The organism is Streptomyces sp. NPDC090445 (assembly GCF_044769385.1).
Lineage (GTDB): Bacteria > Actinomycetota > Actinomycetes > Streptomycetales > Streptomycetaceae > Streptomyces.
Genome location: NZ_JBIVXV010000035.1, coordinates 1 through 56,440, shown reverse-complemented (window position 1 = coordinate 56,440; position 56,440 = coordinate 1). Strand labels below are relative to the sequence as shown.

The following is a 56,440-nucleotide window of genomic DNA, read 5'->3' as shown; positions in this document are numbered from 1 at the left end:
AAGTTCTGGCCGAAGAAGCCGACCACGAAGGACAGGGGGAGGAAGACGGTCGCGAGGATCGTGAGCCGCTCCATCGTGGCGCTCTGCCGCAGGTTGATCTTGTTCTGTTCGACGGAAATCACCGCGATGTTGGCCTCCAGGACGGTGGCCAGCAGGTCGCGCTGCGCGGCCACCTCCTCGTTCACCAGCAGGAGGTGGTCGTGCACGTTGTGGAAGTACGGCAGCAGCTCGGCCTGCGCACTGCCGGGCTTGAGCAGGCGGGCGAGTACCGCGAGCAGCGGGTGCACGGCGCGGTAGAAGTCGGTGGCCTCGCGGCGCAGGAAGTAGATCCGCTCGGTCGGGGCGACCGCCCCGGAGAAGACCGTCGCCTCGATCTGCTCGATGTCGCGGTCGAGCTCGGCGACGACCGGGGCGTAGCTGTCGACGACCTGGTCGAGGATGGCCCACAGGGTCGAGGCGCTGCCGGCACGCAGCAGTTCGGGGCGCCGTTCGAGCCGACTGCGGGCACCGTGCAGCTCGCTGGCGATGCCCTGGCGGACGGTGATCACGAAGCGCTCGGAGAGGAAGATGCTGATCTCCCCGGTGTCGATCTCCTCGCGTTCGTCGTCGTAGCGGGCGGTGCGGAGGATGATCAGCTCGGTGCCGTCCTCGTACTGTTCGGCCTTCGGCCGCAGGTGGGAGGCCCGGGCGTCCTCGACGGCCAGTTCGTGCAGGCCGAAGCTCCGGCGTACGTTGTCCATCTCTTCGGGACCGGGTTCGAAGATGCCCAGCCAGACGAAACCGCCCTGCTCGCAGCACGCGGCCGCCCGCTCCAGCGACATCGGGCCCTCTTGCTGGCGCCGCCCGTCGCGGTAGTGGGCGCAGTCGACGATCATGGCGTTCCTTGTCTGTGCCGATGGCGAGGCCGGGACCGGTGCGGGTCGGATGGGGTCCTGGGATTCCAGGATCCCGCGGCCGGGCGTCAGCGGCAGAGGAACGCCGCGCGGACATCGGGACGGCCATCGAATTTTTGCTCGAAATCTGAAAGTCCAGTTCGTCATTTTCGGTCAACCCCGAGCAATCATCGGCAATTTGTTCATTCTTAAACTTCTTCGATGGGTGCAGCTCAGGTGGCTGATCGCGACCGCGTCGTGTATTGGATCACGCACCTTCCCTGGTTGGCATCGCGGCGGAATCAGACCCTTTACCGCGGGCGGGGCAGGAGGAAAGCTGTACGGCGGAAGCCCGCACGGATAGTTTTCGCCGTGGCCGCAGCCGTTGCTCGCGCTCATTTCACCGCTCGAATCGAAATCAGGGACTGGATGATGGTGGAGCTGAGGACGGCGCTGGTCGCCGCCGAGTGTGAAGATCCTTCCGGCGGAGCCGGTGGCGGTATGACCCCGCGGTCCGCCTGAATTCGATATCGCCAGGCCCTCTGATATCCGGAACGGACCGAACCCGGCTGCTTGCATTTCCGGAGTGGCGCAGCCGTGCCGCCGACGACCGAGCGGACAGGGGTATTTCCCGCCCGCAGACGCCCCATGCGCCTCCTTTTCGCGCCGGTTGGCGCCATCTGGCAGCGCAGCAACACCGTGCGCTCGCCGAACCAAGTGACGTCCGTCAAGCGCGCGTTGTATGTTCTTCCTACCGAAGGCCTATTCCAACCAGCGGTTCTCACCGTTGAGAGGGACACGCATGACGAGCCACGCAACCGAAGCCGACCTCGAAAGTTTGTTGCACCAGGCACTGCAATCCACGAATACGGGCCCGCGTTGGACCGCCGACGCGGACGAGATGTGGTACCGCCTCACTCCCGTGTCCGCGACGCAGCGCAAGCAGGGCTGGAAGCTGCACGTGTCGGCGACGTCCGCCTCCGCACCGGCAGTTCTCGTGAAGGCCCTGGACGTGCTGCTGCGGGACGAGTCGGCGTTCAAGTTCGCCCGGTCCCTGGAGAAGGTGAGCGCGCTCAACTCCCGTGCCACGCCACGGGGAAGCTCGGGCAAGTTCATCACCGTCTACCCGCGCTCCGACGCCGACGCGGCCCGCATCGCGCTGGACCTGCACAAGGCCACGGCGGGGCTGGCCGGCCCACGGATCCTGTCCGACCAGCCCTACACCGCGACCAGCCTGGTGCACTACCGCTACGGCGCCTTCGTCGGCCGGCAGCGGCTGTCGGACGAGGGCCTGCTGGTGTGGTTCATCGAGGACCCCGACGGCAATCCCGTGGAGGACAAGCGCACCGGCCGGTATTCCCAGCCCTCTTGGGCGGTCAGCCCCTTCCCCGCTTCGGTACCGGTTCCACCGCGTGCCGAGAAGGCGCCGAGCGGCCCGGTGCTGCTCGGCGGCCGCTTCTCGGTACGGGAGGCGATCCGGCACACGAACAAGGGCGGCGTCTACCGCGGTACGGACGTCACCACGGGCGCACCCGTGGTGATCAAGGAAGCCCGGCCGCACGTGGAGGCCGACGCATCCGGCTCCGACGTCCGCGACTGGCTGCGCGCCGAGGCCCGGACGCTGGAGAAGCTCAAGGGCACGGGACTGGCACCGGAGCCGCTCGCGATGTTCGAGCACGGCGGTCACCTGTTCCTCGCCCAGGAGGAAATTCCGGGCGTCCCCCTGCGCAACTGGGTCGCCGAGCACTTCCGTGACGCCGGAAGCGAGCGCTACCGTACCGACGCACTGGCCCAGGTCGGGCGTCTGGTGGACCTCATCGCCGCGGCCCACGCCCACGGCTGCGTCCTGCGGGACTTCACCCCCGGCAACATCATGGTCAGACCGGACGGCGAACTGCGCCTCATCGACCTGGAACTCGCCGTCCTGAAGGACGACACCGCCCTCCCGACGCAAGTGGGAACCCCCGGCTTCAGCGCCCCCGAGCGGCTGGCGGACGCGCCCGTCTCCCCGACGGCCGACTACTACAGCCTCGGCGCCACCGTGTGCTTCGTCCTCGCCGGGAAGATACCGAACCTGCTCCCCGAAGAGCCCGCCACCAGGGCCGCGGAGCAGCGGCTCGCCGAGTGGCTGGCCGCCTGCACCGGTACGTTCCGCCTGCCGGACGGCCTGCCCGAGATGATCCTCGGGCTGATGAAGGACGATCCCGCCGAGCGCTGGGACCCGGCCAGGGCGCGTACGGCCCTCCGCTCGACGGAGCCGGAGCGCCCGGACCACCCCGCCCCCGGGCCGGCCCGGAAGGAACCGTGGCACGACGCGACGCCGGCCGCGGTGGCGGGCATCGTGGACCACCTCGTCGATTCGATGACCCCGAAGGACGAGCGGCGGCTGTGGCCCGTGTCCACCATGGCGGGGGAGACCGACCCCTGCACCGTGCAGCAGGGAGCGGCCGGTGTCCTGGCGGTTCTGACACGGTACTTCGAGCTCACCGGCGACCCGCGCCTGCCGGAGCCGATCTCCACTGCAGGCCACTGGATCACGGCCCGCACGGACACCCGCTCCACACGCCCCGGCCTGCACTTCGGCGGCCGCGGAACCGCTTGGGCGCTGTACGACGCCGGACGCGCCGTCGACGACCGCGCCCTCATGGACCACGCGATCGCCCTGGCCCTGGCCCCGCAGGAGCCGACGCTCAGCCACGACATCACCCACGGCTCCGCGGGCAGCGGACTCGCCGCCGCCCACCTGTGGCACCGCACCGGCGACCCCCGCCTCGCCGAACTCGTCGTCGACGCGGCCGACCGGCTGGCCGCCGCCGCGCAGCGCGAGCCGTCCGGCGTGAGCTGGCCCGTTCCCGCGGAAGCCGTTTCCACGGAGGCCGGCAAACGCTACCTGGGCTTCGCGCACGGAACGTCAGGCATCGGATGCTTCCTCCTCGCCGCCGCAGCCGTCTCGAAACGCCAGGAACACCTGGAGCTGGCCGTGGCGGCGGGAGAGCACCTGGCGGCCAACGCCGTGATGGTCGGCGGGGCGGCCCAGTGGCCGGCCCAGGCCACGGACGTGCCCACGGCCCCGTACTGGTGCCACGGTTCGGCGGGCATCGGTTCCTTCCTGGTCCGGCTGTGGCAGGCGACCGGGGACGACCGGTTCGGCGATCTCGCCCGCCGTGCCGCGCAGGCCGTCGTGGAGCGGGCCTCCCGCGCCGCCCTCACCCAGTGCCACGGACTGGCGGGCAACGGTGACTTCCTCCTCGACATGGCCGGGGCCACGGGGGATCCCGTCTACCGCGCGATGGCCGAGGACCTGGCCCGCCTCATCGTCTCCGAACGGGCCCACCGCCACAGCCACGTCGTCTTCCCCAACGAGTACGGGGACGTCTCGACGAGCTGGAGCGACGGATCCGCCGGAATCCTGGCCTTCCTCCTGCGGATCCGCCACACAGACTCCCGGCACTGGATGATCCAGCGGCCGGGCTGAGCGGCAGGGAACCTGCCGCCACCTCACAGAGAAACAGCGAAGGAGAAAGTCATGGAGAACCGCGACCTCGAACTGCTGGCTCACCTGCACGCCCTTCCCGAGACCGACCCGGTCGGCGTCGACGGAGCCCCGTTCGCCGCGACCTGCGAGTGCGTCGGCCTGCTGACGCTCCTCAACACCGTCTGCGTCGGCATCAGCTGCGCCTGACCAGGCAGTGAGCCCTTTCGGTAGAAAGGGCTCAGTACCTCCCGCCGGGGGGGGGGCCGGGGGCCGCGCCCGGCGGGGGGGGCGGGGGGTACCCCGCGCGGCCCACACCCCGCGCCCCCCCCCCCCGCTTCCCTCCTCTTCCTTTCCCCCGCACCCCCCCCCCCCCCCCCCGCCCCCCCCGCCCCCCCCCCCCGGCCGGAGCGGAGGTGCAGACCGCCTCGCTCCGGTGCACGCCTGTGCCCGCGGACGACACCCGGCAGACGAGGACCCGACCATGCAGCCACACGCCCGTGACGACGCTCCCGCTCAGGCACCCCTCCTGACAGCCGCCCTCACGAGCCCCGACGCCACACCGTCTGCTGCCGAGCCGGTGCACGCCATCAGCACACGCGGTCTGGTCAAGAGCTACCCGGGCCCGGACGGCACCACCACCCACGCCGTTCGCGGCCTGGACCTGGACGTGCTCCAAGGCGAAACCTTCGCCTTCCTCGGCCCCAACGGCGCCGGGAAGTCCACCACCATCGCCCTGCTGTGCGCCCTGGCCCGCCCCACCGCCGGACAGGCCACGGTGGCGGGCGCCGACGTGCTCAGCCAGCCGGACCAGGTACGACGACAGGTCGGGATGCTCTTCCAGCACAGCGCCCTGGACCCGGACCTGACAGCCGAACAGAACCTGCACATCCACGCACGTCTCTACGGGATGGGCCGCCGCCACGCCCGCCGACGCGCCACCGAGACGCTCGACGCGGTCGGACTGACCGACCGGCGGCGTTCCCTGGTACGCACCCTGTCAGGCGGCATGCGGCGACGCCTGGAGCTCGCCCGCGGCCTGCTCCACTCGCCCCGGATCCTCTTCCTCGACGAGCCGACCACCGGACTCGACCCCCACGCCCGCGCCCAGGTCTGGGAGCACCTGCGCGCACAGCGCGAGCGGCACGGCAGCACACTCTTCGTCACCACCCACTACCTGGAGGAGGCGGAGAACTGCGACCGCCTCGCCATCATCGACGGCGGCCGACTGGTCGCACAAGGCACGCCCTTCGCACTGAAGGCTGCGATCGGAGACGACCGGGTGGTGCTGCGCACCGGCGACGACGCCACAGCGCGGCAGGTCGTCCACCGGATCGCGCCGCCGGGCCGCATCGTGACCCTGGACACCGACGGGGTCTGCCTGCGCGTGCCCAACGGCAGCGCCTGGATTCCCCGCCTGTGCGCGGCGCTGGAAGCCCACGGCATCTCCGTACAGGCCGCTTCCGCAACCCCGCCGACGCTCGACGACGTCTTCTTCCACCACACCGGCCGCAGCATGCACGCCGACCGGCCCCACCGGACACCGGCCGCCCCTCTCCCGAAAGCAACCACGGCGGAAACCGAGGGCAGCCAGTGACCACACCCGCTCTCCAGGCTTCAGACGCCGCCGGTACCCCTGGTGTCGCCGACAGCTCCGGCCGTGAGCCGCTGCCCCGCCTGCGGCGTGAACTGCGCGCGGTCCACGCCCTGGTCCACCGCGATCTGCTGCGCCTGTCCGCCCAGCCCACCCACACCGCCCTGATGCTGATCCAGCCGGTGCTCTACCTCTTCATCCTCGGCGGCGGCCTGGCCGTCCTGATCCCCGCCTCCTCGCTGGGCGTCGGCTACCAGACCTACCTCTTCCCCGGCATGCTGATGATGACGGTCCAGACCCCGGCCATCATGGTCGGCATCCGTCTGATCACCGACCGGCAGAGCGGCTACCTGCGCGAGCTCCTGATGGCCCCGGTCAGCCGCTCCACCCTGCTGCTGGGAAGCTGCGCCGGCGGCACCACCGTCGCCGCGGTCCAGGGCGCCGTTCTGCTCGCCCTGGCCGGCGCAGTCGGCCTGCCCTACGATCCGCTCCTGCTGGCGCTGCTCCTCGCCGGCATGATCCTGGCCTCCTTCACCATCACCGCCCTGTCCCTGGCCCTGGCCGTGAGCCTCCACCGGGCCGAGGTGTTCCACATGCTGCTCGGCCTGGTGATGATGCCGCTGCTGTTCCTCTCCGGCGGCTTCTTCCCGCTCGAGAACCTGCCGGGCTGGGCCCACGCGCTGGCCGCCGCCAATCCGCTCGCCTACGGAGTGGACCTCCTCCGCCGCAGCATCACGCTACGGGTACCCGACCAGGCGGCCGTGGCGGGCATCGAATGGTTCGGCCGGCAGCCTCCGCTGCTCCTCGAAGCCGGCGTCCTGCTGACGGCCGGCGCCATCGCCCTGCTCTGGGCCGCCCACCGCTTCAGCCGCCCCGAATGACACCCGGACCGCCACCCGCGCCGGGCCGAACGGCCCGGGCGAGGGCGGCGGCGCGTCAGGTCCGGGCGGCGAGGGCCTCGATCTCGAACAGCACGTCAGGCGCAGCCAGGCTCGCGACACCGATGAGAGTGTGCGTGGGCGGCTTCGTACCCCAGCCCTCCTGCAGGGCCCCGGTGATCGGCCCGAGCTTGCTGATGTCGTGGTTCACCACGTACGTCCTGAGCTGGACGACGTGGCCGAGGTCGAGCCCGTGGGCGGCGAGAGCGACACCGATGTTGTGGAACGTCTGCTTCACCTGCTCGGCGAAGTCGTTGGAGACGACCGCGCCGTCCGGGCCCGATCCGTACTGACCCGCGACAAGCACCAGTTCCGTACCTGCGGCGACGGTGGCGGTGTGGCTGTAGCCGAACGGGACCGGGTCGTGCAAACCGTCCGGATTGACAAAAGCGTGTGCCATGCGGGTCACCTCTCGTGTGTGATCGGCCTGTGTGGTGCCGGTACAGCCTCGCAACACATCACGACATCCTGTGTCGTGTATTCCCGTAGGGTTTTCGTATGCGCGCCGATCGGTTGGTCTCGCTGGTGCTGCTGCTGCGGCAGCACGGTCGGCTGTCCGCGGCCGCGCTGGCCCGCGAGCTGGAGGTATCCACCCGCACCGTGCTGCGCGACATCGAGGCGCTGTCCGCAGCTGGCGTCCCGGTCTACGCCGAACGCGGCCGGCACGGCGGTTTCGAGCTGCTGCCCGGCTTCCAGACCGAGCTCACCGGACTGAACCACGACGAGGCACTCGCCCTGCTGGTCGCCGGATCGCGGCGCGGCGCGCAGGCATTCGGCCTCGGCTCGGCGCTCGCTTCGGCCATGCTCAAGGTGGTTGACGCGCTGCCCGAATGCCATCGGGACATCGCGGCCGGCGCGGCGCAGCGCTTGCTCATCGACCCGGAGACCGACCTCCTCTCGCGCCGGTTGGTTCCCGAGGAGGTGCCCGACACCGCGGTGGCCGAGGTCCGGCGCGCGGTGCTCGCCGGACACAGGCTGCGCATCCACTACGCGGCGGTGGACCAGCCCCCGAAGTGGCGCACGGTGGACCCGATCGGCCTGGTCACCGTACGAGATCAGGGCTACTTGCTGGCCACGAGGTCCGGCGCGGACCGCACCTACCGGCTGTCCCGGATCCTGGCCGCCGAGGAACTCCCCGAACCCGCACAGCGACCGGACCGGGTCGATCTGGACCGGGCCTGGCAGGAACGCAGCACACGGTTTCGGACCGGCGGCGACCAGGTCACCGTGCTGGTACGGCTGGACCCGGCGCGGCGGGAGGACCTGGTGGGCACCGCGCTGGCCGTCCACGCCGAGGAAACCGACGCGGACGGCCGGCTGCGCCTGGAGGTGACCTTCCAGGATCCGAGACACGCCGAATGGGCGCTGTGGCAGCTCGCCACGAGCGCGGAGGCCCTGGCCCCGCAGTGGCTGCGCGACTCCCTCCGCCACCGCGCCGCCGCGATCGCCACCTGCTACGGAATGCCGCTCTGACGCCCGAGCCCGCTGGGCTGCCGGTTTCCGCCCCCGGGTCGCTCGTGCGTGGCAACCCGGCACCCCGCCCCGCAGGGGCCATGCTGGGAACGGACGGCGGCGGCCCGCAGGCACGGAAGGTGCGGGAAGGAGGAGGCGCGCATGCCCTCCGGCACCCGCTCCGGCGTGCAGTTCTGGATCGACCGCGGCGGCACGTTCACGGACGTCGTGGCCCGCATGCCGGACGGGCGCCTGCGAAGCCTCAAGCTCCTCTCCGAGATGCCGGACCGCTACCGGGACGCAGCCGTCGAGGGCATCAGAACCCTCCTCGGACTGGTCCCGGGCGAGCCCATCCCCGCCGGTGCGGTGCACAGCGTGCGCATGGGAACGACCGTGGCGACCAATGCCCTGCTGGAGCGCGCGGGCGAACGCACGCTCCTCGTCATCACCCGCGGCTTCCGCGACGCCCTGCGGATCGGCTACCAGAACCGCCCGCACCTCTTCGCCCGCGAGATCGTGCTGCCCGAGGCCCTGTACGAGCGCGTGGCCGAGGTCGACGAACGGGTCACCGCCGAAGGCGAGGTCCTGCGCCCGCCCGACCTCGATGCCCTCGCCGCCGACCTGAGACGCGCGTACGACGACGGCATCCGCGCGGTGGCCGTGGTCTGCCTGCACAGCGCCCTGCACCCGGCACACGAGCACGCGATCGGGGAGCTCGCCGCCGGCCTCGGGTTCCCCCAGATCTCCCTCTCCTGCGCCACGGGGCGGCTCACCCGGCTCGTCCCGCGCGGTGACACAGCCGTCGTCGACGCGTATCTCTCCCCGGTCCTGGCGCGGTACGTGCGCCGAGTGGCACGGGAGCTCGACGGCATCCGGCTGCTGTTCATGCAGTCCAACGGAGGGCTTGCCGCGGCGGGACACTTCCGCGGCAAGGACGCCGTGCTGTCGGGCCCGGCCGGCGGAATCGTCGGAATGGCCCGGCTGTCCCAGCAGGCCGGCCATGACCGGGTCGTCGGTTTCGACATGGGCGGCACCTCCACCGACGTCTCGCACTTCGCAGGCGAGTTCGAGCGGGTGCAGGTCTCCCAGGTCGCCGGGGTCCGCCTGCAGGCCCCGATGCTGGACATCCACACCGTGGCCGCCGGCGGCGGATCCATCCTGCGCTTCGACGCCGGGCGCTACCGCGTCGGCCCGGACTCCGCCGGCGCACACCCCGGCCCCGCCTGCTACCGGGCCGGCGGCCCGCTGACGGTGACCGACGCCAACGTGATGCTCGGACGCATCTCGCCCGCCCACTTCCCCCGCGTCTTCGGCCCCGGAGGCGACCAGCCGCCGGACGACGCCGTCGTACGGCGCGGGTTCGCCGCGCTGGCGGCCCGTATCCACGAGGCCACCGGCGACCGGCGGACCCCGGAGGAAGTGGCCGAGGGCTTCCTCCAGGTGGCGGTGGCCAACGTGGCCGCCGCCGTCAAACGCATCTCCGTACAGCGCGGACACGACATCCGGGGCTACGCCCTGACGACCTTCGGCGGGGCCGGCGGCCAGCACGCCTGCGCCGTTGCGGACTCGCTCGGCATCCGCACCGTGCTGGTGCCGCCCCTCGCCGGGGTCCTGTCCGCACTCGGCATCGGCCTCGCCGACGTGACGACCGTACGCGAACAATCCGTTGAACTTCCCCTGGACGAAGCGAACATGGCCGCGGTCGGCGCCGCCGCGGACGAACTCGAAGCCGCCGCCCGCGCCGTGCTGCACGACGAGGAGGTTCCCGACGCCTCCGTCCGTGTCACGCGGACCGCCCGGCTGCGCTACGACGGCACCGACACACCGGTCACCGTGCAGCTGGCCGGAGCCACCGCCATGGAAAGGGAGTTCGGCCGGCGCCACCGTGCCCTCTACTCCTTCCTGCTCGACCGGCCCGTCGTCGTCGACTCCCTCTCCGTCGAGGCCCGGGGCCTGACACCGCAGCCCGACCTCCACCACCTCGCGGCCCCCGGGACGGCGTACGGCGACGCACCCGCTCCCGCCACGCGCCTCCACACCGACGGGGCCTGGCGGACCGTCCCGCTCCGCGAGCGCGAGCGGCTGGGGCCGGGCGCGGTGGTCCGCGGACCCGCTGTGATCACCGAGGCGAACGCCACCACCGTCGTGGACGGCGGATGGGAAGCCACCGTCACCGCACTCGGCCACCTGCACATGGAACGGGTCGCCGCCCCCGCCGCCGCGGACGTGGCGACCCGCGCCGACCCCGTCATGCTGGAAATCTTCAACAGCCAGTTCGTCTCCGTCGCCGAGCAGATGGGGGCCCGCCTCGCGGCCACCGCCCAGTCCGTCAACATCAAGGAGCGGCTGGACTTCTCCTGCGCCCTGTTCGACCCGGAGGGCAGCCTCGTCGCCAACGCGCCGCACATCCCGGTCCACCTGGGCTCCATGGGAACCGCCGTCCGGGAGATCGTGAGCCGCCGCGCCGGAACCATGCGTCCGGGCGACGCCTACGCGGTCAACGACCCGTACCACGGCGGCACCCACCTGCCCGACATCACCGTGATCAGCCCGGTGTTCGGGGAGCGCGGCACCGCCCACGAGGACCGCATCCTGTTCTTCGTCGCCTCCCGCGGCCACCACGCGGAGATCGGCGGCCTTGCCCCCGGATCCATGCCGGCCGGCAGCCGCCGCATCGACGAGGAGGGCGTCCTGTTCGACAACTGGCTGCTGGTCCAGGACGGCCGGATGCGCGAGGCCGAGACCCTGGCCCTGCTCGGCGGCGCCCGCCACCCCTCCCGCGCCCCCGCCACCAACCTCGCGGACCTGCGGGCCCAGATCGCCGCCAACGCCAAGGGCGTCGAGGAAGCGGACCGGATGATCCGCCACTTCGGCCTCGACGTGGTGCAGGCGTACATGCGGCACGTCCAGGACAATGCCGAGGACGCGGTCCGCCAGGCCCTGGACACCCTCGCCGACGGGGAGTACCGCTACGAGACCGACTCCGGCGCCGTCATCGCCGTCCGCGTCACCGTGGACCGCGCACAGCGCTCCGCGACCGTCGACTTCACCGGCACCTCGCCCCAACTCGACTCCAACTTCAACGCCCCGACCTCGGTCGTCACGGCCGCCGTGCTCTACGTCTTCCGCACGCTGATCGCCCAGGACATCCCCCTGAACGACGGCTGCCTGCGGCCGCTGCGCATCGTCGCCCCGCCCGGCTCGATGCTCGCCCCCGAACCGCCCGCCGCCATCGTCGCGGGCAACGTCGAGACGTCCCAGGCCGTCACCGGGGCCCTGTACGCCGCCCTCGGCGCCCAGGCGGAGGGCAGCGGCACCATGAACAACGTCACCTTCGGCAACGAACGCCACCAGTACTACGAGACGGTCGCCTCCGGCGCGGGTGCCGGGCCCGGGTTCCACGGGGCCTCGGCGGTGCAGACGCACATGACGAACTCCCGCCTGACCGACCCGGAGGTGCTGGAGCTGCGCCTGCCGGTCCTCGTCGAGGAGTTCTCGGTACGCGCCGCCAGCGGCGGTGCGGGCCGCTGGCACGGCGGCGACGGCGTGGTGCGCCGGATCCGCTTCCGCGAGCCGATGACGGTCAGCGTGCTCTCCGGGCACCGGCGCGTACCGCCGTACGGGATGGCGGGAGGCGAGCCGGGCGCCCTCGGTGCCCACCACGTCGAGCGGGCCGACGGCACCGTCGTACCCATGGCGGGCTGCGACTCGGTGGAGGTGCGCGCCGGGGACGTGTTCGTCCTGCACACCCCCGGTGGCGGTGGCTACGGCCGGAGGACCAGCCCGTGATCGCCGTCGACGAGGACGTTCTGGCCGTCGCTCAGTCGCGTGGTCGCGTCCACGGTGGCCATGACCGCCGGGATGCCGTATTCGCGGGCGACGATCGCGGCGTGGGAGGCCACGCCGCCGGTGTCGGTGACGACGGCCGCCGCCCGGCGGAACAGCGGCGTCCAGGCGGGACTCGTATAGGCGGCGACCAGAACGTCGCCGTTGCGGAGAGCGGCGAATCCGTCCGGACCGCGGACCACGCGGACCGGACCCTCCGCGGTGCCGGCGCTGCCCGGGACTCCGCGCAGCAGAACGTCGGCATGTGCCGGGCCGAGCGGCTGTGCGGGGGCTGGCGGGACGAGCGGTGTCCGGGCGAGGCCGGCGCGTCGTGCCTTGCGACCGGAGGCCCGCTCGCGCAGCCCGGCGGCGGGTCCGGGTGCGGGTGGCCGGCTGCCGATGCCGTCGAGTTCGTCGAGGCGCAGGTGGAAGACGTCCTCCGGCGTGTCGAGCACGCCGGCGGCGACGAGCCGGTGCCCCATCTCCAGCAGCGCCCGCCGCATCGCAGGCAGCGGCAGCATCGCCAGGAACCGCGTGTCGTCGCGGATCTGCTGGAACCAGCGTGCCTGCCGGAGCAGCACACGCACCGCCGACCGGAGCGGTTCCGGCCCCAGGCGGAGCACGGGGTGCCGGAAGAGGGCCTGTTCCGCCTGCTCGGCGGGGTCCGGTCCGGGCGGCGGCGGGTCCTGGGAAGCGAGGCTCTTGAGCAGGCCGAGGACGATGTCCGGCCTGTCGCGCCAGGTCCCCTGCGTGAGCAGCAGCGGTGTCACGGTGTCCCGGTGCCCGTACACGTCGAGGAACGCGTCGAAGCCGGACACAAAGCCGGGAGCCGTCTCCCGCAAGCTCGTGCGCAGTGCCTCGCACAGCTCGTCGGCGGTGCGCCGGGCGAAGGCCTCCGACAGCCCCGTGTCGGCCCGGATCGCGGTCGCCAGGTCCTCCAGCGCGCGGTTCGCGTCGGCGGTCAGGGTGTCCACACCGGCGAGGAGCGCACCGGTGAGCCGGCGCCGCCCCAGCAGGCAGAGCGAGGCGTACAGGACCGCCAGCGCCAGCAGGGTGCGCGGGAAGTAGCGCAGCCGGAGCTCCAGCAGCGGTGCGGCGATCCGCGGCCCCTCCTTCAGCAGGGCCGTGAGCTCCGGCCAGGAACAGCCCGCGACGTCCCGCGCGCGGAGCCCGTCCGCGCGTACGCGCATGGTCTCGATCAGCGGATCGGACCTCCACCGGGCAGGGTCCCGTCGGCGGGCCGCGCGTACGAGACGGACGGGCGCCGTCAGCAGCCGCGGGGTGGGGCGGGGGACCGGCATCTCCACGCGGACGACCACACCGTTGTCCTCGACGAACATCCGGGAGGCCGGGGGATAGGCGACGCCGGTCGCCTCGACGGCCTTGTCCAGCAGTGTGATCAGCGGGCCCAGCCATGCCGTCATGTCGATCGGGTAGGGCCGGACCGGCAGGACCTCGCGGAGCATCGCGCTCACCGTCCGCCGGAAGCGGTCCGGCAGCCCGGCCGGGCCCGTCCGCTCGGGCAGAGCGGTGATCGGGCGGGTCTGGAGGACGTACAGCTCTCCGCCGGCCCAGGCCCACTCGATGTCCTGCGGCCGGCCGAAGTGGCGTTCGATGTCCCTGGCGACACGGACCAGGTGCCGTACCGCCGGGGCGGGCAGGGCCGTGTCGGTCGTACGGGGCCTGTTGACCTGCTCGGTGCCGCCGCCGGGGCGCGACCGCACGAAGGCCTCCCGATGTCCGGCGGTGCGGCGGACCACCTTCGGGCGTCGGGTGTCGACCACGATGTGCTCGGGGGAGACCCGCCCCGAGACCACCGCCTCGCCGAGCCCCGGGCTCGCATCGACGACCAGTGCGTGCCGGTTGCCTGTGACGGGGTCGCAGGTGAACGCCACTCCCGCGAAGTCGGCGTCCACCATGCGCTGCACGACGACCGCCATCCTCACCCGGCCGTGGTCGATGCCGTGCCCGGCGCGGTAGTCGACCGCCCGGTCGGTCCACACCGAAGCCCAGCAGCGGACGACCGCGTCCAGGACGTCCTCCTCCCCGATGACGTTGAGGAAGGTGTCCTGCTGGCCGGCGAACGCCGCCTCCGGCAGATCCTCCGCGGTGGCGCTCGAACGCACCGCCACCGCGCCGCCGAGATCCCGGTACGCGGAGCACACCGCGGCGGCCACATCGTCGGGGAGCCCGGTCCTCACGACGGCCTCGCGGACCGCCCCCGGACCGGCCGTTGCGAGCGGGCCGAGATCGGGCGGCCGGTACGCCGCCGTGGTCACGACGAACCCCGCGGGCACCGGAAAGCCGGCGCGGACCAGCTCCCCGAGGTTCGCGCCCTTCCCGCCCGCGATGTCCGGATCCGTCCGCCCCAGGAGCCCCAGCGCGACGACCAGGTTCGGTGCACTCACCTCCTTCGCCGCACGGTCCATGCACGCGCTCCTTCCCCTGTCGGCGGAGGCCCGTTCCCTTCCGGCGCAGGCCCGTCCGTCCGTCCGCGGACCGTGTGCCGGGCCGGTTCTGCTCAGGGCAGGCCGGCCACAGCGGTCCGGCGATCACGGTGAGTGCGCAGGACGAGAGCGTGGACCCTCGTGCACGGCGCCGGGCACGAGAGCCACACGGTGGTCACCAGGGCCGGTCTCGCGACACACGCCCCACACCCTCGGGATCACGGCGGTCACCTCCCCGGTGCCGAGGCGTCCTTCCTCCCAGTATCGGGAGCCGTCCTCGCCCGAGCGCGGCGGAGCCGCGGCGGTCCGCGCGCCGGATCACCACGCCCGACGCGCGGGACGGGTGCATCCGAAGCCAGACTGGACAGGGGGTGAGCCGAGGAGGCAGACATGAAAACCGCGCGGGAGATCATGCACGCCGGTGCGACGTGCGTGCAGGAAACCGAGACGCTCATGGATGCGGCACGCCGGATGGACGAGCTGGACGTCGGAGCGCTCCCCATCTGTGGCCCGGACGACCGTCTGCACGGAATCATCACCGACCGTGACATCGTCCTCAAGTGCCTGGCCAAGGGGAAGGACCCGAACCACATGACGGCCGGGCAGCTCGCCCAAGGCAAGCCCGTGACGGTCGACGCCGCAGCAGGAGCGGACCAGGTCCTGGCCACCATGCAGGACCACCGCATCCGGCGCGTGCCCGTCATCGCCGAGCACCGCCTCGTCGGCATGATCAGCGAAGCCGATCTCGCCCGGCACCTTTCCGACGAACAGGTGGGCCACTTCGTCGAGGCGATCTGCGCCACCCGGTGATCACCCCGGGGCCCGTGCCGGGAGGCTCCGGTCTTCCGCCGCCCCTGCATGGAGCCGGACTGGAACTCAGGGCTCGGCGGGCCCCTGGAGCCGGCAGCGGACATCGACGACGCCTTCGACGGCGTGGGTGAGGCGTTCGGCCATGGGGATCAGGTCCCGGTCGTTCACCCGGCCGGTCAGGGTGGCGATGCCGTGGGACACGGTGGCCTCGACGGACCCGTGGGAGAGCGGAAAGAGCCGCTCGACGACGCTCTGACGGACCTTGGCGGTCAGGTCTCGTCGGAGCGGAAGAAGACCTTCAGGAGGTCGGCCCGGCTGACGATGCCCGTGCCCCGACACCGTGCCCCGACGGCCATGGGCGGCGGGAGGGCCGCGCGGTGCACACTGCGGGACCGTCCGGCCCACCCCAGCGGACCAGGACGGCCCCGACCGGCGCATGCGACGCGGCCCGTCCGCCCCGGACGGCATCGCCGCCGAAGAGCAGCACGTGGCGGCGGCGAGGAACGCAGGCAAGAGGAGGGCCGAATGGCCCCGGCCGGGAACCGTCCGACCCATGCGGAGCCGCCGCCGGGCGCGTGACAGTGGCATCAGCGCGTACGGCAGGAGACAGGGAGGCCCGTCATGACCGCCAAGAAGGTCCTGGTCGCCTACGGCACGAAGCACGGTGCCACCGCAGGCATCGCCGAGCAGATCGGCAAGACCCTCCGCGAGGACGGCCTCGACGCCGTCGTCCTGCCCGCCAACGACGTCCACGACGTCCGCGACTACGACGCGGTCGTCCTCGGCGGCTCCCTCTACGCCGGACACTGGAGCGGCAAGGCCACACGCTGTGCGGAACGCAACGCCGACTCCCTGCGCCACCGCGCGGTCTGGCTGTTCAGCAGCGGCCCCCTCGACCGCTCCGCCGAGGAGCGGGACATTCCGCCGATCCCCGCCGTCGCCCGGCAGATGCAGCTCATCGGCGCACGCGAGCACAAGACCTTCGGCGGCAGCGTCACGGCCCGCACCCCCGGATTCCTCGCCCGCGCGCTGCTCCACCAGGGCAAGGGCGGGGACTACCGCAACCCCGAACGCATCCGGGGGTGGGCCCACCACATCAGCGCCGAGCTCGCCGCCGCCTGACCGGGGCGGCGGCCCGGCGCTCGCAGGACCATGTGGAGGCGCGCCATGCACCACCGGACGACAGGGGCGCGGGCCAACCCGCTCAGACGGAATGCCGACCGCACCCGCACCCGCCTGCACGTCGCCTTCGCACTGGCCTGCCTGCTGGCCGTGATCTGCGGGATCGCGGTGGGGCGGGCCGTGTGGGCCGACGGCAGCCGCGCCGCTGCGGAGGCCGCCCGCCACCGGCACGCCACGACGGCGACCACGATCGGCGACGCCACCTCCCTGGCCGACGCCCGGCAGCCGGGCAGGGCGCCCCTCACCGTGGCCCCCGCCACCTGGGACTACCCCGCCCACCGCGCGCACACGCAGACCGTTCCCGTCCCGGCCGAAACGCGCAAGGGCGACACCGTCCGCGTGTGGGTGGACGACAGGGGCGACGTGGCCCCCGCCCCGCCGCGCGCCCACGACGTGGCGATGAACGCCGTGGGCGTGGGCACGGCAGCGCTCTGCGGCATCGTGCTCGCGGCCGGAGCCCTGCTCCTCGTACGCCTCCGGATCGTGGACGGGCGCAGCGCCCGGGTTTGGGAAACCGAGTGGGAGGACGTCGAACCCCTCTGGTCCGGCCGCCTCCGCCCCGGCCAGGGGGCCGGCGACGACTGAAACAGCCGCTGCCGGCCCGGCACCTGCCATCACGGGATCCGGCGCGTCACCACTGCATCGTGTGGCGTGGAGGACCGGTGTGAGCGGAGGCCGTGTCGTCGGTGCGGGCGGTGACGTGTGACGCCACGGCGACCACGCCGTCGAGCTGTTCGATGAGGCTGCGGAGTGCGGGCAGTTGACTCCGGCGCTCGATGTGGCCGTCCAGGGTGACGATTCCGTCCACCACGTGTACGTCGACGTCACCGGCCCGCACACCGAGGACGTCCGTGAGGACCTCGTCGGTGACCCGCCGCCGTATCTCGGCATCCGGGCGCAGGAAGGTGCGGAGCAGGTCCCGGCGGGTGACGATGCCGACGAGCCGGTCCTCCACGTCCACGACGGGCAGCCGTTCGATGCCGCGGCGCGTCATCAGCCGGGCGGCGTCAGCCGCCGTCTCCTCGGCGTGGACGGTGACCGCGGGCGCGGACATGACGTCGCCCGCCGCGGGGGCCCGCGCCGGCGTACCGTCCTGCGGATCCAGCCGGGGGGCCGAGGCCGTGCCGGCCGCCAGCAGGTCGGTCTGCGAGACGACGCCCACCACCCGGTCCTCGCCGTCCAGAACGGGGACTCCGGAGATGTCGTACTGGGCGAGGAGCTTCGCGACGTCCTTGAAAGGGGTGTCCGGGGCCACGGAGACGACCGCGTCGGTCATCAGGTCCGCCACCTTGATGTGCTTCATGAGGCCCTCCTGCCGTGCCGGGTCGTGCGGGTCCGACGTCCTGCCGGTACGCCACTCACCCTCCGCCGCCGCCCGCCGGTGATCGAGGGCCGAACGGTCCCGTCCCGGGACCGGAAGGACCCACCTGCTCCGCGGCACCGGCCCGTGCTCGGGCGATGGGGACCTTCGGCCCCGGCGGCGGTCCCGGGCGGCCCTCCTCCCGTGCGGAACCGGGTGTCAGCGTGGGAGTGTCCCCATCGGATTCTCGGTTGGGAGGAGCCGTGGAGAGCACCATCCGTACCCCGGACACCAGCTCGGTCATCGTCGGCGTGGACGGTTCGCAGCCGGCGCGCGACGCTGCCCTGTGGGCTGCCGGGGAGGCCGTACGCCGCGACCGGCCCCTGCACATCGTCCACGGTGCCGACACCGACGGCCGGGCCCTGTACCTGTCGTCGGAGAGCGTCGAGAAGATCCGCGCCGCAGGCCGGGAACTCCTCGACGACACGGCGAAGACCGTGACTTCCGCATACCCCGGCCTGCGTGTGACCACGGAGTTCAGCCACACGGACGCCGTCACCACCCTGCACCGGGTCGGCGGCCTCCACGGCACGATCGTCGTGGGCAACCGCGGCCTGGGCGGTTTCCACTCCCTCATGCTCGGCTCCGTCGGCCTCAAAACGGCGGCCGGTGCCAGGACCCCGGTCATCGTGGTCCGCGGCATCGGCGACGCGGAGGAGTGCGACACCCCGGAGGGGCGCGGCATCGCGGACGAGCGCGGCACCGTCCTCGCGGCCGTCCGCGACGAGGACGACCTCGTCTGCGCCCTGTACGCGGCACAAGAGGCCGGACTGCGCAAGGCGTCCGTGCGGCTGCTCCACGTGTGGAATGTGATCCAGTCCACCGGTAGCGTCGTCACCATGCTCGACGACGTCGACGAGATCGCGGGGCAGCACGTCGAGGCCCTGAACGCCGTCACGGAGGCCGTCCGCGACGAGTTCCCCGACCTGGCCGTACAGGCCGACGCGGAGAGGAGCACCTCCGTGGCCGGGGTCCTGGTCGAGGCGTCCCGCCACGCCGACCTGCTGGTCATGGGCGGCCGCCGGGCACCGGCGACGCTCGGACTCGGCCGCAACCTGGGCAGGGCCACGCACAGCGTCCTGCACCACGCCCACTGCCCCGTACTCCTCATCCCCCGCGCGGGAGCCGACTCCGGGAGCCGGACATGACCGGCCCCCGGGAAGGCGCCCGTGGCATCATCGTCGGGATCGACCCGGTGAGGGCGTGGCACCTGCCCGTGGCCTGGGCGGCCGACGAGGCGTACCGGCGCCGGCTCCCGCTGCGGCTGGTGCTCGCCATGCCGCCCCGGCACGACAGCCGGCACGTCGAAGACACCCCGCGGCAGGCCGCCCTGCGACGGGAAGGGACCGAAAGGCTCGAACAGGCGCGCGACTGGGTCCGGGAACGGCATCCGGAGGTGGCCGTCGACATCGACCTGCGCAGCGGCCACCCCGCCCCCGTCGTCGCCGGGGCGGCCCTGCACGCGCGCATGGTCGTGCTCGGCTCCCGGCACCTCAGCCGGGCCGCGGAGGTGTTCAACGCCGGATCCCTCGTGGTCCCCGTGACCGCCCAGGCCCCCTGCCCGGTCGTCGTCGTGGGGGACGCCGAGCACATCACCCGGCAGCCGCCGGACATCGTCGTCGGCATCGACGGCAGCGCCTCCTCCGCCGCAGCCGCCGGTTTCGCCTTCGACGAGGCCGACCTGCGCCGTGCGGCCGTACGGGCCGTCTCCGTCTGGCAGCCGCCGCTCTTCCTGCTGCACGACGAGGAAGTCGCGCTCCAGGCCCAGCGGGCCCTGCTGGCCGAGACCACCGCGGGGCTGTCGGAGAGGTACCCGGACGTGCGCCTCACCCACGAGGTGCTGGTCGGCCACCCGGTCGAGGAGCTGGCCCGGGCGGCCGAGCACGCCCTGGCCGTCGTCGTGGGCCGCCGCGGCCGTGGCGGCTATACCGGCATGCGGCTCGGATCCGTCGTGCACGGCCTGCTGCACCGGGCACACTGCCCGGTGATCACCGTTCCGAACGTGTGAAACCGCCATGACCGGCCGCGCCGTCGACGAACTGCCGGGCCGTACCCGGCCCTGCCCGGGCTGACCGGGCCGTCGCCGCGCTCTCCGCTCCAGCGCCGACTCGCCTCGCTGCTGCCGCACGGCGGTCGAACCGCAGCCGGGCACGCCCCGGAGCCGATTCGGCATCGGGCGTCGGGGCACGCCGAGGTGGGGGCCGTCGCCGGGGAACGTCAGCCGGTCCCGCACGTCGTGATCCGCGCGCACTCGCGGACGACGGCCGCCAAAGACCCCTTCGAGCGCAGCAGCTCCCGCTGGACGCGCGCCCCGTTGCCGCGCTCCACGAGCTCGGCGATCCCGGCCCGGACCAGGCCCACGTCACCGGCGTCGGCCAGGGCCGGCCCGACATGTCGGCACAGCGCGTCCAGCGCGGCCACCGGCGCGGTCGGCAGCATCGACACCGGATTCAGCACGGGCCCGTCGAGGCCCGACCGGGCGGCCTGCCAATGGGCCAGCCGCAACAGGCCGGTGCTGATCCGGGCCGGCGGTTCGCCTGCCCGCCAGGAGCGGGCCGCCGTCTCGACGAGCCCTCGCACCAGGGCGGCCAGGAGGACGGGCGTCGTCGCGTGGAGGCAGACATCCGCCACCCTGACCTCCACCGTCGGATAGGAGGCGGACAGCCGAGCGTCGAAGTAGATTATCGCCTTGTCACGCAGCACGCCCGACTCGACCATGGCCCCTACCTCGGCGTGATAGCTGTCGGCGGACCCGAAGACGTCGGTGGGGCCCGCGGAGGGGAGCCGGTTCCACACCCGGCTGCGATATGCGGCGTACGCAGTGTCCTTGCCCTGCCAGAACGGCGAGTTCGCGCTCATCGCGGTGAGCACGGCCAGCCAGGGGCGGATACGGTCCAGGACCGCGACGCCCTCCTCGTCCGACTCCACGGACACGTGGACGTGACAGCCGCAGGTGAGCTGCTCCTGAGCGGTCAGGCCGAATTGCCGTGCCACCCACTCGTAGCGGCGTCCCGGCGACATCGAGGGCCTGACCGGGAGCGGTGAGGTGGCCAAGGCGGCGACGACCGCCCCGGCTGCTGCCGCGTGCCGTGCCGCCTCCGAGCGACGGCGGACGATCTCGTCCTGAAGCTCGCCCATCTCCGTCACCGGAGAGGTGGCGAACTCGACCTGCTCCTCCTGGAGCTCCGACTCCAACGCGTGGTCGTCGCCGCGCGGATCGGACGCGGGTCCTGCAGCGGCCCGGTCCGCCGCGGCGAGCACCACGCTCGACACGGCCAGCGGTTCGCCCGTGTCCGCGGCCGCCAGCAGCAGTTCCTCTTCCACACCCACGCTGCGCATACGTCCGTCCGTTCTGTCAGCCCGTCATCCGGGACCGCTTGCCGTCTTCCGTCCTCGTGCACGGTCTCGGCCCCGGCGCACCGTCGACCACCGGAAGTGCGGGTTCCAGGACACCAGCCGGGGCGGCCCCGGTGGCCGAGGCGCGTCCGGGGAACGGCCGTGTGGCGCCGGGCGACCAGCGGTATCAGCGGCTGCTGCTGCCGGCAGGTCGGGTGGTGAGGCCGAGCAGCCGAGGGAGGGGCACGGTCAAGGCGTAGCCAGGCCTGGCGCCGTGCTGCCCCGCACGATGTGGTGGCGCTCGCCCGGCAGGGGCAGGCCGGGCAGAGGCCGACTGCGTCATGGCTACCACGCGACCCTGACGGTGATCAGCATTACGAGACCTCCTGGGAGAGGGCGTCGCCTTTCCGGCCGGTCGGCGGTTGGTCCGGCCGGGGGAGGGAAGGGACGCGCATCGAGTGGGGACGCCCTTCGCCTGCCCCCGAAAGTCACGCACGGGCACCCGCACGCAGCCTCGACTCAACATGGCCGAAAGCGGTCTGCCGTTCCTCGCGATGCCGCACCGCCCGCCCCGGGCCGTCTTGCCGGGTCGGCCGGACCACAGCGCAACTCCGGCGCGGCGGGGCGGACGCGGGCACCGTGCGCGCCACCGCTCGGCGACCGGCCCTCCGTGGCCTGAACCGGACTGCAGGACAACCGAAAAGGAATCCTGAGCGCGTAAGGACGCGGATGCGGGGCAGGGGCGCGGAAAGCCGTCCGCCGTCAGCAGAAGGGGCCTCACCATGCTTCGCTCCGCAGTAGTTGCCGCGTCCGTACACCCGGCCGGCCTCGCCGAGGCGGTGCCGGAAGCGGACTTCGGAGCCCAGGAAGCAGCAGGCGCCCTCGACGTGCTGCCGCCGAACACCCAGCCGCGGGAGTTGGCCCCGGCCGACGCCAGGGAGCTGTCGAAGGTCTTCCTCGTGCGGCTCCGCTCGCTGGAGGAGGGCACGCGCGAGTACCAGTACGTGCGCGGCACGCTCATCGAGATGAACATCTCCCTGGTCCGCTACGCGGCGCGGCGCTTCCGCAACCGGACCGCCCAGGCCCGGGGGGAGCTGGACGACATCGTGCAGGTCGGCACGATCGGGCTGATCAAGGCCATCGACCGGTTCGATCCGGACCGGGGCGTCGAATTCACCACGCTTGCCCTTCCGTTCATCGTGGGCGAGATCAAACGGTACTTCCGCGACACCACTTGGGCGGTCCACGTGCCGCGGCGGCTCCAGGAGCTGCGCGCCGACATCGCCAAGAGCCAGGAGGCGCTGTGTGACCTCCTCGGCCGGGCTCCGACCGTGGCCGAGATCGCCGACGACCTCGGCATCGGGGAGGAGGAGGTGATCGAGGGCATGGTCGCGGCGAACGGCTATGCGTCGGAGTCCCTCGATGCCGCAGTGGACGCCGACGCGCAGCCCGGCTCCGTCCGTCCGGGCTGTCGGACGCTCGCCGACACGCTCGGCGAGACCGACCCCGCCATGGAGCTCTTCGAGGACTTCACCACCCTGGCCCCGCTGCTCGCCCGCCTCGACGAGCGCGACCGGCGGATACTGGCCATGCGGTTCGGCAGGGAGATGACCCAAGCCGAGATCGGCGCCGAGCTCGGCCTATCGCAGATGCAGGTCTCCCGCCTGCTGTCGCGGACCCTGGCCCGCCTCCGCGAGGGCATGCTCGCGTCCTGACCGCCACGCCCGCCCGGCCGTCCGGGCGCGGCGTGAGCGCGGGCCGTGGCGGTCAGGACACGAGCATGCCCCGATGCCGCCGCCGGCGGCCGGGCGACCTGCCGGCCGCCGGCAGGCCTATCGGCCGGGTGCCGGGCCGGCGATGTCGAACTCCGCCCAGACGGTCTTGCCCCGCCCGTGCCGCTCTGCGCCCCAGCGGTCGGAGCTCCGCCTGACGATGAACAGGCCGTGCCCGCCGGGCTGGGCCGGCTGGTGGGGGCGGCGCGGCGCGGGCAGGGAGGCGCTGCCGTCGCTGACCTCGATGCGCAGCCGGGACCCGGCGGCGTCGAGGACCAGTTCCAGGGGTCCGCCAGCGTGCAGCATGGCGTTGGCCACGAGCTCGGCCACGACGAGGACGATGTCCTCCGTGACCTGCTGGTCCACCCCGTATGCGACCGTGGACCAGGACCAGTCGTCGAGCGCCTGCGCGGTGAACGCCCGGGCACGGGCCACCGGAGTGGGCAGCCCGGCCAGCAGCAGGCACCGTCGTCGGCCGTCCGGCGGGAGCGTACTCCCGCCGGGGCTGCCGTCATCCAGGGTGCCCGGGCTGGTCGTCATGTGCGGGTACCCTCCAGTGTCGGCGTGACGTCGTGGACCGCGCAATGCGGTTCGTCCGGTCGAATGCCCCGGCGCGCTCGGTTTATGCCCTTCCGCAGCGGGACGTACGGGCCGCTCATACCACGAGGGCCGCGTCGACCGATTCGTGGATGGAGAAGACAGCCTGCGCACCCGTGAGTTGGAGAACGCGCATCACCGGCGGGGCGACCGCGGCGAGCCGGAAGCCGATTCCCGCCTCCAGGGCCGCCGCACGTGTCTTGAGCAGCAGGTTCAAGCCGGACGAATCGCAGAACCCGACCCGTTCGAGGTCGATCACGAGCACGGGCGGGCCCTGCCCGACCAGGTCGGACAGTGACTCCTCCGCTGGTGCGAGGGTCTCGATGTCGAGGTCTCCGGCGACACGGCAGACCGCCCCACGCGTGTCTGTGCGGTGGACCTGCACCGTGAGCGGTGGCTCCTGCGGGTGCCCGGCGGTCACGCCGGCTCCCCGCTCGTTCTCGGCCGGCATGGGCATCGTCCTTCCAAAGAGTGCCGTTCGACCTTACGCAAGCAGTCCCCGTACGGCCACCCCCCGGCGCGGCAGGGGGTGCGTCATGGCGTGCGGGGCTGCACGTTCCTGCCTTCTCCGCATCGGACGAACACGCCGTCGAGGCACGTGTCGTCGTCCGTGTCCGCCCGGCTGCAGCGCAGGAGGTGGTCCAAGTGGCCCTCCAGGTGGCCCGGGCCGCTAGCGGCCGCACCGCGAGGACGGGCCGCCACAGCTAGCGCCGTACGAGGGCGAGCTGGTGGTTCAACTCGCTCAGGAAGCGCACCACCACGTGCAGTTCGTCGCGGGTGAACCGGCCGAGTGCGGCGTCGGTTCCCACCGCCAGGGGCCGGAAGTACTCGCGAGCCGCTGCCCGTCCGGCGCGGGCGTAGTGAACGTGGACGACGCGGCGATCGTCGGCCGCCCTGACCCGGCGCACGTGACCGGCACTCTCCAGGCGGTCCAGGCAGGCGGTCACGGCTCCGGAGGTGAGGTTCATCTGCTCTCGCAGTCGGCCCGGGGTCATGGGGCCGACATCGTCGTCCTGCTCGGCATCGAGGACCGCGATGAGCGCTTGGACGTCGGTGAGGTGCAGACCCTGCGACCGGGCGAACTCCTGGGCGATCCGGTTGAACTCGGCGTTCATCCGGCGCAGCAGCACGGGTGATCATCATCGGGGCCGTGTTCGCCCTCGGCCTGGCCTGCGCGGTGGTCTATGCCTTGGCCGATCGCGGCCTCGTGCGGGTCGACGGACAGGTCCAGGGGATCTTGTCCATTCTGGTGATCGGCGCCGCGACCGACTACGCCCTGCTGCTGGCCGCACGGTTCCGGGAGGAACTCGCTGCCCGTGGCGACCGCATCACCGCGGCCGCGGCGGCCGTGCGCCGGTCGGCGGGCGCCATCGTCGCCAGTGCCGCAACCGTCGCGCCGGGCCTTCTCGCGCTCCTCGCGAGCGATCTGACGAACAATCAGGCACTGGGCCCGGTCGGCGCGATCGGCATTGCCTGCGCGGTGCTGAGCACCCTGACGTTCCTGCCGGCCGTACTGGCCCTGCTCGGCCGCGCCGCCTACTGGCCGGCCGCACCGAAGCCGGCCGACACCACCGCTGAGGGCCACACGGTGTGGCGCCGCATCGCCGGTGTGATCGATCGTGCGCCTCGGCGGGTGTGGGCCTCCAGCACGCTCCTGCTCCTGGCCTTCGCCGCCTTCTTCCCGGCCCTGTCCTCCAAAGGCGTGCCCCTCGACGAGATCTTCGTCAACGATCCGCCGTCCGTCGCCGCACAGCAGACCCTCGGCAGGCACTTCCCCGGCGGCTCCGGCCAGCCGGCGGTGATCATCACCGACGCGGGCAAGACAGCCGAGGTCCAGGCGGCCGCCGAGAAGACCGAAGGGGTCGCCGTGGCCCTCACCGCCACCTCCTCGGGGCGGCCGGGTGCGGGCGAGCCGCTGGTCGTGGACGGCCGTGTCCGCATCGACGCCACCCTCCAGGCGGCCGCGGACAGCGACGCGGCCAAGGAAACCGTCGAGCGGCTGCGCAACCGCCTGCACGCGATCCCCGGAGCCGACGCCATCGTCGGCGGCCACACCGCCCAGCAGTACGACACCCAGCAGACCGCCGCCCGCGACCGCACCGTCATCGTGCCCGTCGTCCTCGGCATCATCCTGCTGATCCTCATCCTGCTCCTGCGCGCCCTGCTGGTACCGGTGCTCCTGGTCGCCACCGTCGCCCTCAACTTCGTGGCCACCCTCGGCGTCTCGGCCCTCGTCTTCGACCACCTTCTGGGCTTCAGCGGCACCGACGCCTCCGTCCCGCTGTACGGATTCGTGTTCCTCGTCGCCCTCGGCGTCGACTACAACATCTTCCTCATGTCCCGAGTCCGCGAGGAAACCCTCGGCCACGGCGTCCGCCAGGGCGTGCTGCGGGGCCTGACCACCACGGGCGGCGTCATCACCTCCGCCGGCGTCGTCCTGGCAGCCACCTTCGCCGCCCTGATGGTGATCCCCCTGGCCTTCCTCGTCCAGATCGCCTTCATCGTCGCCTTCGGCGTCCTCCTCGACACCCTCGTCGTCCGCTCCCTCCTCGTCCCCGCCCTCGTCATCGACATCGGCCCCCGCAGCTGGTGGCCCAGCCGGCTCGCCCGACACACCGAAACCGCCGCCGCGCCTGCCGACACACCCTGAGCAGCGCAACACCCCCGCGGCACGCCCCGCTACGCCCTGCGGCTTTGGAGGCGCAGTACGCGCTGCTGTGCGCATCCGCGGCGGCGGGTTCGGGGACGCTGTCCAACGGCAGAGGTCGAGGCCGGTGACGCATGGTGTTGAGGCATCGGTTCGTGACGATGCGGTACATCCAGGTGCCGAGTGAGGCGCCGTGACGGAATTCCGGCAGCCGCCGCCAGGCGCTGAGGAAAGCGTCCTGAACGGCATTCTCGGCGTCCGCCCGGTTGCCGACCAGATGCCGGGCCAAGGCGATCAGGCGACTGCTGTGCCGGCGGACCAGGACGGCAAAGGCGTCTTCATCCCCTTCGGAAGCCCGGACGGCCGGCACATCGTCGTCCGGGTCGAGGAGATCGCAGGGATGGCCACCCGCGAGGTTCCGGGCATCCACAGCCTCGGCTCCGGCATGGCCCGCACCCGCGGTGCGGTGACGGACAAGGTCCCCGGCGGCCGCCCAGCGTGTGCGCGCTCGCCCGCGGCGGTCGCCTCGGGGGCGTACGACCGCTCCCACGTGCCGACACTCTCCGCGCCGCAGTTCAGCGCGCTGCACAAGCGGGTACGCGACGACTTCACCTTCCGGCGTCGGGGAACTGCCGGGCTTCCGCTCCGGCGCGCTGCGCGCGACGGTCTCCCGGACCGCATCTGCCCGGCACAGCCGACCTCACGCCGCAGCGGAACCGCAGACAGCAGCGCCCGAAGGGGGGTTCGCTCATGAAGCAGGTCGTGCGGGAGGGCCCGGGCGGGGCCAGGGACTGCCGCCGGCCGGGGGAGCTCGCGCGCCGTCCGCCGCCGGGCCGGGCGGCGGACGGCGCGCGCGAGCGGGAGGCGGTCGTCAGGTTTACGGGCGCAGGAGCACTCATGGGCGGAGTGTCACCCAGCACCCTGCTCGGCGCGCACGTACAGGCAAGGGGCCGCCTTACAACTGCCCTTGGTCCTTCAGGACTCGGCGGGCCTGGGCGAAGAGCATGCCCACGTTCACCGACTTGCGGCACACGACGACGGCCACGACCTCGTCGGTGCTGTCCACCCTGAGGAAGAGATGCGTGAGGTTGTCGCTGTTGACAAGGATCTCCTGGAAGTAGTGCCGGTCGCTGACGACCCCGCGGCGCTCCTTGAAGATCCCTTCGATCATCAGCACGTTGCGGCCCTGGAAGAGGTCGAGGGTGGCCGCCGCCAGCATGTCGAGCACCTCCGGCGGATGCGAGTCGACGGTCTCCACCGACAGCAGCATTCCGGTGGACATGTCGATGACTCCGGCGGCCACACAGTCCGGCACCTCGGTGCGCAAGGCCTTGACAAGGCTTGTGACCCGCCCCGCCATGGTCTGCGTTCCGCGCGCTTCCGACCCGCTCATCGTGCTCCTTCTTCGGTTCCGTCGGTCTGCCCCGCTGCTGCGTCGCCAGGGGCGGCTGCGTCGGCGGAGGGTTTGGTGAGCAAGGTGGTGATGCGTTGTGCGGAGGCCTGCGCCTCGGTGTGCAGGCGGGCGATGTCCATGCCCGCGTCACCGAGTACCCCGATCAAGGCCATGTCACCGAGGGTGTGGGTGACGAGGTAGCCGTCGGTGAACCGGGACACGGTGTGGTGGAGCAGGCCCCTGCTCGTCATGGAGCCGGCCCGGCGGGCGATGTTGAGGGTGGCCGCGGTGAGGGCGGCCAGACTCTCGGGTTCGGCGGTGTCGTCGGTCTCCGCCGTGATCAGCAGGCCGTCGACGGAAGCCACCACGACGTCGGTGACGCCGACGACCCGGTCCCTCAGTGTCCTCACCTCTGCTACCAGCTGGGCTTTCCTGGTTGTCACTGCTCTCCTGTCGTGTTCGTTCTTCTGTGGGTGCCGCCGACTGCGCTCGGCAGTGTTCGCCGCGGGACCGGCAGGCCCCGATCAGCGGCCGTCGGATGACGTCAGAGACCGGCCGCCGGCCTGAGCGGCAGGATGTCGGTGATGCCGCTCGCCCCGGGCAGACGGCGCGGCAGGTTGCCCGCGACGGTGGCAGGCCTGACGGGGGAGTCCTTGAACCGGGCGGGTACCACCGCCTCGACCAGCCCCTCGCCCAGCAGCCGGGAGACCTCCACTGCCACGGCGTACAGGCTCCGGCCGAGGAGGAACGCGATGTCCCGGGCGCTGCGTCGGCCGTTGACCCGGAGCAGGATCTCCCGACGCTCACCGGCGGCCGTGGCGTCCAGCGACGTGGTGCCGGCGTCGGTCCGGCCCAGCCGGGTGCGGAAGGGCGAGAAGGGACGCCGACGCGAGGCGAGAGCCCGGATCCGCCGTTCCGCCTCCTGTACCAGCCAGTCGGGTTCGATGGCCTGGAGGGCGGCCAGCCGGCAGTCGCGCGTGTCCTGTTCCAGGCTGAAGCCGTCGATCCGGCCCATTCCGACGGCGAGGGCGCCGTCCAGCGCGGCTGCCGTGCATATCAGCTGCAATTCCGCGGCGCCGACCAGTTCCCGGGCGACGAGCTCGGCTCCGATGAGACGTTCCGCGGGGCAGGACCTGGCCGCGGAGGCCCAGTCCGCCTCACTGACGCGTCCGGACCGCAGGAGGAGGGTCTCCGCCCCGGGGGCACCCGGGGAGACCACCTCGACGATCGCGCCGCCCCTGAGGTGGAACGATCCACCGGGATCTCCGGCCACCAGCAGCGTTCCGGAGATCCGGCCCAGTGGCGCCTCGGTCAAGGTCCTGGCGAGTTCCAGTCCCCTCACCCGTGAGGGTTCCCTGGGGGTCGGTACATCGATTTCTGGCATGCCCCTGCAATCGGCCGCGCTTTCCGTGGATGCCCCGCAACTGGCATCCGCATGCGTCAGTCCGGGAAGTGATGGTCAGCCTAAAGGGTTAGTTTCCGCCAGGCTGCTGACCGCCCGTTTATTTTCGACAAGTGAACTTTCGCGAGTTATTGCATTCGTTTTTGTTTCGTATGTTCCTGCTTCGATCGGAGGGCCTCCCCGACCCTCGAAGCGGCGGACCAGCACCATCTGACGCGGCGACTCCTCCGGAACGATGGCCCTCGTGTCGGGCGGAGCCGTGTGCGCCTATGCTGCGGCCGAGGCCGCCCCGTCGAGTTCCAGGCGGACGTCGACGACACCCTCGATGGCGCGGACGGCACGGGCCAGGAGCGGCACCAGAGCGCGGTCGTGCAGCGGTCCCCGGAGGGTGACGACACCGTCTTGCACGGAGCAGTCCAGGGACACACCCGGCGCGAGTTCGGCCAGCACGGCCCGGCGAATCTCCTCCTCCAGCTCCCCGTCCGGGCGCAGGAAGACTTTCAGCAGGTCACTGCGGCTGACGACGCCCTCCAGCATGCCGACCTCATTCACCACCGGCAGGCGCTTGACGCGCATGCGGGCCATGATGCGGGCCGCCTCCGCGAGGGTGGCATCCGGGTGAACGGTGACCGCCGGGCTCGACATCAGGTCTTCGGCGAGCACGCCACCCGCCTTGGAGGCTTCCTCCAGTTGGTCCGGCAGGAGGGGCTCCTCGCGGCGGAACGCCTCCTTGGGCAGCAGGTCGGCCTCGGAGACCACCCCGACGACGCGGCCCTCACCTTCCAGCACGGGGAGCGCACTCACCTTCCACTCGTGCATCAGCTCGACGATCTCCTTGTACGACGCTTCGCGGCCGATGGCGATGGCGGTGTGTGTCATGACGTCACTGACGGTGTAGCGAGATGCGGGCATGACCGGCTCCTTCGCCCGTGTTCGGTCATGGCTCCTGCCCGCCGCCCTGGGGGGCGTGCAGGTCGGGTGGAACCCTTCTCCAGTGTGAGCGCTCGGGCACGCGCACGAGCAGGGCCCTGTGGGCCACGGCCGGGGGCCGACCGGCCCACCGTCGAGGCGCTCGCACGCACCCACGGACGGCACGGGGGCCGGGAAGCCCCGGCCGCGATCGAGTTCCGTGGCCACGCCGGGACCCGCCGGCGGGGTGCGCAGCTCGTGGCCGCCCCCCGGAGCACAGCAGTACGCAGCCTGTCGTCCGCCTGATGGGCTACCCCTCCCAGCGCCGGCCTCGGTCAGGCGGACCTTCGGTCTGGTCGCCGCGGACGATGCTGCCCGCCAGGGACGACAGGGTCTTCCCCGAGCACGAGCTGCGTGGCGTCTCCGCCGTCGCGAAGTCGACGAGGGCGGTGGGTGCTTCGTCGCCCACGGCCATGCGGGCTGCCCGGCGGATGAGGGTTCTCGCCCTCCGGTCCGCCGATCGGGACGATCTTGCCGACGACGTGCCGAGCGACTCCAGGTGCCGGATGTTGAGCGCCGTGACCACGTCGATCCCGGCAGCCAGGATGTCCTCGACGTCCCGTCGGCGTTTCGCATGCCGACCCGCCCCGGGGACGTTGGCGTGGGCGGGCTTGTCGATCAGCACCACCTGCGGCTGCCTGGCCGGCAGGGTCCCGCGGTCCGGATCGATCCGGCGGCCACGTCCACGCCGCGGCACCCGGCGGCGGGCCCCATCCGGCCTCCGGTGGGCCTTGCCCGGCGCCGCTGCCGGGACCGTTCCCACTGCGACGCTCATGCTCAGAACTTCTCCGGGAAGAACAACGCCAGGACCAGATAGCCGACGAGGCCCACCGCGATGAAGATGCCTACGACAGTCTCCGTGCCCACCCGTATCCGACCTCTCCGCAGACCCTCAACCTCGCGTCGCCAGCGAACACCGGGGATCGCACGGGCGAAACGGCCCCGGCCCGTCTTGACACCAACCGAGCGGATCACTGATGCCGCGTTGACGTCGGCTCCACCGATGGGGTGAAGGCGGTGTGGCGGGGAAGCCCGGTCGGCAACAGCGGCCCGCGTGGGGACGCCCGCGCTGTACGCCGGGGTGCTCAGCGCCTGATGATGCGGTCGAGGGTCTCGGCGAGCGCGGTCTTGACCGCCTCGCGGTGGTGGAGGGGCACCGGCGCCGACCGGGGGTCCGGACGCACACCCCGGTCCGCGAAGACGTACAGCATGCGCAGTGTGCGCAGGCAGTTGGTGAGGTGTGCGGGGACCGGGGAGGGGATGTGGTCGGATCCGAAGCGGGCGGCGACAGGGTCCAGCCACGCTGTCGCGTCGTGCTCGTTCATGTCGGACCGGGTGAGCACCCGGGCGAGCGCCCTCGCCAGCCGGTCGTCCTCCAGTTGGACGAACGCGTGGACGGTGGGTGCCGTCAGCCGCGCCGCGGCGAGATTCAGCATCCGCACCGGGTCCACCCCGGGATGGCAGCCGAACCGGTTCAGCAGGTCGGCGCCGTGCGCGACCGCGTGGAGCCAGCCGAGCTCCTCGTCGTGGCCGCGCAGGTCTGTCTCGCTCGGGTACCACCGTTCGAAGGCGTCCACCCAGTCGGCCTTGAAGTCCCCTCTGGTCACGAGCATGTCGAGAACCAGAGGGGCGAACGTGCGCGCCTGGATCTCCGGGGCGGTGAAACGGGCGGCCATTTCGTCCCCCAGCGCCAGCCGCCGGGGCGCGTCGATCACCCCGCGGGCTATCCAGGCCGAGAGGACGGAGTACGGCTCTCCGTCCCGGATCCGCGGATCGGGGTCCGCGAGGGCGTCGGAGAGCGCACGCACCAGCTCTTCCATGGGGTGGTCGGCGGGAACGGCGTAGTCGGCGGCTTCGATCTCTTTCCAATTGATCACGGCGCGCAGGATAACCCCGCACCGCCCTGCCGCACAGCGAATAACCGTGGAGCCGGGCTCACCGCGTTGCGGGGGTGACGGCGGCGGGTGCCTGAAGTCGGTCGGCTCGATGAGAGTGAGCCCGGAGCGTCAATCTGCAGCCCTCCCGTCAGACCCGGTGCGATGTGCCCCGGTTTCCGACCGATTTCACGTAGGCGCGGAAATCCATCGCCTCGGCGAGCACCTTCCTGTTCGTCAATGCGGACGGTGGTCGATCCGGGCAGAAATCGGGATACTCGAGTGAAGATTCCCCGAGTCTGCTACTCGCGCGCTCAAAAACTTGATATGCGCTGTCTGTGCACAGGAATGAAGTCACGGACGGCTTCCGGGCGGTTTTCACGCCATCGGTGTGGAACGGTTCCCGTGCCACTCTCTCGGTGAAATCTTCGTTGCCTGCCGCGAGATCGCGGTAGAACTCGAAGCCGATCTCCTCGCCTGCGATCGGCCGTGGTGAGGTGAATCCCATCGATTGGGCCTTCGTTGCCCTGCGCATGATATTTCCGATCAAGAACTGGCCGTCGTCAGGCTGGAGGTAAATCACCTCCTTCACGGAAGCCAGACACATGATGCCGGTGCACTGCGCGCAAGACTCCAGCGACGTGTACACGGTGACATCGCTGAGCAGCGTCGCATAGCCGGATGCAACCACTTCGGGTTCCCTGGCGGTTGCGCGCTCGGCGCGCTCGGTGACTGCCGTCGCGAACATTCGACGCCTCTGGCGCTCCGGAGGGCCGCTCTTGTGCCGCTCGTTCCGCGGGTCGAGCTCCCACGGATCGTAAATCTGGTTGAGCGCGAAAACCCGTCGCACCAATCGCGACTCGGCATGTTCCACAGAACTGTCGAACAGATCGTTGTGATTGAACTCGTAGTCGATGACCCGACCTTCTGCGTCCACCGCCAGCGCAGCGATGTTGTGTCCTTGGTACGTCCCGCCCCGGTAGATGTTCGGAGAGTCGACCAACAGCTGATCGGCCCGCCACTGCCCGTAGTCCCCGGTGTCGCCGTACTTGTTGCCGTTCCACTGGTCGAAAATGATCGCCATCAGGAGGAGCGAGTAGATTCTGTGGCGCTCCTGCATCGGAGGGTCGATCGGCGCCTCACTCAGGCTCACGAACTCTCGAACCGTTTGCTCCCAAAAGGGCTTCAACCCTGCCGGAATCTGTCGCACCGCTTCCTGTCCCGGCTTTTGATTCACGTCCGTCACCACGCACCGACCCCATGAGTAGCTGGAAGACTCGATTGCATGGTTCATGCGTCCCGGTCGAGGGATCGGAGACACGCTGGGCATCTGCCGTCCGCCACCCGGCCGGCCCACTGTCCGAGCCTGCGGGCCCGGCGACCGGTCAGGCTGTGTTGCTCACGGCCCCGGTGGGACGGCGAGAAGGCTGTGGCCCGCCGGGGTGAGGGTGTGCAGCGCGTGCTTGCCGTCGCGGAGGAGGGCTGCCAGGCCGGCGTTGCGCAGGACGGTGGCGTGTTCGCTGGCACTGGCCAGTGAGATGTTGGCGTGCCTGGCGAGTTGGGTGGTGGTGCTGCCGGGATGGTCGGCCATCACACTCAGGACAAGCGCGCGGGTGCGGCCCAGGAGGGCGGCCAGGGGCCGTGGTGGTTCGGCCAGCGCTGTCGCGGTGACAGCGGCGGGCGCGGCGGCGAGCGGCTCGTCGGAACGGATGGGGAAGGTGATCCACGGCTGGTCGGCGTCGTACTCCAGGGCCGGATAGTGGGAGCCGAACAAGGTGGGGATGAGCAGCAGCCCGCGGCCACCGAGGTGGACATCGCCACTGAGTCCGGAAGCCATCGTGACGTGCAGTACGGGAGCCTCCCAGACGATCCGGCGCGGGTTCGGCTCGCGCAGCAGCCGCTCGACCCCGTGATCGCTCAGATGCCTCAGACGCAGCGCCCGGTCCGCAGCGGCGAGCCGGTCGATCTGCGGCCAGTACGGGGCGATGAAACGCTGGTGGGCGTTCTCGACCAAGTCGGCCACATGCTGCGCGAAGGCAGTGCTTGCGCCGGCCTGACGTGTCTGTGTTCGGTTCTCGGGTACCCCCCTCGCCTCCCCCGTGCAGGGGAGGCGGCCAGGACCACCGGAGGACGCGGGACACCAGCCACGGCGGTGAGCATGGCGATACCGGAACTCCCGGGTGAAAGGAAGACCGCGATGAGCCCCGACCACCCCCGCCTCGACGTGCCGCGCCGCATCAAGTGGACGGCGTACGCCATCCCCTTGTGCGCCCTTCCATCGGGGCTGTGGCGCATCGCGCTCGTCGCCGGCCGGCCCGACTGGTACGCCGGGCACGACTGGCTGCCGGGGGAACGGCCGTACGTCCTCTCGCTCTCACTGGCCGCCGAGTGCCTGGCGCTGCTCACCCTGGGGCTCGTCCGGCCCTGGGGCGAACGGCTGCCCGCCTGGGTCCCCTTCGCCGGCGGCCGTGTGCTGCCCGTCCGCGCGGTCGTCGTCCCGGCCTCCATCGGTGCTCTGCTGGCCACTGCCCTGGCCGCGTACGCCACCCTGAACTACCTGTTCCATTTCGTTCCCCCGCTGAACGACACCGGCGAGGCCTTCCCCACCAGCGGCCCGGGCGCGTGGGCCCTGTGGGCCTGCTACGCCCCGATCCTCGCCTGGGGGCCGCTGCTGGCGGTGGCAACGCGGGCCTATCACCTGCGCCGGACCCGTGGCGGGGTTCCGGCATTCGGGTGAGACGGATCCGGCCGCTCGACCATGGCAGGGAGACCCAGCGGGCAAGTCCGAGGCAATCCCGCCCACGCAGCCGCAACAAGGACGCATTCTGGTACATGGCCATGGCACAGACGATCGAGGGCGGTGTCGCCTGCGTCGACGCCTCGGCCACACGGACGTCCACGACGACCTGACGACGCACCTGCACCCCACCATGGCCCCCGACGGCACCTGGACCGCCGACATGACCGCCCTGACCCCCGGCACCTGGCGGACGTACGCCTCCTTCACCCCGGAGACCGGAACGGGCAAGGGCGAGGACTTCGTCCTCAGCCGCACGATCACCGTCCCCGGCACCGCACAGGACACCCCGCTGCCCGCGGCCGCCACCAGCACCCAGGCCGACGGCTACACCGTCACCGTCAAGGGCCGGCCCATGGCAGGCACGGCCCACCCCCTCACGGTCACCCTCGGCAAGGACGGCAAGCCGGGCACCGACCTCCAGCCCTACCTGGACACCTACGCCCACCTGACCGCCTTCCACGAGGGCGACCAGGCCTTCGCCCACCTGCACCCCGAAACCAAGGTCACCGGGGACAACGGCGGACCGGACCTGGCCTTCCAGGCCATGCTCCCCAAGCCCGGCAACTGGCGGCTGTTCCTCCAGTTCCAGACCGGCGGGAGCCTCCGCACCGCCGCCGTGACCCTGAACGTCGGCTGACCGGCCGTGCCGCCGGCCCGCGCACCGGCAGGCCGGCGGCACGCTCCGGCCGCGGCTCCGACCGAGCGGTGCCCTCCTCGGACCGTACGGTCCCCGGCGCGCAGCACCGTGCGCGGGTGCATCCTGAAAGGGACGGGCCGAGCAGGGAGGCGATCGCCCGTGGGCGCCGTTGACGTGGTGGTGGTCGTGGCCGCCGTGGCATTGATCGGCGGGCTCGGCTGGTATTTCTTCGGCCCTCGCCGGGCCGGGTCCGCCCGCCTGGAGGGCGGGGTGCAGCGGGTGGACGTCGTCGTCCGCGGCGGATACAGCCCGAACCTGATCAAGGTCCGCCAGGGCATGCCGCTGGAGCTGGTCTTCGACCGGCAGGAGGCGGGGGAGTGCACGTCCCGGGTGGTCTTCCCGGACCTGCAGGTGAGTGCCGGGCTGCCTGCCCACACCCGCACCACGGTGCGCCTGAGCCCGGACCGGCCTGGCTCGTTCGGCTTCGCCTGCGGCATGAACATGATCCACGGCACCCTGCTCGTCGAACCGGACGGACAGCCGGAAACGGCGCCGCCCCCGCCATCCGCGCCGCCCCCGCCATCCGCGACGCCACCGTCACCCGCGCCGCCACCACCATCCGGCCACGGCGCCGCCACCGCCGTGCCCGAGGGCGCACCGGCAGCGGTCGTGGACCGGTCGGCGGCCGAGGCGGAGGCCGCCGACGTCGCCGAGCGGCAGGCGGAGATCGTGGACCTGACCCGCCGGGTCGCGGTCGGCGCGGTCCTGACCGCTCCGGTGCTGATCGCGGTGATGGCGCACGAGCTGTTCGGGGCCGCCTGGGTACCGGGATGGATGTTGAACCACTGGCTCCAGTTGGTCCTGATCACCCCGGTGATGTTCTACACCGGGTGGCCGATCCACGTGACCGGCTGGCTCGCGCTGCGCCACCGCAGCGCCGACATGAACTCCCTCATCACCCTCGGCACGAGCGCCGCATACGGCTACAGCCTGATCGTCACCCTCGCCCCCGGCCTCCTGCCGGAGGACGTGCGCGAGGTCTACTACGAAGCCGTCGGCGTGATCCTGACGCTGATCCTGCTCGGACGGCTCCTGGAGGCCCGCGCGAAGGCCGGCACGGGCGAGGCCATCCGCGCCCTGCTGGGTCTTCAAGCCCGCACGGCCCGCGTCCTACGGGACGGCACCGAGACCGAGATCCCCGTCGAGGACGTCACGGTCGGCGACGTGATCGTGATCCGGCCCGGGGAGAAGATCCCCGTCGACGCCGAGGTCGTGTCCGGCTCCTCCGCCGTCGACGAGTCGATGGTCACGGGTGAGCCGATGCCGGTCACCAAGCGCGCCGGAGACACCGTCGTCGGCGCCACCGTCAACACCACCGGCTCCCTGCAGGTGCGGGCCGCCAAGGTCGGCGCCGACACGATGCTGGCCCAGATCATCCGTCTCGTGCAGGCCGCGCAGGCCTCGAAGGCGCCGATCCAGCGCCTCGCCGACGCCGTCTCCGCCTACTTCGTCCCCGCCGTCATCGCCATCGCGGTCGCCACCTTCGCCCTCTGGTTCACCGTGGGCCCCGAGCCGGCCCTCACCCTGGCCCTGGTCTCGGCCGTCGCCGTGCTGATCATCGCCTGCCCCTGCGCCCTCGGCCTGGCCACCCCGCTGTCGGTGATGGTCGGCACCGGCAAGGGCGCCCAGGCCGGCATACTCATCCGCTCCGCCGAAGCCCTGGAGACCGCCCACAAGATCGACACGGTCGTCCTCGACAAGACCGGGACCGTCACCGCCGGAAAGCCGGTCCTCACCGACATCCACACCGCCGACGGCACCGACGAGACCGAACTGCTGCGCCTGGTGGCCGCAGCCGAGGAAATGAGCGAGCACCCGCTCGGCCAGGCCATCGTCTCCGGCGCCCGCGAGCGCGGCGTGACCTGGCCGGCGGCGGCCGGATTCGAGTCCGTCACCGGCCGAGGCGTCAGAGCGGTCGTCGACGGCCACACCGTCCTCGTCGGCGCGGCCCGCCTCCTCACGGCCGCCGGCATCGACACGGCACCGCTCGCCGCGGAGGCCGATCGCCTGTCGGCAGACGGCAAGACGCCCGTGCTCGCCGGGATCGACGGCAGGCCGGCCGGTGTTCTCGCCGTGGCCGATACGGTGAAGGACGACTCCGCGGACGCCATTGCCGCTCTCCAACGCCTCGGCATCGAGGTCGTCATGCTCACCGGCGACGGCGCCCGAACCGCCGCCGCGATCGCCGCCCGGGTCGGTATCACCCGCGTCCTCGCCGAGGTCCTTCCCGAGCACAAGGCGGATGAGGTCCGCCGGCTGCAGGGCGAGGGCCGTACCGTCGGCATGGTCGGTGACGGCATCAACGACGCACCGGCCCTGGCCGCCGCCGACGTCGGCCTCGCGATCGGCACGGGCACCGACGTCGCCATCGAAGCCGCCGACATCACCCTCATCTCCGGATCGCTCACCGGAGTCGTCACCGCCGTCCGCCTGTCCCGCGCCACGATGCGCAACATCAAGCAGAACCTGTTCTTCGCCCTCGTCTACAACGCCATCGGCGTCCCCCTTGCCGCCGGCGTCCTCTACCCCCTGTGGGGCATCCGCCTCACCCCGATCATCGCCGCCGCGGCCATGGCGCTGAGTTCCCTGTCCGTCGTCACCAACGCCTCCCGCCTGCGCCGCTGGCACCCGGCCCCCCTGCCGCGCACCGCACCGGTCAGAGTCCGGCCGGAGGTGGAGACCCCGGCCGAGTCCAGGACGGACGCTGCCGCGGACCGCGCCGGTGCCGTGCAGCGGGTCGTGGACCCTGTGTGCGGCATGCGCATCGACCCGGCAGACGCGGCAGAGCGCCGCCAGACCGGCAGCGGCGCCTACTTCTTCTGCTCCGCCCAGTGCGCCGCCGCTTTCGACGCCGACCCCACCCGCTACGCCACCGCGGCCCGCACCACCGACAAGAGCCGGTGAACCCGCTCTCCGGGTCGTCGGCGGGAGCCGGCAGCGGCGGGTGTGCCGTCAGGCGAGGGCGAGGAACAGCTTTTCGAGTTCTTCCTCGGTCATGGGGGCCTGGTTCTCACCGGCGTCGCTCATGCACTGGCGCATACCGCTCGCGACGATCTTGAAGCCTGCGCGGTCCAGGGCCTTGGAGACGGCGGCGAGCTGGGTGACGACGTCCTTGCAGTCGCGGCCGGCTTCGATCATGGCGATGACGCCGGCGAGCTGTCCCTGGGCGCGGCGCAGGCGGTTGAGGACTGCGCTGACTGCGTCGTCGTCGACTTTCACTGGTGCCTCCAGGCCTCGTGTGCTCAGGCTTCATGGTACCCCAGGGGGTATGCGGTCCGCGCAGGTCGGCCGTCGTGGAGGGCGGCGAGGGTGGCTTCGAGGTCGGCCTTGCGGGGACGGTTGTGAGGGAGCTTGGCGAGGAGGGCGGCCATGCCGCAGGTGTCGGTGAGGGCGGAGAAGACGAGCCCGCCCGCGACGCCCGCGGAGGCGAGGCGGAAGGCGGGGCGTACGCGGCCGAGGGCCAGGCCGGTCAGGACGACGGCGCCGGCGGTGAGGCGGACCTGGCGGTCCATGCTCCAGGCGGTGCGGGGCGTGTGGGCGGGACGGCGGAGGGCGTGGCCGCCGGCTGCCCAGGCCCCGGTGCCGCCGGCCAGGGTGGCGGCGGTGATGCCGTGGGCGGCGAGGGCGCGGCAGGCCTCCTCGGATCGGGCGCCGGAGGCGCAGACGGCGAGGATGTCGCCGCGGCGAGCGGCGTGGCGGATCTCGGGGAGGGCGTGCCGGAGCTGGTCGAGCGGCACGTTGAGGGCGCCGGGGATGTGGCCGGCGGCGTATTCGCCGGGAGTGCGGACGTCGAGAACGATCAGCTCGTCCAGCCGGCTGCGGACCTGGTCGGCGTCGAGGGTGCGGATTGCGGACATGTCGAGGTGCTCCGTCCCGGTTGTTGTCGGCGGGTCCCGTTCGGAACGCCGGGGGAGGGGATGTGCTGGGTCTGGTGGGTCTGTGGAGTTCCTCGCCGGCGGGCGGCTCAGCGCATCGCGTCGGTGAGCATGAGGAGTGCCACGGCCATGAGCGCGATCCCGAAGACCCGCTGGAGGGCGGGCCCGGAGACCCTGGCCGCGAGGCGTCTGCCGTCCCACGCGCCGAGGATGGCGGCTCCCGCGAAGGGGGCGACGACCGCCCACCGCACAGGGGCGCCGGTGTCGGCGCGTGCCGCGAGCGCGGCCACGGAGTTGACGGTGATGACCAGAAGGCCGGTGCCGGCGGCGGCGCGCATGCGCAGGCCCAGAATGCCGACGAGGGCGGGGACGGCGAGAAAGCCGCCGCCGACACCGAGGAAACCGGTGACGGCGCCGAGTCCGGCTCCCGCGCCGACGGCACGTGCGGATCCGGCACGTACGGATCCGGCGCGTGCGGGTCCGGCGCGTCGCGGTTGCCGGTCGGGGATGGCGGGTTTGAGCATGTGCAGGCCGGCGAGGGCCGCCGTCGCGGCGAACGCTGCGGTCAGGACGGCGTCGGGGACACGGGCGGCGAGGGCGGCTGCACCGACGGAGGGCAGGAGGCCGGCGGCCGCGAACAGTGCGCCGGACTTCCAGCGGACGTTGCCGGAGGCGGCGTGGGCGTAGAGGGCGGTGGCGGAGCCGGCCGTGACGATGAGGAGTGATGCCGTGGTGGCGGCGGCCGGGGTGAAGTCCAGAAGGTAGATCAGGGCCGGTACCGCCAGTACGCTCCCGCCGCCGCCGAGCGCCCCGAGGGCCAGGCCGATGAGCGCCCCGGCGACGAGGGCGAGGAGGACGGCACTCACGTGACGAGGCCGCGGGTTCCGCGTTCGTCGACGACGGGCAGTCCGGCAGCGGCCCAGGCGGTCATGCCGCCCGCGACGTCGACGGCCTGCGCGCCGCGTCCGGTCAGGAGCTTGGCCGCCTGTCGGGAGCGGTGTCCGGAGCGGCAGATGACGACCAGCTGCCGGTCCTCGGCGGCGGTCGGCAGGGGTGCTCCGGTGACGAGCCGGGAGAGCGGGGCGTGTACGGCGCCGGGTGCGTGTCCGGCGTCCCACTCGGCCTGTTCGCGCACGTCGAGGAGGACGGCGTCGCCGTCCGTCGTCCGGCGGCGGGCCTGCAGGGGAGTGAGGCGGGTCGGGCGGCGGCTGAAGAGGAACATGCGTCTTCCTTCCGATGCGATCGAGCGGGGGAGAGCGGCGACTCAGCGGTCCGTGCCGGTGACCAGGGGCAGGCCGGCACCGCGGGCGGCGTCGAGCGCGTCGTCGACGGCTGTCACGTTGCGACCGGCCGCGTCCAGGAGGGAGGCGGCGATCGCCGCACGCATCCCGCCTGCGCAGTGCACCCACACCGTCCCGGCGGGGACGTCCGCCAAGCGCCGGTGGAGAAGGTGGAGGGGGATGTGTACGGAGCCCTCGATCCAGCCCTCGGCGCGTTCGGAGTCCCGGCGCACGTCGAGCACGATGCGACCCGGGTCGGGGGCCTGGGCGGCGAGGTCGGCGAAGGTGGCGCGCGGGAAGCTGCGCGGCGTGCGGCCGTCGGGGATCCAGGCGCGGACGGTGCCGGTGGCCGCGGCGGCCGGACGGTCGATGCCGACACGCACCAGCTCGCGCTGGGCGGCGGCGAGCTGCTCCGGTGAGTCGGCCAGCAGGGTCACGGGCTTGCCCCAGGGGATCATCCAGGCGAGGTGGGTGGCGGTCTTCCCGTCGGCTTCGAAGTTGAAGGATCCCGCGACGTGGCCTTCGGCGAACGCGACGCGGTTGCGCAGATCCACCACCCATTCCCCTGCGGCCAGGCGGGCCGCGATGTCGGCCGCGTCGGCGACCGGCAGGGCGCTCAGGTCCACCGGGGAGGGGCCGGCGGCGTTCGCCGGGGCCATGTGGGTGTAGTAGGCGGGGACGTCGTCCAGGCCGGCCAGCAGGTCGGCGACGAAGGCGTCGGCATCCATGACCAGGGCGTCGTTGCCCGCCTTCTCCTTGCCGATCGTGGTGGCCCCGCCCTCGGACTGCGAGGAGGAGCAGAAGCTGCCGAATCCGTGGGTGGGCAGCACCGGCGTCTCGTCGGGCAGTTCCGCGGCCAGGCGGTGCGCGGAAGCATGCTGCGCGCGGGCCAGCTGCTCGGTCAGCCGCGGTTCCACGAGGTCGGGGCGGCCGACCGTGCCGATCAGCAGCGATCCGCCGGTGAAGGCGGCGGCGACCGTCCCGCGTTCCGCGAGGACGTAGGAGGTGTGGTGCGGGGTGTGGCCGGGAGTGGCCAGCGCCCGCAGGGTGATCCCCTCGTCCACGGTCACGGTGTCTCCGTCGCGGACCGGTGTCCGGGCGAAGGCGACGCGGGCGTCGGCGGGTACCAGGTAGGCGGCGCCGGTCAGCCGTGACAGCTCCAGGCCGCCGGAGACGTAGTCGTTGTGCACATGGGTTTCCACCACGTGCGAGATCCGTACTCCGCGCACGGCTGCCGCGCCGAGCACCCGGTCGATGTCGCGCGGCGGGTCCACCGCCACAGCCGTCTTCGTGCCGCCCGCCAGATAGCTGCGGTTGCCGAGCCCTTCGGTCTCGATGATGTCGATGAAGAACACCGGAATGCCCCTTTCGTCGCGACTATTACCCCCGGGGGTATGTCAACGACTCTAGCACGGGTACCCCCGGGGGTATTTTTGAAGGCGTACGGAGCCGGCATCCGCGGGCCGACTGCCCCCGCCGTACGGGCGGACCGCACGGGCCGGTCGCTCCGGAGAATGCAAGAGGCCTCTTCTGCCGGGAGACTTCCCGGCAGAAGAGGCCGAAGGGCTCACCCGAGAGGGCTCACCTGTCAGGGCTCACCCGTCAGGTGCGGTACGCGAAGTAGACCGCGTTCGGGTAGGACGCGATGATGCTCGCGAGCGACTTGCGGTACGTGTTCGTGGAGTGGTAGGTCAGGTACGGCATTCCGTTGCCGCTCCGGTACGTGACCATCATGGAGTGGTCCTTGGACCCGTCCTTGTTGAAGTCCATCTGCACGACGTCGCCGATGTCCGCCTGGTACACGTTCGCCAGGTTCGTGGCCCGCTGGTTCGAAAGCGTGAACCAGGCCCACTCGTTCGCGCCGACCCAGGAGTCGCTCTGGCGGGTGCCGTCGTACCACCAGTTCCGGTAGTCCGTGGAGGAGCCCGGGACGCCCTTCCAGCCGCCCGCCTTCAGCGCCTGGCTGATGAAGTTGGTGCAGTCGCCCCCGGCCCCGTTGAACTTGCGGTACGCGGGGTTGTAGCGGCTCCAGTACTTCTCCGCGTACTTCGCCATGGCGTTGTAGTCGTAGGCACCGCCGGTCTTCGCCTTGGGCTTCGGCGTGGCGGGGTACTTCGTGGACGCGGGCGTGCCGTCCGGGTACTGGTTGCCGTCGTCCTTGACGACGTTCGCCGGCGCCGCGACCGGCTCGTTGACGGCGACCAGGCCGTTGTTCTGGGACTTGATCGAGGTCAGTTCCCAGGCGCCGCCGCGCTTGCTGGTGAGGGTCAGCTCGTACTGCGTCCCGATGTCGGTGGTTGCCGGCTCGTCCCCCCGGAGTTTCTTGTACGTGAGCGTCGTCTGCTCGGTGACCTTGACGACCGCCTTGCCGCCGGCGACCGTGGCCTTGTCCACGACCACGCGGGTGTCGGCGCCCGTGTATGCCTCGCCGAGTTCCGCCAGCCGCGTCTTGCGGGAACGCAGCGACTGGATCGTGGCGTCCTCGTTCTTCTTCAGCTGGGCCGACATACGGGACTTCGCGGCGCCCGGGCCGGAGCCGGGGCGCCCCGCCTGGTCCTCGACCAGCGCCTGGGTGCGCTGGGAGAGGACGTCGTCGGCGATGCGGGCGAAGGCGTCGGCGGTGGCGCGGTCGGCCTCGCGGGGCCCGGGTTCCGCGGTCGCGGAGTACGCGAGCATGCTCCCGGACACCAGGGCTACGGTCAGGGCCGCGATGGCGGCGGGCCTGAACCTCTTAGGTATCACTCTGTTTCCCCTTGTCACCCGGTTCGCACGAACCGGGGGACGGAATCTTCGCACAACTACGCGACTGATTCGTCACGTTCCGCTTCGCCGACGGCCGCCTGGCAGGAGTCGCTCCGCGCACCGGGCGGTCCGCCTCCGCTTGATCATCGGGGGCGGCCCCCGATCGTATGGCGTGATGCCCCCCACCAGCGGTCCGACCTCACAGAAAGTACATCTAGGGTGTGGGGGAAAGCAGAGCAGAGGGGGGCATTGGGAGTGGGCAGGAAGGACATGGCCGCCAGGGGGCGATCCCGGGACGGGCGGACGGCTCCGGAAGGCGGCGACGCAGCCGCCCCGAGCCGCAGGGGGAAGGCGGGGACGCGCCGCCGGCCCCGGCAGCGGACCGTCCGGCTCGACGCCTTGGCGCGGACCGTCGCGCAGGGGCTCGCCCCGGCCGCCGCCGCGGCGCGGCCGCAGCTGCGGCGCCTGCGGCCCGACTTCCCGCGGCCGGGCCGCACCGGCTGGCGCCGGTGGATACCCTCAGGGCGCCAGTGGCTGGGCGCCTGCCTGTACGCGTTCCTGGGCATGGCGGGCTTCATCACGATCGCGTACGCCACCACGGACATACCCGACGACCTCAACTCGTTTGCCACACAACAGGACAATGTCTACTACTGGGCCGACGGCTCCACGATGGCCCGGACGGGCTGGGTCCAGCGCCAGGAGATGCCGCTGGACAAGGTGCCCCCCAAGGTCCAGGGAGCCGTCCTCGCGGCCGAGAACGCGAGCTTCTACTCGGATCCCGGAGTCTCGCCGTCCGGCCTCCTGCGCGCGGTGCGCGCCGCCGTGACGGGGGGTGAGACGCAGGGCGGGTCCACCATCACGCAGCAGTACGTGAAGAACGCCTACCTGAACCAGGACCGCACCCTCTCCCGGAAGTTCACCGAGATCCTGCTCGCCCTGAAGCTGGACAACCAGACGGAGAAGAAGCAGATCCTGCAGGACTACCTCAACACCAGCTGGTTCGGGCGCGGCACCTACGGCATCCAGCGCGCGTCCCAGGCGTACTACGGCAAGGACGTCTCGCAGCTCAATCCCAGCGAGGGCGCTTTCCTGGCCTCCCTCCTCAAGGGCGCCGGGCTGTACGACCCCACCCTCAGCAAGGAGAACCACGAGCGGGCCGTCGAACGCTGGAGCTGGATCCTGGACCGCATGGTCGAGACCGGCCAGCTCTCGAGCGCCGAGCGCGCCACCTACACGAAGTTCCCCGAGCCCTCCAGCTCGTCCCTGGTCGGCATGCCCGGCGCGCAGACCGGCTATCTGGTCGAGATGGCCAAGGCCTACACGATCAAGGCGAGCCACCTCAAGGAGTCCGACTTCGACCTCGGCGGCTACCAGATCTACACGACCTTCGACCGGGCCCGTATGACGGCCCTGACCGCCGCTGTCCAGGAGACCCAGAAGGACTTCGACGCCGAGAAGCGGCCCGACACCGACAAGCACGCGAAGATCGGCGCGGCGAGCATCGCCCCCGATGGGCGACTGCTCGCCGTGTACGGGGGCCCGGACTACCTGAAGCAGGGCTTCAACGAGTCGAACGCGACGACGATCCCGGTCGGCTCGGCGTTCGCACCGATCGTCTACGCGGCCGCCCTCGACGAAGGGGTGACGCGCACGCGCGGCAAGGCCCGCACTCCCGTGTCCCCCTCCTCCGTCTACGACGGCAACGACCAGGTGACCGTGCAGACGCCCGAGGGCCCGTACTGGGACCGCAGCGGCAAGGTGCTCAAGGGGCGCAACGACGGCGGCCGCAACTGGGGCCAGGTCACCTTGCGCCAGGCCGTGGCCAACTCCGTCAACACTCCCATGCTCCAGCTCGGCCTCGATGTCGGCCTCGACCGGGTGGAGGTGTTCGCCCGGCGCTCGGGGCTGCTCGAATCGAGCCTCGGGCCGCGGATCCCCGGATTCGCGCTCGGGGAGAACTCGATGCCCAGCGCGATCCGGATGGCCGGTGCCTACCAGACCTTCGCCGCCGACGGCATGCACACCGACCCCTACTCGGTGCGCTCGGTGACCCGCAACGGCGCCGCCATTCCGCTCGATGCGCCGAAGCCGACCCGGGCCGTGACGGAGAAGACCGCCCGCGCGGTGACGGACGCCCTGCGCGATGCGGTCACCGAGGGCTCGGCGAAGACGGTCGGCAAGGCGCGCGCCGGCGCGGCGGGCAAGACCGGAACGACCGCCGCGAACACGGCGGGCTGGTTCGTGGCCAGCACGGAGCAGGAGTCCACGGCCGTGGTGGTCTACCGGATGTCGCTGACCGACCTGGTTCCGCTGCCGCTGACGGGGCTGGGGGGCGACGCCCCGAACACGCTCGGCAGCGAGCGGGCGGTACGCCTGTGGGGCGACTACATCAAGGCGGTGAAGTAGGGGCCGGCCGCCGGGCGGCGCACGCCGCCCGGCGGCCCCGTGGGGCGCCTACTTGACCAGATCGGTCCAGTCCGGGGCCTGCGCGGGGTCGAGCGAGCGCAGCCGGGCCAGGACCTTCGGGTCCTGGGCGTCGAGCCAGTCCGCCAGCTCCCGGAACGACACGCAGCGGACGTCCTGGCGCGGGCAGACGTCCCTCATCACGTCCTCGACGGCCTTCATGTAGATGCCGCCGTTCCAGTCCTCGAAGTGGTTGCCGATGAACATGGGCGCCCGGCTGCCGTTGTAGACCCGGTTGAAGCCGTTCATGTACGAACCCCGGGTCTGCGCCTGCCAGGCGGCGAACTTCGCCGGGTCCCCCTGGGTGCTGTCGCCCGACTGGTTGTAGAGGAAGTTGAAGTCCATGGAGAGGACCTGCACCTCCTTGCCCTGCAAGGGCAGGAGCTGGAGGGGAAAGTTCCAGATGTCGTCCTGCTTGGACGGCCACAGCTGGAAGTCCCCCGAGGAGCTCGCGTCATAGCGCCAGCCGTACGGCTTGATCGCGGTCAGGAGGTTCTTCTGGCCCTCCAGGCAGGGCGCGCGGCCGCCGACCACTTCCCGGTCCGGGTCGAAGGGCAGGGGCGGCTCCTTGGTGAACCCGGTGTTCGTCTTCCAGTTCTTGATGAACCCATACGTCTGGTCGATCTCGCTCTTCCATTCGGCGGGGCTCCAGTCCCCACCGCCCTTGGGCCCGCAGAAGTGCCCGTTGAAGTGCGAGCCGATCTCGTTGCCGTCGGTCCAGGCGCCGCGCAGCTGCGTCAGCGTGCTCTTGATGTGCGGGACGGTCGGGTACGAGATGGCGGCCGCGCCCTGGGCGTGCTGCGGCGGGTTGTAGAGCATCTTCTTGCCGTCCGGCAGCAGGTAGATGCCCGTGAGGAAGAACGTCATGTGGGCCTTGTTCTCCTTGGCCACCTGACGGAAGTGCGAGAAGAGGCGGTCGTCGCTCTCCAGCGCGCCGTCCCAGGAGAAGACCACGAACTGCGGCGGCTTCTCGCCGGGCTTCAGCCGCTCTGGCTTGAGCTGCCCCGGCTGCGGCCCGGTGTAGGAGGTGGAGCCGTCCCCCAGTATCTTGACCTTGCCGTCCCAGGGCTCCTCGTCCTTCGCGGCGGCAGCCCCGTTCGGGGCCGCGAGCTTCGCGTCGCTCTGGGCCGCCCCGGAGGTGCCGCCCAGCGTGAAGGCGTACGTGGTGGCGCCGGCCCCGCCCAGGGCGACCACCGCGATGGCTATGCCAAGGCGCCTGCGGTTCTGTGCCTTCCTGCGTACCTTCCGGGTACTGCGGGATTCCGCCCGGGTACCCCGGGTACCCGGAGCGGCGTCGGTATCGGCCAACGCTGTCGTCCCCCCTGATCACCGCAGCCGCGCCGCGCGTGGATGGTTCATACGAATATAGAACTTGTCGGCACTCCTCCCGTACCCCGGACCCCCTCGGACACGCCGCTTCACAGGCATCTCACAGCCACGTGTCCTACATCACAGTCCGCAATGCGCCCCCACGACCCGGAAACCCCGGCCATCACCCCCACGCTCCGGCCCGGCACGGGAATACTGATCGTCACGGCCGCCGCCACCGCACCCCGCCCGGGATGCGGGTCGGACACGCCGGCGGCGCACACCATGGTCGATGTCTGCGACGGGAGTCGTACATGAGCACCGCGAAAGACCTGTTCATCATCGCGATGGACCCGAAGCCGGAGCACCCCGTGGGACAGGGCGACCTGTCGCTCGCCCTCGCGGGAGCGGAGCTGATCGACCTGATCGGCGCGAGGGCCGTCACCCTGGACGGCGACCGCATCGTACCCGGCGAGGCCCAGGTCCCCGCCGACCGCCTCCTGACCGAGGCGGCATCGGCCCTCACCCGCCGGACACCCTACGAGCGCGTCGAGGACTGGCTGTGGCGGAGGGGCCGCGACCTCGCCGCTGCCTACCGGACCGCTCTGGAGGAGGACGGGCAGCTCACGCGCACCCGCGGCGGCCGCTCGCCGTTCGGGGCCGACCGTGTGGAACCGGCCGACACGCCCGACCGCCGGAGTGCCGTCGACCGCCTGGAACGGAACGAACCCGTCCTCGCCGTCCTCGTCTCGGCCGTGGGTCTCGACGACGGACGGTCCGGGGCCGAGCCCGAGCCGGACCCCGGCGACGAGGCGGTGACGACCGTCCTGGCCGTCGTCCACGACGCGGTGATGGAACTGGAGGCCGTACGCCAGAGGCGATCCATCGAGAACGCGGCCTTCGCCAACGTCTGGCGCGCGCCCTGACACGAGGCAGCGACATCGGTTCACCCCCTGCGACCGCACGACACGGCAGCGGCACGCAGGGGCCCTCCCCCCCCGTCAACAGGCGGACCCTGGCCGGGAGATGGGCCAAAGGGACCCCCTGCTACGGTGGCCCGATGGCATCGATCAAGCAGTTCCAGGTCACCTTCGACTGCGCAGAACCCGAGCGTGTCGCCCGTTTTTGGTGCGAGGTGTTGGGGTACGTCGCACCGCCGCCGCCGGAGGGCTTTGCCACGTGGGACGATTTCAACCGCTCGCTGCCCCCTGAGGACCGGGATGCCTGGTTCGCGTGCAGTGATCCCTCAGGTGTGGGCCCGCGGCTGTACTTTCAGCGCGTTCCCGAGGGCAAGGTCGCCAAGAACCGGCTGCATCTCGACGTGCGGGTCGGCACCGGACTCGTGGGTGACGAGCGCCTGGCCGCACTTGAGGCCGAATGCGCACGGCTGGTCGCGCTCGGCGCGGTACAGGTGCAAGTACTGCTTGCGGATGAAGACAACGAGTCGTGCATCGCGATGCAGGACGTCGAAGGCAACGAGTTCTGTCTCGACTGAGCATCCTCGGGGACGGCGAACGGGGGGCCGCGGTCACGGCGGTGGACAGCGGCACCGCATCCAGGGCGGTCTCCGACCCGGCGGATCCGCGCAGGAGCACCAGGCCGAGCACACAGGCCAGGCCCACGCAGGAATCCCACCGGCTCGCGTAGGAGGGATTGCCGGCCTTGAGGCCGGGCCGCCCGGGCCCAGCCGGCGGCGACGGCCGCAGCGGACGGGGTGTCGCCGCGGTGGGCGGCCCACAGCCGGGCGAGGACGGCGCTCAGCACCCCCGCCGCTCCGGCGGCCACCGGCACCGTGGCGAGGGTCGTCGACCAGAAACCGACGGGCCCAGCGCACTGGTGCCGGTGCTCTGGAACTGCGCCGGCGAGCCCACCCCCGTACCCGCGGCCGGCGCGAGCAGCAGCCCGCCCGCGGCGCCGAGCCGCCGCCGTGCCCCGCCGGGGCGCTGCGCCGGACCGAGGCGCCCCATGCCACGGCGAGCGGGGAGCCCGCGACCAGGGCACTCGCCAACCGGTCCGTGCCGTGCAGCGGTGTCCTGCTGAAACCGGGTGCGGCGATCCCGGACACGGCGTGCAGGGCCACCGCGGCCGGCACCCCGCCGGCCAGGGCATCGAGTGGGATGGATCGCCCAGGCCCGTTCCCATAGGGAGGGCCTGGTGGGGGCTGGGCGGCCAGGAGCGCCGCCAGGCCCTGGGAGCCGTGGCCGCTCACCACCCGCAGGTCGGCCTCGTGCTCGCGCCACCGCAGGGTCAGCCGGGAGACCAGAGCGGCGACGAGCAGCAGCAGGACCACTCGCGCGGCGTACTCCGCCCAGAACAGGTCGACCAGGACACCCAGCGGATTGCCGCGGCTTCCGTCCCGGCTCTGCCACACCGCGGCGACGACGGGCGCCGGCCACACCGACCCCCACGCCGGTGCCCGTCCGGTCCGGGGCTGCTGCGGGGCGAGCGGTGGCACGCCGGCATGGCAGCCGGAGTCGGGGCCTCGATCGAGCCGACCGGGCGCATCCGAGGCCGCCGACAGCTGCTCACCGACCAGGAGCGTCACGTTCCGTCACAGCCCGATGCGTACTACGCCCCGATATGATGCATTCTGTGATCAGGCCAAGACGGTCGAGCCGCCGACGCCCTCTCCGTGGTGGCCGGTGGGACACAGCCCTGCTCTCACCGCTGATCGTTACCGTCCTCATCACCGCCCTGGCGTTCTCCACGCCGAGGGAGTTCGCCTTCAGCCGCCTCCTGCCTGCCGCGCCCGCCCTCGCTGCCGCGATGTGGCCCGTGCTCCCGACCGTCCTGCTGGGCGCGTTCTGCCTGCTGATCATGATCGGCCTGAGCTTCGCCTACACCGACCTGGGCACGCCCTACACGGCAGCCGCGATCATCGCGGTCACCTTGGCGGCCGCATACGCAAGCCACGTCCGGCTCCAGCGGGAGAAAACGCTCCTCCATGTCCGGCTCGTCGCCGACGCAGCCCAGAAAGTACTGCTGCGCCCACTGCCGCACCGCATCGAGGACGTCGAGATCGAGTCGCTCTATCTGGCGGCCCAGGAGCAGGCCCGGATCGGCGGGGACTTCTACGAAGCGGTCGACACACCGTTCGGGGTCCGGCTGCTGATCGGCGATGTGCGCGGCAAGGGCCTGTCCGCGGTGGGGACTGCCTCAGCGGTGATCAGCAGCTTCAGGGAGGCCGTGTACGACGAGCCCGACCTGAGGGGCGTCGTCCATCGCCTGGAAGCCAGCATCTCCCGCCACAGCTCGGCGTTCCCCGCTCTGGACCTGCCGGAGCGCTTTGCGACTGCCCTCATCGCCGAGATCCCGCACGGCGGAGGCCGAGTCAGAATTCTCAACTGCGGGCACCCCCCGCCCCTGCTCGTACGCCGCGGCGAGATCCGGGTCGTGGAGCCCACCATCCCCTCTCCGCCCCTCAACCTGGCATCGCTCATCGGAGACCACTACTGCGTCGACACGCTCTTCTTCGCCCCGGGCGACCAGCTGCTGCTCTACACGGACGGTGTCACGGAGGCGAGGGGGCGTGACGGCGAGTTCTTCCCGCTGCCGGAGTGGATGGGCGAGCAGGGCCCGACGCCGCCCCGCGACCTGCTCGACCGGCTTCATCGGGCCCTGGTTCGCTACAGCGACGGAAGGCTCGATGACGACATCGCGGTGCTTGCGGTGCGGTGCTCCGGCATCCAGGCCCAAGAGCAGCCCGGACAGGCGGCGGGACAGCAGGGGTGGGACTCGCAGAACGGAGACCGGCCCTGCAGCCCGGGATGACAGCCCCCACGACCGGTGCACGAGCACGGCGAGCCGGGTTCCCGCTCCGGTCGGCGTCCGCGGACGCGATCCGGAAGTGGACGGCCGGGGCCGCCGTACTACCGCGACCGGATCTGCCGGACCACCACCCTCAGCCTCGCCAGCGCGGCCACGGTTCCGGCGCCGACGGGAACGAGGGGCCAGAACGCGGGGCGGCTCCCGAAAGCCGCGCACACGATGAGCACGAGGACGGCCGCCATTCCGACGAGGAACCCGAGCACCCAGGGCCCGGACCGGTCCTGCCGCTCCAGCCGCGCCCGGCCGTCACGGCAGGCCAGATACGCGGAGGCGGCCACAGCGAGGGCGATCAGATATCCCATGACCAGCGGGTACAGCACGAACAGGGGGATGTCCCACCCCCCGGGGTGCCTCGGGCCACACCTCGCGCCCGTCGACCTCCACGACCCGCCCGTGCCACAGACCCGCCGTGACCCGCTGTCCCTCCTGAAGGCCGTGTGCGGCATCGTCCGGGACGCCGTCCACCGTCTTCGGCTCGTCGCCGACACGCAGTTCGATCGTGTACTCGGTGTGAACGATCCAGTTGCCGCTGCCGCCGTCCTGGCCTCCGCCGGCTCTCCCGGACTCCGTGTGCGACGTCAGCTCCGTGACGGTGGCCTCGGCCGTGCGCAGCGACCCGTTCGACCGGGCGAGCGCGACGGCCGTCTCCTCGTACGTACGCACGGCGAGAAGCAGGATCAGGGCAGCCATGACGAGGCGGAACACCGCCCTCGCCACACGGGCTCCCACCGTCCGGGTCCTCTTCGTGCCCGGTCCTGCCGGCGCGGTCGTGCCTCTGGTCGGTTCCTCCATCTGGTCCCCCCACCTTCATTGCGGGGTCAGGCGAAAGCTGCCCCACCGGATCACACGCCGCACGTGTGCCCGCGGTTGCGGGCCGGGGGTGGCCGCCCGCCTGCCGGGACCACACGCGGGCGGGCCCGGCAGACGGGGGTCGGCAGCGGACGGGGACAGAGGGCGGCGGCGCTTACCGCCAGACGACGGCGCGCCAGCGAACCGGCCAGTTCTTCGAGCTGCCCACGGTGCCCGCAACGCTCCCGGTCGCGCTGATCGCGATCGGCTGGGTCCTGTCGGTGCCGGCGGGAACAGGCAGCGCGGTGACCCGCCCGTGCGCGTCCCACGTCACGGCGCGCTCGTCGGAGGTGCCGACGCTCGTCCCCGCGTCGTTGATGCCCTTGACGAAGGCCCTGCCGGTACCACGCAGTACTTCAAGCTCAGTGGTGTCGTTCCCGTCCCATCGCACGGCACGGTCTTTGACGTTCGCGACCACGACGTCGGCGTTGTTGCCGCTCGCCGAACGCGCACCCTCGCCCTGCGACGGCAGGGCCTTGACCTTCTTCCCGAGCGGGGCTCGGACGACCTTCCAGGCCCCGGCCGCGTCGGTCGCCCGGCCGATCACCGTACCGCGGTCGTTGATCGCGGTCGGCTCGCTGTACGAGCCCCCGAGCGAGCCGAGATCGTGGACACGGCCCGCGCTGTCCCAGCGCACGGCCCGGGTCTTCTCTCCGGGCACGTACACATGGCCGGCGATCTCTCCCCACTCGTTGATCCCTGTGGCCACACCTCCGTCCGCCTGCGGGGGCAGGTTCAGTACGGTCGCCCGGCCGTCGGCGCCCCAGCGCACGGGGCGCGTACGACTGCCCGTCGAGAGATGCCCGACGGCCACGCGGGAGTTGTTGATGTCCTGGGCCTCACCGTCGACGTAGCCCGATGGCTCCTCAAGACGGGTGAGGGCACCTGACGCGTCCCATCGGGCGGTATGCCGTACACCGTCCGGTGTGGTGGTGAATCCAGCCACGGTGCCGTCCTCGACGATCTCGACCGCGTGGCCGCCCAGCCCTCCGCCGACGGCCTGCAGGGGGGTGAGAGAGCCATCGGCACCCCACCGCACGAGCCAACCGTCTCCGTTCTCGTCCAGGGAGAGCCCCACGACATCCCCGGCGTCGTTCATCGCCTGAGCCGAACTGTGGGTGTGGCCTGCCAGAAGCGGCAGTTGGTACATCGAGACGCCGGCGTCGGAGGACGCGGACGGTGCCACCATCACGGACAACATCGCGGAAAGGACCACGGGTATCAAGAAGATCTCCCCTGTCTTCTCGGACTGATACGGCACCGGACCCCAAAAAAAGGGCACGGAGAAACGCTGTGCGAAGGACTCGGCAGTCGATGTCGACGGTGTGGGGCATCGAGGATCGGAAGAATCCGGGCCTCGATGCCCCACACGCCGGATTTCGGCATTCGGCGGTGTTGCTGCGGCTATACGAAGACGTACAGTGCCCAGCCCCTGGCGCCCTTGTAGACGCAGCCGTGCTCCCCGACGATCATGGAGCCCGCGTCGTAGCATTCCTCGCTGGTTCCGTAGTACCCGACGAGTATGGGCGCCGTTGCCGCGACGGCCGTTTCCTTTTCGGTGCCGACCGGGCCGGCGGCGGAGGCGGTGTTCACGCCTCCGACGAGCGCCAATGCCAGCACGGCGCCGACAGTCCAAGCGTTGGTACGCATATGTCCTCCCTGATGGACGGTTGCTTCGCCGACTTCAACGCCGACTTCAACGCCGATTTCAGCGTTGGCTTCGCGGCAGGCTCAGGCGGGCAGGCGGAACCATGCCTGTGTGCCGCCGTAGTTGCAGACGTGCTGCCGGACCTCTCGGCGGCTGCCGCCGCCGGCCCCGGCGTCGTCCAGGCACAGGCCCGTTGAGGCGTTCCTTATGGCCACCGCGCCGCCACCGGCATCGACCAGTTCCCAGCGCTCCAGGGTGCCGCCGCCGCAGAACTGCTGCGTGGCCAGGGCGCCGGGCCAGTTGCCGTGGGCGCTGACACACTTGCCGGAGTGGCGGGGCTGCAGCCGGGTGGTGGTGTCCGCACCGATGAACTGCGAGACGAACTGCTGATTCAGAGCCCGCTTGCAGTCGAACTGTTGGATTACCGCATTCGTATACTGCGATTCGCCCCGAACATCCAGGCATTTTCCGGTGACGGCGTTGAGGTACTGGTGTGCACCGCCGGGAACGGCCATGGGCTGAGCGGCTTGGGCGGAGGTGATGCCTCCGGCAAAGCAGACCGAAGCGGCGGCCAGGGCCAAGGCGCCAGAGCGCAGACGTAACACGGGTGATCGGACCACAGGAACTCCAGCTCCTCATCATCACTTCGGCGGTCACAAGAACGGCAGGCGACCTGCCACCCGGGACCGGCATCCCTGCCGAGCCCCGCGCGGTTGTCGTCGTGTCCGAGGACAGCCTTGACGCCAAGAAAAGTAGTGGGATCCACTGAAGGCTCGGCACCCGTCCATTTGGGCGGGTTGCGGCGGGGGACTGCATCCCACGGGGGGAACATGGGGGTTCAGCGTGCGCGGAGATGGGCTGTCATCGTCACCGGGCTCTTCAGGAGCGCGCACCTCTTCTACGCGACCGGCGTGGTAGTCAAGGAGCCGTACGACATTCGGGCCCTTGCCCTCCTCGTCGCCGTGGGCGTCATCACGGTGGTCCTGTACGCGTCGGCACTCGTGCGCGGCCGGTTCGCTCCTCACCTCGTGTGGGCCGACGTGCTGGTGACCGGCTGTGTGCTCCCGTGGATCGCGGTCGCCGTGATCTCCGAGGTGCCGGCCGTGGAACCGCATGGCTGGCTGATGGTGCAGGGGCTGTCGGCCGCCACGGCCGCCGTTGCAGGCCTTGGCTGGCGAGAGGCGGTCCTGTCGGTCGCCCTGCTGTTGATGACGTCCCTGGCCGTTCACCAGGCGGTGCCGGGGTCGGAGTGGACGGAAGTCCTTGACCACATCAGTGCAGTTCTGGTGGTGGTGGGCTGGGCCGGTGCGGGCTGGTGGCTCCTGTGGCGCGAGGGATCCATGATGGACGCCGCGCAGGAGCGGGTGGTCGCCGCCGAGGCCGCTCTGGCGCGGCAGGCCGAGCGGACGACCCATTTCGCGGCGCTTCACGACACGGTGCTCGCCACCCTCACCACCATCGCGGGCGGCCAAGTGGACGCCAACGCGCCCTCTGTCCGCGACCGTTGTGCCCGCGAAGCGGCGTACCTGCGGCGGCTGGTCCAGCTCGGAGACACCTCGCATCACGACCGCATCCACAACGCGCCTCGCGGGCCGCTCGAGAAGGGCCTGGCAAACACCGGGGCCGTGCTTGAGGAGGCCGTCCGCTCCGCGGAAGGTCTGGGGCTGACGGTCCTCGCGCAGTACCACGCCGTGCCGGACCTGCCCGGGGAGGTCGCCGAATCCCTGGCCGCCGCAGTGACCGAGGCGTTCAACAACGTACGCAGGCATGCGGGAACGGACCGGGCCTACCTCACTGTCGTCGGCGGCTCGGCAGGGGTGGAGGTGACCGTGGCCGACCAAGGCATCGGCTTCGACACCTCCAAGGCCGACCGCCGCGATACAGGTACCGGACTACGGCGTTCCATACACGGCAGACTGGCCAGCGTCGGGGGCTCGGCAACCGTGGACAGCCGGCCCGGTGAGGGCACCGTGGTCGAACTGCGGTGGCCGACGTGATCGAGATCGCGGTGGTCGACGACGACCGGATGCTGCTGGACGGACTGCGCTCCTGGCTGTCCCGCCAGGAGCAGCTGCGCCTCCTCGGGACCGCAGCCACGGTCGCTGAACTGCTCGCCGGGCCGGCGTGGCGGGCCGAGGTCGTGCTCCTGGACCTGATGCTGCGGGACGGAAGCGTGCCGGAGGCGAACGTGCGACGCGTACGGGCGGCGGGAAGCAAGGTCCTGATCATCAGCACGGTGGCCGACCGCGCCAGGGTCGTGGCGGCGGTGGCGGCCGGGGCGGCGGGCTACGTGACCAAGAACCACGCCCTCGACACCCTCGTCGAGGCCGTCAAAACCGTGGCGGCCGACGGCACGGCCCATTCCCCGGAACTCGCCTTCGCCTGGGCCAACGACACCAGTCCGACCCGGCCGCACTTGACTCCCCGGGAGCGGGAGGTCCTCCGCGACTACGCGTCCGGACTGACGTTGAAGGCCACCGCCCGCCGCGCCGGAATCAGCGTCAACACGGCGAAGTACTACCTGGACCAGGTGAAGGAGAAATACCGCCGGGCAAACCGTGCGGCGTACACGAAGACCGACCTGGCCCGACGCGTCCACGAGGACGGCTTGGACTTCTGACAGATGCCGGATGCGGAGCCGCCCGACACCGGTGAGTCGGGCAGGGAAGGCGGCCCCCGACGCGACTTCCTCCTTCGATTCCTGGGCAATCCGGACGCCCGGTCGGCTGCTCAAAGGGGTACAACCAGTCACAATCGGTGAGATTTCTCCGCTCCTGAGGTGACTCGTCCCATAGGAGCCACATCACATACGAAGTCGGCTAGTAATCCCGAGCCCCGGCCGTCGCCCTCCGCCACCGCCTCCCGCCCGCGGCACCCCGCGGACCACCCGGTCCTGCGAGGCCCGGTAGTAGGAGGGGGGCTTTGCCAGGGCGGCGGCGGCCTGGCTAACTGGTGTTGTCGCCGAGGCGGCCGGGGCGCACAGCCCCCCGCCGGGACGAACCCCT

52 protein-coding genes and 1 pseudogene (1 of these 53 cut by a window edge) are annotated in these 56,440 nt (G+C 71.6%); 23 read left to right on the top strand and 30 right to left on the bottom strand.

Annotation, left to right across the window (positions count from 1 at the left end):
- Positions 1-875, bottom strand: the 5' portion of a protein-coding gene (locus ACIQUT_RS36045) for a magnesium and cobalt transport protein CorA (protein WP_403569393.1). Its footprint begins 169 nt before the window's first position; the window shows 875 of its 1,044 coding nt (coding positions 1-875); its start codon is at positions 873-875; the stop codon falls past the left edge of the window.
- Positions 876-1,674: 799 nt separating this feature from the next.
- Here ACIQUT_RS36045 and lanL point away from each other — a divergent pair.
- The 4 genes from lanL (at position 1,675) to ACIQUT_RS36025 (ending at position 6,819) form a co-directional block, all read left to right on the top strand.
- Positions 1,675-4,347 carry a class IV lanthionine synthetase LanL gene (gene lanL / locus ACIQUT_RS36040; protein ID WP_403569391.1) on the top strand — a complete coding sequence of 891 codons (2,673 nt, stop codon included), beginning with the start codon at positions 1,675-1,677 and terminating at the stop codon, positions 4,345-4,347.
- A 51-nt stretch (positions 4,348-4,398) separates the two neighbouring features.
- Positions 4,399-4,554 carry a VenA family class IV lanthipeptide gene (locus tag ACIQUT_RS36035; protein ID WP_167350579.1) on the top strand — a complete coding sequence of 52 codons (156 nt, stop codon included), beginning with the start codon at positions 4,399-4,401 and terminating at the stop codon, positions 4,552-4,554.
- A gap of 274 nt (positions 4,555-4,828) precedes the next feature.
- The gene (locus ACIQUT_RS36030; protein WP_403569389.1) at positions 4,829-5,941 is read left to right on the top strand and encodes an ATP-binding cassette domain-containing protein; all 1,113 of its coding nucleotides are present in this window, start codon (positions 4,829-4,831) and stop codon (positions 5,939-5,941) included.
- Positions 5,942-6,021: 80 nt separating this feature from the next.
- Entirely contained in the window at positions 6,022-6,819 is a 798-nt protein-coding gene (locus ACIQUT_RS36025) for an ABC transporter permease (RefSeq protein ID WP_403569413.1), read from the top strand.
- A 55-nt stretch (positions 6,820-6,874) separates the two neighbouring features.
- On the opposite strand, the gene ACIQUT_RS36020 is transcribed toward ACIQUT_RS36025, so the two are convergent.
- Positions 6,875-7,276 (bottom strand): RidA family protein, encoded by a 402-nt coding sequence (locus ACIQUT_RS36020; RefSeq protein WP_403569386.1) that lies wholly within the window; start codon positions 7,274-7,276, stop codon positions 6,875-6,877.
- A 98-nt stretch (positions 7,277-7,374) separates the two neighbouring features.
- Between ACIQUT_RS36020 and ACIQUT_RS36015 the strand changes: the two genes are divergently transcribed.
- Both ACIQUT_RS36015 and ACIQUT_RS36010 read left to right on the top strand, forming a co-directional pair.
- A complete protein-coding gene (locus ACIQUT_RS36015; RefSeq protein WP_403569383.1) occupies positions 7,375-8,349 on the top strand; it encodes a helix-turn-helix transcriptional regulator in 975 nt (324 codons plus the stop codon).
- A gap of 141 nt (positions 8,350-8,490) precedes the next feature.
- Positions 8,491-12,117, top strand: a complete 3,627-nt coding sequence (locus ACIQUT_RS36010) for a hydantoinase B/oxoprolinase family protein (protein ID WP_403569381.1) — start codon at positions 8,491-8,493, stop codon at positions 12,115-12,117.
- On the opposite strand, the gene ACIQUT_RS36005 is transcribed toward ACIQUT_RS36010, so the two are convergent.
- Entirely contained in the window at positions 12,093-14,582 is a 2,490-nt protein-coding gene (locus ACIQUT_RS36005; protein WP_403569378.1) for a PEP/pyruvate-binding domain-containing protein, read from the bottom strand. The genes ACIQUT_RS36010 and ACIQUT_RS36005 overlap by 25 nt on opposite strands.
- A 408-nt stretch (positions 14,583-14,990) precedes the next feature.
- Here ACIQUT_RS36005 and ACIQUT_RS36000 point away from each other — a divergent pair, with 408 nt between their 5' ends.
- The gene (locus ACIQUT_RS36000) at positions 14,991-15,410 is read left to right on the top strand and encodes a CBS domain-containing protein (RefSeq protein WP_403569377.1); all 420 of its coding nucleotides are present in this window, start codon (positions 14,991-14,993) and stop codon (positions 15,408-15,410) included.
- A 66-nt stretch (positions 15,411-15,476) separates the two neighbouring features.
- Here the strand turns inward: ACIQUT_RS36000 and ACIQUT_RS35995 are convergent, their stop codons facing one another.
- Positions 15,477-15,848 (bottom strand): BON domain-containing protein, encoded by a 372-nt coding sequence (locus ACIQUT_RS35995; protein WP_403569376.1) that lies wholly within the window; start codon positions 15,846-15,848, stop codon positions 15,477-15,479.
- A gap of 183 nt (positions 15,849-16,031) precedes the next feature.
- Between ACIQUT_RS35995 and ACIQUT_RS35990 the strand changes: the two genes are divergently transcribed.
- Entirely contained in the window at positions 16,032-16,532 is a 501-nt protein-coding gene (locus ACIQUT_RS35990) for a flavodoxin domain-containing protein (protein ID WP_403569374.1), read from the top strand.
- 45 nt (positions 16,533-16,577) lie between these two features.
- A complete protein-coding gene (locus ACIQUT_RS35985) occupies positions 16,578-17,177 on the top strand; it encodes a hypothetical protein (RefSeq protein WP_403569372.1) in 600 nt (199 codons plus the stop codon).
- 46 nt (positions 17,178-17,223) lie between these two features.
- Here the strand turns inward: ACIQUT_RS35985 and ACIQUT_RS35980 are convergent, their stop codons facing one another.
- Positions 17,224-17,895 carry a CBS domain-containing protein gene (locus ACIQUT_RS35980; RefSeq protein ID WP_403569370.1) on the bottom strand — a complete coding sequence of 224 codons (672 nt, stop codon included), beginning with the start codon at positions 17,893-17,895 and terminating at the stop codon, positions 17,224-17,226.
- A 260-nt stretch (positions 17,896-18,155) separates the two neighbouring features.
- On the opposite strand from ACIQUT_RS35980, the gene ACIQUT_RS35975 reads away from it, so the two are divergent.
- Both ACIQUT_RS35975 and ACIQUT_RS35970 read left to right on the top strand, forming a co-directional pair.
- Positions 18,156-19,100 carry a universal stress protein gene (locus ACIQUT_RS35975; RefSeq protein WP_403569367.1) on the top strand — a complete coding sequence of 315 codons (945 nt, stop codon included), beginning with the start codon at positions 18,156-18,158 and terminating at the stop codon, positions 19,098-19,100.
- Positions 19,097-19,960, top strand: coding sequence for a universal stress protein (locus ACIQUT_RS35970; protein ID WP_403569366.1), 864 nt, complete (start codon positions 19,097-19,099; stop codon positions 19,958-19,960). The genes ACIQUT_RS35975 and ACIQUT_RS35970 overlap by 4 nt, the downstream gene beginning before the upstream one ends.
- Before the next feature lie 209 nt (positions 19,961-20,169).
- Here ACIQUT_RS35970 and ACIQUT_RS35965 read toward each other — a convergent pair whose 3' ends face one another.
- The gene (locus ACIQUT_RS35965; protein ID WP_403569364.1) at positions 20,170-21,291 is read right to left on the bottom strand and encodes a glutamate--cysteine ligase; all 1,122 of its coding nucleotides are present in this window, start codon (positions 21,289-21,291) and stop codon (positions 20,170-20,172) included.
- Between the two features lie 779 nt (positions 21,292-22,070).
- On the opposite strand from ACIQUT_RS35965, the gene ACIQUT_RS35960 reads away from it, so the two are divergent.
- Positions 22,071-23,003 (top strand): SigB/SigF/SigG family RNA polymerase sigma factor, encoded by a 933-nt coding sequence (locus ACIQUT_RS35960; RefSeq protein ID WP_403569362.1) that lies wholly within the window; start codon positions 22,071-22,073, stop codon positions 23,001-23,003.
- 117 nt (positions 23,004-23,120) lie between these two features.
- On the opposite strand, the gene ACIQUT_RS35955 is transcribed toward ACIQUT_RS35960, so the two are convergent.
- From ACIQUT_RS35955 to ACIQUT_RS35945, 3 genes are all read right to left on the bottom strand, one after another.
- The gene (locus ACIQUT_RS35955) at positions 23,121-23,600 is read right to left on the bottom strand and encodes an ATP-binding protein (RefSeq protein WP_403569361.1); all 480 of its coding nucleotides are present in this window, start codon (positions 23,598-23,600) and stop codon (positions 23,121-23,123) included.
- A gap of 115 nt (positions 23,601-23,715) precedes the next feature.
- Positions 23,716-24,108, bottom strand: a complete 393-nt coding sequence (locus tag ACIQUT_RS35950) for an STAS domain-containing protein (RefSeq protein ID WP_403569359.1) — start codon at positions 24,106-24,108, stop codon at positions 23,716-23,718.
- A 253-nt stretch (positions 24,109-24,361) separates the two neighbouring features.
- Positions 24,362-24,772 (bottom strand): MarR family transcriptional regulator, encoded by a 411-nt coding sequence (locus ACIQUT_RS35945; RefSeq protein WP_403569411.1) that lies wholly within the window; start codon positions 24,770-24,772, stop codon positions 24,362-24,364.
- Positions 24,773-24,789: 17 nt separating this feature from the next.
- On the opposite strand from ACIQUT_RS35945, the gene ACIQUT_RS35940 reads away from it, so the two are divergent.
- Positions 24,790-26,307 (top strand): MMPL family transporter, encoded by a 1,518-nt coding sequence (locus ACIQUT_RS35940; protein ID WP_403569357.1) that lies wholly within the window; start codon positions 24,790-24,792, stop codon positions 26,305-26,307.
- Here the strand turns inward: ACIQUT_RS35940 and ACIQUT_RS35935 are convergent.
- Positions 26,222-26,593: an RNA polymerase sigma factor gene (locus ACIQUT_RS35935; protein WP_403569355.1), complete on the bottom strand. Its 372-nt coding sequence runs from the start codon at positions 26,591-26,593 to the stop codon at positions 26,222-26,224. The two genes, ACIQUT_RS35940 and ACIQUT_RS35935, sit on opposite strands and share 86 nt — an antisense overlap.
- Here ACIQUT_RS35935 and ACIQUT_RS35930 point away from each other — a divergent pair.
- Entirely contained in the window at positions 26,498-27,058 is a 561-nt protein-coding gene (locus ACIQUT_RS35930) for a hypothetical protein (protein WP_403569354.1), read from the top strand. The genes ACIQUT_RS35935 and ACIQUT_RS35930 overlap by 96 nt on opposite strands.
- 201 nt (positions 27,059-27,259) lie before the next feature.
- Here the strand turns inward: ACIQUT_RS35930 and ACIQUT_RS35925 are convergent, their stop codons facing one another.
- The 9 genes from ACIQUT_RS35925 to ACIQUT_RS35885 form a co-directional block, all read right to left on the bottom strand.
- Positions 27,260-27,697, bottom strand: coding sequence for a hypothetical protein (locus ACIQUT_RS35925; protein WP_403569352.1), 438 nt, complete (start codon positions 27,695-27,697; stop codon positions 27,260-27,262).
- The gene (locus tag ACIQUT_RS35920) at positions 27,694-28,107 is read right to left on the bottom strand and encodes a roadblock/LC7 domain-containing protein (protein ID WP_403569351.1); all 414 of its coding nucleotides are present in this window, start codon (positions 28,105-28,107) and stop codon (positions 27,694-27,696) included. Before ACIQUT_RS35920 ends, ACIQUT_RS35925 begins: the two co-directional genes overlap by 4 nt.
- Before the next feature lie 134 nt (positions 28,108-28,241).
- Positions 28,242-29,012, bottom strand: a complete 771-nt coding sequence (locus tag ACIQUT_RS35915; RefSeq protein WP_403569349.1) for a MarR family transcriptional regulator — start codon at positions 29,010-29,012, stop codon at positions 28,242-28,244.
- Positions 29,013-29,366: 354 nt separating this feature from the next.
- Positions 29,367-30,011 carry a CBS domain-containing protein gene (locus tag ACIQUT_RS35910; RefSeq protein WP_403569348.1) on the bottom strand — a complete coding sequence of 215 codons (645 nt, stop codon included), beginning with the start codon at positions 30,009-30,011 and terminating at the stop codon, positions 29,367-29,369.
- A gap of 307 nt (positions 30,012-30,318) precedes the next feature.
- Positions 30,319-30,843, bottom strand: a complete 525-nt coding sequence (locus tag ACIQUT_RS35905; RefSeq protein WP_403569346.1) for a hypothetical protein — start codon at positions 30,841-30,843, stop codon at positions 30,319-30,321.
- A gap of 2 nt (positions 30,844-30,845) precedes the next feature.
- Positions 30,846-30,935 carry a K(+)-transporting ATPase subunit F gene (gene kdpF, locus ACIQUT_RS35900; RefSeq protein WP_403569344.1) on the bottom strand — a complete coding sequence of 30 codons (90 nt, stop codon included), beginning with the start codon at positions 30,933-30,935 and terminating at the stop codon, positions 30,846-30,848.
- Between the two features lie 218 nt (positions 30,936-31,153).
- A complete protein-coding gene (locus ACIQUT_RS35895) occupies positions 31,154-31,945 on the bottom strand; it encodes a DUF2785 domain-containing protein (RefSeq protein ID WP_403569343.1) in 792 nt (263 codons plus the stop codon).
- A gap of 148 nt (positions 31,946-32,093) precedes the next feature.
- Entirely contained in the window at positions 32,094-33,191 is a 1,098-nt protein-coding gene (locus ACIQUT_RS35890; RefSeq protein WP_403569342.1) for a hypothetical protein, read from the bottom strand.
- 150 nt (positions 33,192-33,341) lie between these two features.
- On the bottom strand, positions 33,342-33,956 hold the full coding sequence (locus ACIQUT_RS35885) for a winged helix-turn-helix domain-containing protein (protein ID WP_403569340.1): 615 nt from the start codon (positions 33,954-33,956) through the stop codon (positions 33,342-33,344).
- A 183-nt stretch (positions 33,957-34,139) separates the two neighbouring features.
- Between ACIQUT_RS35885 and ACIQUT_RS35880 the strand changes: the two genes are divergently transcribed.
- The 3 genes and pseudogenes from ACIQUT_RS35880 (at position 34,140) to ACIQUT_RS35870 (ending at position 38,343) form a co-directional block, all read left to right on the top strand.
- The gene (locus ACIQUT_RS35880) at positions 34,140-34,679 is read left to right on the top strand and encodes a hypothetical protein (RefSeq protein WP_403569339.1); all 540 of its coding nucleotides are present in this window, start codon (positions 34,140-34,142) and stop codon (positions 34,677-34,679) included.
- A 74-nt stretch (positions 34,680-34,753) separates the two neighbouring features.
- Positions 34,754-35,379 (top strand): annotated as a pseudogene (locus ACIQUT_RS35875) (hypothetical protein); the annotation flags it as partial.
- 159 nt (positions 35,380-35,538) lie between these two features.
- Positions 35,539-38,343: a heavy metal translocating P-type ATPase gene (locus tag ACIQUT_RS35870; RefSeq protein ID WP_403569337.1), complete on the top strand. Its 2,805-nt coding sequence runs from the start codon at positions 35,539-35,541 to the stop codon at positions 38,341-38,343.
- A gap of 48 nt (positions 38,344-38,391) precedes the next feature.
- Here ACIQUT_RS35870 and ACIQUT_RS35865 read toward each other — a convergent pair whose 3' ends face one another.
- The 6 genes from ACIQUT_RS35865 to ACIQUT_RS35840 all read right to left on the bottom strand — a co-directional run bounded on the left by ACIQUT_RS35865 (position 38,392) and on the right by ACIQUT_RS35840 (position 43,336).
- Positions 38,392-38,658, bottom strand: coding sequence for a metal-sensitive transcriptional regulator (locus tag ACIQUT_RS35865; RefSeq protein ID WP_403569335.1), 267 nt, complete (start codon positions 38,656-38,658; stop codon positions 38,392-38,394).
- 23 nt (positions 38,659-38,681) lie between these two features.
- Positions 38,682-39,296 carry a rhodanese-like domain-containing protein gene (locus ACIQUT_RS35860; RefSeq protein WP_403569333.1) on the bottom strand — a complete coding sequence of 205 codons (615 nt, stop codon included), beginning with the start codon at positions 39,294-39,296 and terminating at the stop codon, positions 38,682-38,684.
- A gap of 107 nt (positions 39,297-39,403) precedes the next feature.
- Positions 39,404-40,180, bottom strand: coding sequence for a sulfite exporter TauE/SafE family protein (locus ACIQUT_RS35855; protein WP_403569331.1), 777 nt, complete (start codon positions 40,178-40,180; stop codon positions 39,404-39,406).
- The gene (locus ACIQUT_RS35850) at positions 40,177-40,536 is read right to left on the bottom strand and encodes a rhodanese-like domain-containing protein (RefSeq protein ID WP_403569330.1); all 360 of its coding nucleotides are present in this window, start codon (positions 40,534-40,536) and stop codon (positions 40,177-40,179) included. Before ACIQUT_RS35850 ends, ACIQUT_RS35855 begins: the two co-directional genes overlap by 4 nt.
- A 42-nt stretch (positions 40,537-40,578) precedes the next feature.
- A complete protein-coding gene (locus ACIQUT_RS35845; protein WP_403569328.1) occupies positions 40,579-41,949 on the bottom strand; it encodes a rhodanese-like domain-containing protein in 1,371 nt (456 codons plus the stop codon).
- A gap of 247 nt (positions 41,950-42,196) precedes the next feature.
- The gene (locus tag ACIQUT_RS35840; RefSeq protein WP_403569326.1) at positions 42,197-43,336 is read right to left on the bottom strand and encodes an amidase domain-containing protein; all 1,140 of its coding nucleotides are present in this window, start codon (positions 43,334-43,336) and stop codon (positions 42,197-42,199) included.
- Between the two features lie 270 nt (positions 43,337-43,606).
- Here ACIQUT_RS35840 and ACIQUT_RS35835 point away from each other — a divergent pair, with 270 nt between their 5' ends.
- Entirely contained in the window at positions 43,607-45,745 is a 2,139-nt protein-coding gene (locus ACIQUT_RS35835) for a transglycosylase domain-containing protein (protein ID WP_403569324.1), read from the top strand.
- 48 nt (positions 45,746-45,793) lie between these two features.
- On the opposite strand, the gene ACIQUT_RS35830 is transcribed toward ACIQUT_RS35835, so the two are convergent.
- A complete protein-coding gene (locus tag ACIQUT_RS35830; RefSeq protein ID WP_403569410.1) occupies positions 45,794-47,002 on the bottom strand; it encodes a hypothetical protein in 1,209 nt (402 codons plus the stop codon).
- A 422-nt stretch (positions 47,003-47,424) separates the two neighbouring features.
- Here ACIQUT_RS35830 and ACIQUT_RS35825 point away from each other — a divergent pair, with 422 nt between their 5' ends.
- From ACIQUT_RS35825 to ACIQUT_RS35815, 3 genes are all read left to right on the top strand, one after another.
- Positions 47,425-48,036 carry a GPP34 family phosphoprotein gene (locus ACIQUT_RS35825; RefSeq protein WP_403569321.1) on the top strand — a complete coding sequence of 204 codons (612 nt, stop codon included), beginning with the start codon at positions 47,425-47,427 and terminating at the stop codon, positions 48,034-48,036.
- A gap of 134 nt (positions 48,037-48,170) precedes the next feature.
- Entirely contained in the window at positions 48,171-48,605 is a 435-nt protein-coding gene (locus tag ACIQUT_RS35820; protein WP_403569320.1) for a VOC family protein, read from the top strand.
- Positions 48,606-49,702: 1,097 nt separating this feature from the next.
- On the top strand, positions 49,703-50,881 hold the full coding sequence (locus ACIQUT_RS35815; protein ID WP_403569318.1) for a PP2C family protein-serine/threonine phosphatase: 1,179 nt from the start codon (positions 49,703-49,705) through the stop codon (positions 50,879-50,881).
- Positions 50,882-50,979: 98 nt separating this feature from the next.
- Here the strand turns inward: ACIQUT_RS35815 and ACIQUT_RS35810 are convergent, their stop codons facing one another.
- From ACIQUT_RS35810 to ACIQUT_RS35795, 4 genes are all read right to left on the bottom strand, one after another.
- Complete coding sequence (locus tag ACIQUT_RS35810) at positions 50,980-51,240, bottom strand: hypothetical protein (protein WP_403569315.1); 261 nt, start codon at positions 51,238-51,240, stop codon at positions 50,980-50,982.
- Positions 51,241-51,902: 662 nt separating this feature from the next.
- Positions 51,903-52,976: a hypothetical protein gene (locus ACIQUT_RS35805; protein WP_403569313.1), complete on the bottom strand. Its 1,074-nt coding sequence runs from the start codon at positions 52,974-52,976 to the stop codon at positions 51,903-51,905.
- A 215-nt stretch (positions 52,977-53,191) separates the two neighbouring features.
- The gene (locus ACIQUT_RS35800) at positions 53,192-53,437 is read right to left on the bottom strand and encodes a hypothetical protein (protein ID WP_403569311.1); all 246 of its coding nucleotides are present in this window, start codon (positions 53,435-53,437) and stop codon (positions 53,192-53,194) included.
- Positions 53,438-53,518: 81 nt separating this feature from the next.
- Entirely contained in the window at positions 53,519-54,016 is a 498-nt protein-coding gene (locus ACIQUT_RS35795) for an RICIN domain-containing protein (protein WP_403569309.1), read from the bottom strand.
- Positions 54,017-54,397: 381 nt separating this feature from the next.
- Here ACIQUT_RS35795 and ACIQUT_RS35790 point away from each other — a divergent pair, with 381 nt between their 5' ends.
- Both ACIQUT_RS35790 and ACIQUT_RS35785 read left to right on the top strand, forming a co-directional pair.
- Positions 54,398-55,432: a sensor histidine kinase gene (locus ACIQUT_RS35790; RefSeq protein ID WP_403569308.1), complete on the top strand. Its 1,035-nt coding sequence runs from the start codon at positions 54,398-54,400 to the stop codon at positions 55,430-55,432.
- Positions 55,429-56,055 carry a response regulator transcription factor gene (locus ACIQUT_RS35785; RefSeq protein ID WP_403569306.1) on the top strand — a complete coding sequence of 209 codons (627 nt, stop codon included), beginning with the start codon at positions 55,429-55,431 and terminating at the stop codon, positions 56,053-56,055. Before ACIQUT_RS35790 ends, ACIQUT_RS35785 begins: the two co-directional genes overlap by 4 nt.
- Positions 56,056-56,440: the final 385 nt, after the last annotated feature.

Excerpts from the sequence above, each read along its gene's own strand:
- ACIQUT_RS36005 (WP_403569378.1), bottom strand. The coding sequence starts at position 14,582 with ATGGACCGTGCGGCGAAGGAGGTGAGTGCACCGAACCTGGTCGTCGCG.
- ACIQUT_RS35945 (WP_403569411.1), bottom strand. The coding sequence starts at position 24,772 with ATGAACGCCGAGTTCAACCGGATCGCCCAGGAGTTCGCCCGGTCGCAG.
- ACIQUT_RS35990 (WP_403569374.1), top strand. The coding sequence starts at position 16,032 with ATGACCGCCAAGAAGGTCCTGGTCGCCTACGGCACGAAGCACGGTGCC.
- ACIQUT_RS35965 (WP_403569364.1), bottom strand. The coding sequence starts at position 21,291 with ATGCGCAGCGTGGGTGTGGAAGAGGAACTGCTGCTGGCGGCCGCGGAC.
- ACIQUT_RS35835 (WP_403569324.1), top strand. The coding sequence starts at position 43,607 with ATGGCCGCCAGGGGGCGATCCCGGGACGGGCGGACGGCTCCGGAAGGC.
- ACIQUT_RS35805 (WP_403569313.1), bottom strand. The coding sequence starts at position 52,976 with ATGGTGGCACCGTCCGCGTCCTCCGACGCCGGCGTCTCGATGTACCAA.
- ACIQUT_RS36030 (WP_403569389.1), top strand. The coding sequence starts at position 4,829 with ATGCAGCCACACGCCCGTGACGACGCTCCCGCTCAGGCACCCCTCCTG.
- ACIQUT_RS36035 (WP_167350579.1), top strand. The coding sequence starts at position 4,399 with ATGGAGAACCGCGACCTCGAACTGCTGGCTCACCTGCACGCCCTTCCC.
- ACIQUT_RS36010 (WP_403569381.1), top strand. The coding sequence starts at position 8,491 with ATGCCCTCCGGCACCCGCTCCGGCGTGCAGTTCTGGATCGACCGCGGC.
- ACIQUT_RS36000 (WP_403569377.1), top strand. The coding sequence starts at position 14,991 with ATGAAAACCGCGCGGGAGATCATGCACGCCGGTGCGACGTGCGTGCAG.
- ACIQUT_RS36020 (WP_403569386.1), bottom strand. The coding sequence starts at position 7,276 with ATGGCACACGCTTTTGTCAATCCGGACGGTTTGCACGACCCGGTCCCG.
- ACIQUT_RS35860 (WP_403569333.1), bottom strand. The coding sequence starts at position 39,296 with ATGTCCGCAATCCGCACCCTCGACGCCGACCAGGTCCGCAGCCGGCTG.
- ACIQUT_RS35980 (WP_403569370.1), bottom strand. The coding sequence starts at position 17,895 with ATGAAGCACATCAAGGTGGCGGACCTGATGACCGACGCGGTCGTCTCC.
- ACIQUT_RS35880 (WP_403569339.1), top strand. The coding sequence starts at position 34,140 with ATGAGCCCCGACCACCCCCGCCTCGACGTGCCGCGCCGCATCAAGTGG.
- ACIQUT_RS35825 (WP_403569321.1), top strand. The coding sequence starts at position 47,425 with ATGAGCACCGCGAAAGACCTGTTCATCATCGCGATGGACCCGAAGCCG.
- ACIQUT_RS35850 (WP_403569330.1), bottom strand. The coding sequence starts at position 40,536 with ATGTTCCTCTTCAGCCGCCGCCCGACCCGCCTCACTCCCCTGCAGGCC.
- ACIQUT_RS35925 (WP_403569352.1), bottom strand. The coding sequence starts at position 27,697 with ATGAGCGGGTCGGAAGCGCGCGGAACGCAGACCATGGCGGGGCGGGTC.
- ACIQUT_RS35910 (WP_403569348.1), bottom strand. The coding sequence starts at position 30,011 with ATGCCCGCATCTCGCTACACCGTCAGTGACGTCATGACACACACCGCC.
- ACIQUT_RS35820 (WP_403569320.1), top strand. The coding sequence starts at position 48,171 with ATGGCATCGATCAAGCAGTTCCAGGTCACCTTCGACTGCGCAGAACCC.
- ACIQUT_RS35810 (WP_403569315.1), bottom strand. The coding sequence starts at position 51,240 with ATGGGATATCTGATCGCCCTCGCTGTGGCCGCCTCCGCGTATCTGGCC.
- ACIQUT_RS35995 (WP_403569376.1), bottom strand. The coding sequence starts at position 15,848 with ATGCGCCGGTCGGGGCCGTCCTGGTCCGCTGGGGTGGGCCGGACGGTC.
- ACIQUT_RS35970 (WP_403569366.1), top strand. The coding sequence starts at position 19,097 with ATGACCGGCCCCCGGGAAGGCGCCCGTGGCATCATCGTCGGGATCGAC.
- ACIQUT_RS35955 (WP_403569361.1), bottom strand. The coding sequence starts at position 23,600 with ATGACGACCAGCCCGGGCACCCTGGATGACGGCAGCCCCGGCGGGAGT.
- ACIQUT_RS36015 (WP_403569383.1), top strand. The coding sequence starts at position 7,375 with ATGCGCGCCGATCGGTTGGTCTCGCTGGTGCTGCTGCTGCGGCAGCAC.
- ACIQUT_RS35950 (WP_403569359.1), bottom strand. The coding sequence starts at position 24,108 with ATGCCGGCCGAGAACGAGCGGGGAGCCGGCGTGACCGCCGGGCACCCG.
- ACIQUT_RS35985 (WP_403569372.1), top strand. The coding sequence starts at position 16,578 with ATGCACCACCGGACGACAGGGGCGCGGGCCAACCCGCTCAGACGGAAT.
- lanL (WP_403569391.1), top strand. The coding sequence starts at position 1,675 with ATGACGAGCCACGCAACCGAAGCCGACCTCGAAAGTTTGTTGCACCAG.
- ACIQUT_RS35960 (WP_403569362.1), top strand. The coding sequence starts at position 22,071 with ATGCTTCGCTCCGCAGTAGTTGCCGCGTCCGTACACCCGGCCGGCCTC.
- ACIQUT_RS35800 (WP_403569311.1), bottom strand. The coding sequence starts at position 53,437 with ATGCGTACCAACGCTTGGACTGTCGGCGCCGTGCTGGCATTGGCGCTC.
- ACIQUT_RS35905 (WP_403569346.1), bottom strand. The coding sequence starts at position 30,843 with ATGAGCGTCGCAGTGGGAACGGTCCCGGCAGCGGCGCCGGGCAAGGCC.